The organism is Rhodopirellula sp. UBA1907 (assembly GCF_002337565.1).
GTDB lineage: Bacteria > Planctomycetota > Planctomycetia > Pirellulales > Pirellulaceae > Rhodopirellula > Rhodopirellula europaea.
Window position 1 is genome coordinate 27,320 of sequence record NZ_DDGH01000106.1, and the last position, 41,742, is coordinate 69,061.

General features: G+C 55.1%; 27 protein-coding genes. 13 read left to right on the forward strand and 14 right to left on the reverse strand.

The features are described 5' to 3' along the window. Positions 1-201: 201 nt before the first annotated feature. The 3 genes from B2R17_RS26480 to B2R17_RS26490 all read right to left on the reverse strand — a co-directional run bounded on the left by B2R17_RS26480 (position 202) and on the right by B2R17_RS26490 (position 5,788). Positions 202-4,356, reverse strand: a complete 4,155-nt coding sequence (locus tag B2R17_RS26480) for a DUF3857 domain-containing protein (RefSeq protein WP_286766353.1) — start codon at positions 4,354-4,356, stop codon at positions 202-204. A gap of 263 nt (positions 4,357-4,619) precedes the next feature. Beyond that, entirely contained in the window at positions 4,620-5,297 is a 678-nt protein-coding gene (locus B2R17_RS26485; protein WP_286766354.1) for a 3-keto-disaccharide hydrolase, read from the reverse strand. A 323-nt stretch (positions 5,298-5,620) separates the two neighbouring features. Further along, the gene (locus tag B2R17_RS26490) at positions 5,621-5,788 is read right to left on the reverse strand and encodes a hypothetical protein (protein WP_199169778.1); all 168 of its coding nucleotides are present in this window, start codon (positions 5,786-5,788) and stop codon (positions 5,621-5,623) included. A 332-nt stretch (positions 5,789-6,120) separates the two neighbouring features. On the opposite strand from B2R17_RS26490, the gene B2R17_RS26495 reads away from it, so the two are divergent. The 8 genes from B2R17_RS26495 to B2R17_RS26530 all read left to right on the forward strand — a co-directional run bounded on the left by B2R17_RS26495 (position 6,121) and on the right by B2R17_RS26530 (position 14,558). Then, positions 6,121-8,559 carry a phosphoketolase family protein gene (locus B2R17_RS26495; protein ID WP_286766355.1) on the forward strand — a complete coding sequence of 813 codons (2,439 nt, stop codon included), beginning with the start codon at positions 6,121-6,123 and terminating at the stop codon, positions 8,557-8,559. After that, the gene (locus B2R17_RS26500; RefSeq protein ID WP_286766356.1) at positions 8,556-9,677 is read left to right on the forward strand and encodes an acetate/propionate family kinase; all 1,122 of its coding nucleotides are present in this window, start codon (positions 8,556-8,558) and stop codon (positions 9,675-9,677) included. The genes B2R17_RS26495 and B2R17_RS26500 overlap by 4 nt, the downstream gene beginning before the upstream one ends. Beyond that, positions 9,677-10,288, forward strand: a complete 612-nt coding sequence (locus B2R17_RS26505) for a hypothetical protein (protein WP_286766357.1) — start codon at positions 9,677-9,679, stop codon at positions 10,286-10,288. The genes B2R17_RS26500 and B2R17_RS26505 overlap by 1 nt, the downstream gene beginning before the upstream one ends. Before the next feature lie 132 nt (positions 10,289-10,420). Further along, positions 10,421-11,341: a CHAD domain-containing protein gene (locus tag B2R17_RS26510; protein ID WP_286766358.1), complete on the forward strand. Its 921-nt coding sequence runs from the start codon at positions 10,421-10,423 to the stop codon at positions 11,339-11,341. 125 nt (positions 11,342-11,466) lie between these two features. Further along, a complete protein-coding gene (locus tag B2R17_RS26515; protein WP_286766359.1) occupies positions 11,467-12,060 on the forward strand; it encodes an exopolysaccharide biosynthesis protein in 594 nt (197 codons plus the stop codon). Between the two features lie 243 nt (positions 12,061-12,303). Continuing rightward, the gene (locus B2R17_RS26520; protein WP_286766360.1) at positions 12,304-13,182 is read left to right on the forward strand and encodes an SgcJ/EcaC family oxidoreductase; all 879 of its coding nucleotides are present in this window, start codon (positions 12,304-12,306) and stop codon (positions 13,180-13,182) included. A gap of 91 nt (positions 13,183-13,273) precedes the next feature. After that, positions 13,274-13,747 carry a DUF1579 domain-containing protein gene (locus B2R17_RS26525; RefSeq protein WP_286766361.1) on the forward strand — a complete coding sequence of 158 codons (474 nt, stop codon included), beginning with the start codon at positions 13,274-13,276 and terminating at the stop codon, positions 13,745-13,747. 49 nt (positions 13,748-13,796) lie between these two features. Then, positions 13,797-14,558 carry a YciI family protein gene (locus tag B2R17_RS26530; RefSeq protein ID WP_286766362.1) on the forward strand — a complete coding sequence of 254 codons (762 nt, stop codon included), beginning with the start codon at positions 13,797-13,799 and terminating at the stop codon, positions 14,556-14,558. Between the two features lie 274 nt (positions 14,559-14,832). Here B2R17_RS26530 and B2R17_RS26535 read toward each other — a convergent pair whose 3' ends face one another. Together B2R17_RS26535 and B2R17_RS26540 are read right to left on the reverse strand one after the other, a co-directional pair. Further along, entirely contained in the window at positions 14,833-16,092 is a 1,260-nt protein-coding gene (locus B2R17_RS26535; RefSeq protein ID WP_286766363.1) for an RNA polymerase sigma factor, read from the reverse strand. Positions 16,093-16,225: 133 nt separating this feature from the next. Further along, a complete protein-coding gene (locus B2R17_RS26540; protein ID WP_008658394.1) occupies positions 16,226-16,468 on the reverse strand; it encodes a hypothetical protein in 243 nt (80 codons plus the stop codon). A gap of 256 nt (positions 16,469-16,724) precedes the next feature. On the opposite strand from B2R17_RS26540, the gene B2R17_RS26545 reads away from it, so the two are divergent. Beyond that, the gene (locus B2R17_RS26545; RefSeq protein ID WP_286766364.1) at positions 16,725-18,614 is read left to right on the forward strand and encodes an alpha-amylase family glycosyl hydrolase; all 1,890 of its coding nucleotides are present in this window, start codon (positions 16,725-16,727) and stop codon (positions 18,612-18,614) included. Positions 18,615-18,651: 37 nt separating this feature from the next. On the opposite strand, the gene B2R17_RS26550 is transcribed toward B2R17_RS26545, so the two are convergent. From B2R17_RS26550 to B2R17_RS26565, 4 genes are all read right to left on the reverse strand, one after another. Further along, complete coding sequence (locus B2R17_RS26550; protein ID WP_286766365.1) at positions 18,652-20,109, reverse strand: DUF1501 domain-containing protein; 1,458 nt, start codon at positions 20,107-20,109, stop codon at positions 18,652-18,654. Between the two features lie 27 nt (positions 20,110-20,136). Continuing rightward, positions 20,137-22,884 carry a PSD1 and planctomycete cytochrome C domain-containing protein gene (locus B2R17_RS26555; RefSeq protein ID WP_286766366.1) on the reverse strand — a complete coding sequence of 916 codons (2,748 nt, stop codon included), beginning with the start codon at positions 22,882-22,884 and terminating at the stop codon, positions 20,137-20,139. A 184-nt stretch (positions 22,885-23,068) separates the two neighbouring features. Further along, the gene (locus B2R17_RS26560) at positions 23,069-23,548 is read right to left on the reverse strand and encodes a hypothetical protein (RefSeq protein ID WP_286766367.1); all 480 of its coding nucleotides are present in this window, start codon (positions 23,546-23,548) and stop codon (positions 23,069-23,071) included. Between the two features lie 4 nt (positions 23,549-23,552). Beyond that, entirely contained in the window at positions 23,553-24,827 is a 1,275-nt protein-coding gene (locus B2R17_RS26565; protein ID WP_286766368.1) for a competence/damage-inducible protein A, read from the reverse strand. 194 nt (positions 24,828-25,021) lie between these two features. Between B2R17_RS26565 and eboE the strand changes: the two genes are divergently transcribed. Together eboE and B2R17_RS26575 are read left to right on the forward strand one after the other, a co-directional pair. Continuing rightward, positions 25,022-26,422 (forward strand): metabolite traffic protein EboE, encoded by a 1,401-nt coding sequence (gene eboE / locus B2R17_RS26570; protein ID WP_286766369.1) that lies wholly within the window; start codon positions 25,022-25,024, stop codon positions 26,420-26,422. Positions 26,423-26,546: 124 nt separating this feature from the next. After that, complete coding sequence (locus B2R17_RS26575) at positions 26,547-27,287, forward strand: pyridoxine 5'-phosphate synthase (protein WP_286766370.1); 741 nt, start codon at positions 26,547-26,549, stop codon at positions 27,285-27,287. Positions 27,288-27,432: 145 nt separating this feature from the next. On the opposite strand, the gene B2R17_RS26580 is transcribed toward B2R17_RS26575, so the two are convergent. Then, complete coding sequence (locus B2R17_RS26580; RefSeq protein ID WP_286766371.1) at positions 27,433-28,923, reverse strand: hypothetical protein; 1,491 nt, start codon at positions 28,921-28,923, stop codon at positions 27,433-27,435. On the opposite strand from B2R17_RS26580, the gene B2R17_RS26585 reads away from it, so the two are divergent. Together B2R17_RS26585 and B2R17_RS26590 are read left to right on the forward strand one after the other, a co-directional pair. After that, positions 28,917-29,975, forward strand: coding sequence for an extracellular solute-binding protein (locus B2R17_RS26585; RefSeq protein WP_286766372.1), 1,059 nt, complete (start codon positions 28,917-28,919; stop codon positions 29,973-29,975). The two genes, B2R17_RS26580 and B2R17_RS26585, sit on opposite strands and share 7 nt — an antisense overlap. A 473-nt stretch (positions 29,976-30,448) precedes the next feature. Then, positions 30,449-34,921: a PVC-type heme-binding CxxCH protein gene (locus B2R17_RS26590; RefSeq protein ID WP_286766373.1), complete on the forward strand. Its 4,473-nt coding sequence runs from the start codon at positions 30,449-30,451 to the stop codon at positions 34,919-34,921. A 316-nt stretch (positions 34,922-35,237) separates the two neighbouring features. Here the strand turns inward: B2R17_RS26590 and B2R17_RS26595 are convergent, their stop codons facing one another. The 4 genes from B2R17_RS26595 to B2R17_RS26610 form a co-directional block, all read right to left on the reverse strand. Then, a complete protein-coding gene (locus B2R17_RS26595) occupies positions 35,238-36,395 on the reverse strand; it encodes a xylose operon transcription regulator XylR (RefSeq protein WP_008665096.1) in 1,158 nt (385 codons plus the stop codon). Between the two features lie 182 nt (positions 36,396-36,577). After that, positions 36,578-37,663 (reverse strand): EAL domain-containing protein, encoded by a 1,086-nt coding sequence (locus tag B2R17_RS26600; protein WP_286766374.1) that lies wholly within the window; start codon positions 37,661-37,663, stop codon positions 36,578-36,580. Continuing rightward, positions 37,660-41,244 (reverse strand): protein kinase domain-containing protein, encoded by a 3,585-nt coding sequence (locus tag B2R17_RS26605; RefSeq protein ID WP_286766375.1) that lies wholly within the window; start codon positions 41,242-41,244, stop codon positions 37,660-37,662. Before B2R17_RS26605 ends, B2R17_RS26600 begins: the two co-directional genes overlap by 4 nt. Positions 41,245-41,441: 197 nt before the next feature. Continuing rightward, the coding region (locus tag B2R17_RS26610) for a hypothetical protein (RefSeq protein WP_286766376.1) at positions 41,442-41,742 on the reverse strand (301 nt) is incomplete at its 5' end.

Sequence of the window (41,742 nt, forward strand, 5' to 3'; positions counted from 1 at the left end):
GCTCGGTGGTCCCCCACCGAGTCGAGCCTAGACTCACAGCGACTGAGCAACCGCTGTTCTGGAATTTTTCGCAGACAGGTTGGGCGGATTGATTGGGGCCGCGCATGTGAGAGTACGCTTCTGCGTGTCTGCTTGGGACGCGAGCTCAGCGTTTCACGGCGGGGGCCGCCGTGTTACAGGTTGCGCAAGTCGACGAACGTCTTACTCTTCAGTCGTTTCCAATGACTCAATCCATCGGTTGGCGAGTTCGACGCAGCTGGCGCCGGTGGGTTCATCGAACATTGCCGGTTGGACTTCGCGGTAGTATCTCTCCGCTGCTTCGGGCAGACCGCACCGCTGTGCAATTCGTCCTCTCACGAGTTGGTCAAACGACTCATCCAAGCCGTTGCGGGCATTGATCGCTTCTGTGAGTGTCGAAAACGCCTTCGTCAGTTGTCCGTCATCGGCGTAGACGCATGCGAGCGTGTGAAGGTTTGCCGACAGCTCACGCACGGTGATAGACTTGTTCCTTGCCGCCAAAGCTTCTTCGATGCACTCCGCAGACTTTCCGACAAACAAACTGCGCCATCCAATCGTGCTCAGCAAAGAAGTGATCTCGGGCTTTTTCTCGTGCAGCTGACGGGCGTATTCCAACGCTCGATCGTGGCCATCGGTCTTGGTTAGATAGGCCAGATGCGAGTTGATGCCGCTCGCTGACTCCTGCCCCTCGAGCAGCTTCATTGTCGACTCCGCCTGTTCATATTCGCCCAGCCCGAGTTCCGCTTTAAGACGTGCGTTCAATAGCTCGGGATTGAGTGGGTAATTCTCCAGCATCTGAGTGGAGAGCTCGAGCAACTCTTCAAAACGTTGTTGTCCGGCGAGGTAAGTGAGGCGACAACGGTCAATCTGCAGTTGCAAGAGAGCAGGATATTGATCGCGTACTTTGACAAGTTCATCAGCGATGCTTTGGTCAGCCCTGTTTCGCGATGCGAGAATCAACGCCGCGAGCCGGAGAGCTTGAACGTCGGATTCAGAGGAAGCAAACCAGCTTTGCGCAAACGGAGACGCGGCAAACTGATTGAACATGCCCACCCGATTGCGTTCGACTTGGTAGAGCGGATTGATCCATGCTTTCGCCTCTTCGACGTGCCCATTGTCGATCAGCTCAAGTGCCTTGATCCCATAGTTGTGCAAGAATCTGCCGGGATGAAGGATGCGAAAGGAATCGCCGTCACGAACCACCTGCCGCGTGATGGACGAATTAGGAATATCGACGTCGTCAATAATCGATGCGGTCACGGTGTAGCCACCGACGTCATCGCCTTCCACTTCGAATTCATACAGACTCACCATGTCCTCGCTAAGGGCCGGTTGCCCAAATGTCGTTCGAACGACCTCGTAAAGTTGATGGAGAGCAGGAGGCAACCTCTCGATGTCAGCAACAATGAACTCGTCGTTGTCGGAGGAAGTGTAGAGATCACGCAGTTTTTCGAGGTCAGGACCAAATCTCAGGCACCGCGCCAAAAAGCTTTGCACGACGGATGCTGGATCCGACGGTTCAAGCTTCACGTCTTCGTAGCGCTGAAGATAGCGAAGAGTGGAAGAAACCCCCTGCAGGTCCGAACGTGTCTCCAGGAACTCTTGCAGCAGTTCATATTGGCGAAATGTTCGAAGCCGAGCAGCGACGTTAATCTGAATGAAGTTGCTGTCCAACGTGTTTGGGGCTTTATCGATGAGGCGATTTCCGGCTGCAACTCCATTTTGATTGATCTCAGCCACTGCCAGGAATATCCACGGTTCACCGAGCGTCGGATAAGATCGGACCAATCGTCGTAAAGCCTGAGTGTCTTCCAAATGAGCCAGAAGAAGGCCGTAGTTGACGACCACTAATTCGTACGCTTGCTCATCGAGAAGCGAGCGATAGATTTTGGCGGCTTCCAGCATCAATTCGCGGTCGCTGTAGCGAGTGAGTTCGCTATCGTGTTCAAGGACCATGGCGAGGTTGTACCGACCATCGACGCTAGATGGATTCAGTTCCACCATGCGGCGCAAACTCGACACCACCTTCTCTCGATCAATGCCGGGATACATGTTGTGACCACGTTGGTCGTGCATCGAAGCCCAAGCTGATGCCCAATGTGCCAGTTCGGACTCGGGAGCGTCAGCTACCAATTGGTCCGCGACCTCCTGCGACTCCCGAACCAGACCAACCTTCAGCAAGGCACTGGATAGCTCACTGCGATTGAAAAGGTCGTCGGGTGATTCCTCCGCGATTTGAAGCATTTGATGAAGCGCACCAGCCTCCTCACCATTTTCAAACTTCAGCGTTGGTTGATAGGCAAATTCGATGGGCACAAACCACTCCGAGGGAGCAGCGTTGTTCGACAAAGCCAGGAATTCGTCACGAAATTCTGGCAATTGTTCCGGACTCAATTTGCCATCGCCCGTGTTCAGTTGAATTTGAAAATGAACCGTGCCGTCCGGGTTCGATTCGCAAGACATTGCGACTTGGAACTTGCCCACCTGAATCGTTTGGCGTTTGGGTAAGGAAACGACTTCGAATCCACTGGGCGGATGCAATTCCATTTCGGTGCGATAGATAAACCGACTGATCTCATAGGGGATCGTTCGCTCGATCGCATCCGGGTCTTCAGGAAGCTGATCGCATTCCGGCCCAATAAATTCGTACGGCAGATAGTTGAATGCGGCACCGGGGTCCAGTTCGATCACCAGCCTGCCGGCATCGTTGGTGCAGATGCCGGTGGAGTCCAAATTGTATTTGACAGTGAATTCGGGTGAGGTGGGTTGGTTAGGATCGTCGTAGTCCAGTTCAGACAATTCCGCGTCACCGTAGATTTCTTTGAACTGGTCTTTCAGCGACGTCTCGATTTGCGGTCGTGTCTGACTTGCATAAGCCGCTCGCATGTAACTCGCGAAAATCCCGGTGGAGCTGGAAGTGACTCTCGCGGTTGACGGCCCGTTGGCTTTCAACTGATAAACGGTTTTGTACCGCCGCATGTTATCGCTGGAGCGACTTGCACGAGTCCTTCGCAGTTTTTTAGTGGTCGGAGCTGCCACCAACGTCAGCCTGTCCTGGTCGCTGATAGGCAACTCTCCGAAAGACGTGTACGACGCCGTCATGTCGATCCACGTTTCTTTCAGATTGTCTTGGCGAGGAACGTAGACGATCGCATGGTCAAACGCATTCAAAGCCGGCGCATCGGCGGCCGCATCTACAAACGATTGCGTGCTTTGCAAGGCAACGTACGCTTCGATATCCAATTGCCTTAGCATTGCAACCATCAAGCAAGCTTGGTCTTTGCAGTCGCCATAGCGTCTTCGCAACGTATCGATTGGGCGGGCGGGTTGGATTGCAGAAACACCAAATTCAATTCCGGTGTAGCGAATGGAGTTCATGATCTGTTCCCACGCGGTCGTGACCAGCGTTCGGCGGTCGTCCTCGTCATGATCTGCTCGCCAAGCTTGCTTGACCTGATCGGGCAGATTGCCCAGTTCGCTGTCGGCGATTTGCCGATTGACCATTTCGTCGTAGTACTGAGCGATTTCGGCCCACGATGTCCCCGTGCAATACGTGACGAAGGACATCGGTGTATGGTCAGACGGTGCGTAGTCCCAGAGAACCTCGAGCGGGTCGGGCTGGTTTTGCTTCAAGCTCCAAACCTGTTCGTCCCCGTCTCGTTGAATCTCCAAGGGGACGGTCTTGCCAACGCAGTGCAACGAAAGGTCGATGGACGCATCGGCTCGCACTTCGGCGTAAAGGTGGTGACATTTGGAAAAACGTTCCCAGATGACATTGCCAACGATGCCGGCGGGGCAAAACGCGGTGTGTTCCGTGGTGATGACTTCGGTCTCGATGATGGAACCGATTGCGATCGCAGGAAGTGGTGCGGTCAGAATTCGCGTGTCCGTGTAAACCTGATTCTGAACATTGGAACCGGACGATTCCGTGATCGTGGCTGGATCCAATTCGTGAACATGTCCGTCCCGAGTGATCACCCGGGCCCGCATCAATGGCCGCTCCTCCAGCCAAGGAGTCCAAGCGGCAGCCAGACTTCCCCGCGTTTCGATGTCATCTCGCGATAAAATTCGATACACGTGCCTTTCCGTGTTGGTCACGCGATGGTCGGCCGAAATCTGAATTCTTTCGTCCCAAACCAGGTACTCGCTTTCGTCCGCTTCGGGATGAGGGATCTTTGCGACTGCATCCAGCACCGCGTCCGCTTCTGCTTCAAACAGATCGCCTTCCCATGGCAAATCAACGCCGACTTCAGCGGCGTTGGCAGTACCAGTCGTAAACACTGCCAGTGCGAATGACAGACTCCAAGCCAGAGAAAGAAAGCAAGTCCGAGAGCGCATTGGCGAGGGTCTCCGTTGGGCAGGTTGGCGGCGAGGTGCAGAGTTTAATTCATTCCAATGTCGGGGTTGGGGGGAAGCGGTTAGCCAAATGGCGGAAACAAAAAATTAAGTGCGGATCGAAGGGTTTGTAAGTGCTGTCGCGTCAAACTTTTGCTGGATTTCAATCGTTATTCACACAAAAAAACACCGCGTCATGAAATGACACGGTGTTCAAAGTTTGGTGCGAGCGAAGATCGCTTCGGCAAGCCAGCCTTGTTGGTTGACTAGTCGTCCAGTGGCATCACTTCCGATTTTCGGATGTGGACGATGCTGCCGGGGTCGTGTTGTTGGAATGCGAAGTGGCCGGGGCCATAGGTCTTTTCAAAGTCCATGTATTCGTACAACTCGTTGCCATCGACGGTGATCTTGATACGAGTCATGTCGCGTCCGCGCCAGTTGTCGTCTTTGACTTCGATCTCGTAGGTGAACCAGGTGTCTGGTTTGACCAAGGGTGCGTAGACGTGGCAAAAACCATATAGCGAACCGGTGCGGATTGGATCGGTGTGTGTGCTGTCGACTTGGGCTTCGTAACCGTCCATGAAACCGGGTTTGCGTGTGGTGCGAAAGTAAACGCCCGAGTTGCCGCCGTCGTTGATTTTGACTTCCGCGCGGTAGCGAAAATTCTTGTACGGGCCCGATGTGTTGACCAACATCGACACACCGCCGGTGCCTTTGATCACGCCGTCGACAACTTCCCATTTGCTGTCGTCTCGCCCCACTTTCTCCCAGCCTTCCAACGATTCACCGTCGAACAGAGTTGTCCACTTGGCCGACTCGTCGCCTTTCGCGTTGTCTTCCCCTGAAACACTGTCTTCCCCTGAAACACTGAGGCCTGCAAATGAAACGCACAGTGCGAGGGCGAGCCCCATCGGATAGCGGAGCGAATGAACAAGGTTCGTCATGTTGTTTCTCTGATGTGACTGAATTGGAAAGACAACCTGCCTGAGACGCGTTGTCGAGCAGGCCGATGTCGAATGATTAAAACTACCGCGGTTGCGTTTGTCCATAGACTGAGGGGCGAACGCGAAGCAAGCAAGCGGGATTCATTTGGGAAAGCGAGTCTCCTGGGTGTTTCTGGCGTTTTTAGTGGACAACCGGGGCTAACGCCCAAACGGCTGATGTGGTTGTTTTCGGAGCCTTTTGAGAAGGGACTTCGCGACGTTGCGTTGGATTTTTTGTCAGCGGAAGATTTCGACTGGCTACCGCGAACATTCGAGCGGCGACCTCAACTGTTGGCCGGTGGCTCGGTGACTTTTTCCAATGGTTTGCCGCAGCAACGAAATTCGGGTTCGCAGCCCTCGCAGTCGCAGCCTTTGGTCACATGAATCTCCATCTGGCAGTTCACGCATCGGTACATGTCGCCGACTTGAGGTGAGTCTTTTGAAACAGACATGAGAGGTCTCCTTTGTGAAGTGGTTTCGATCCCAATCATCGCGTGATCGGATTTCACTCGACGATGACAGCGATTTGTGCGCCGAGCAGATGTTCAGGTTCGAGACAACTCCATTTTTCGCCCGCAGCTCCATTTTTCGCTAGCAAGGGAAGTCAAAAATCAGCTCGTCGGCATGCGATTTGATTCGCTTCGAGTGGATGTCCATTGAACTCCAGGCGGTGTGCTTGGATGGAGGCTTGAACGTTTGAAATGGCTTGGGCGGCGACGGAAGTGGTCCGCTGGTTCGCCATAGCAACGCGATCGGCCAGATTCATTCCACGGCTGTCTCGAAGATGAGAGGAAACACTCACGTGATCCAGCGACCCAGCCTGGCTGATTTGAATTCGTATTGGTTGGCCACCAACTATCTGTCCGCCGCTCAGATTTATCTGCGCGAGAATCCTTTGCTGCAAGAACCGCTGCGTCCGGACCACATCAAGCCTCGCTTGCTAGGACATTGGGGGACGTGTCCCGGTATCAATCTCATCGCCACGCACTTGAACCGGTTGATTGTGAACCACGACCAACCAACGTTGCTCATCACGGGACCGGGGCATGGGGCTCCCGCCGTGCTCAGCAATCTGTTTTTGGAAGGTTCGCTCGGTGAACGCTATCGCGAATATGAGGTTGATGGAGAGGGAGCGAAAAATCTGGTGCGTGATTTTTCTTGGCCGGGCGGTTTCCCGAGTCACCTGACACCAGCCACGCCGGGGACGATTCACGAAGGTGGCGAGTTGGGCTATGCGTTGGCAACCGCATTTGGTGCGGCGATGGACAACCCTGACTTGTTGGTGGCGTGCATTGTCGGCGATGGCGAAGCGGAGACAGGACCGACCGCCACCGCTTGGCATTTGACGAAGTACCTCAATCCGGAACGCGATGGTGCGGTGTTGCCGATCGTTCATTTGAATCAATACAAGATCGCCAGCCGTACGATCTTCGGCGCGATGTCCGATGGCGAGCTGCGAGATCTCTTTCACGGCTACGGGTACGAGCCGATCCTGATTGAAGCCCACGACTCGGAGAATTCAGCGGATGAAAAGGTCCCGGTCGCTAATCATCGTGAGGTCGCAAACGCGTTCGATCAAGCGATCGATCGCATTCAAAATTTGCAGCGTTGTTGGCGAAACGGCGAGGGAGAGCCTCGACCTCGTTGGCCGGTGATTCTGCTGCGATCGTCGAAGGGTTGGACTGTTACGAAGGAACTCGATGGCGAGCGAATCGAGGGGACTCATCGGTCTCACCAAGTTCCAGTGGAAGATCCGCGAAATGATCCGCAACACCTGGAGGCTCTGGATAGTTGGCTGCGTTCCTACCAACCGGAGGTCTTGTTCGAGGAAGACGGTTCGCCCAAGCCGTCTATCACACATTGGTTGCCGAAGGGTGCACGGCGTCTGGGGATGATCCCCGAAGCGAACGGAGGTTCAATTCGCAAACCGATGACGATTCCCGATTGGAAGCAATACGAACTCGACATCGATAGGAACCATCGAGGCCGCGAAACGGCGAGCGACATGAAAACCACCGGAGAATTTCTTCGCGACGTCATCGATCGCAACCGAGGCCGGTTTCGTTTGTTTTGCCCTGATGAATTGAATTCGAACCGGTTGGGAGCCACGTTGGATGCAAGCCAACGACAGTTTGTGTGGCCCACTCCAGCGGACGATCCAAACATCGGAATGCAAGGCAGTGTCTTTGAAATGCTGTCGGAACACACCTGCCAAGCTTGCATGCAGGGATACTTGCTGACCGGCCGTCACGCGATTTTTCCGTGCTACGAGGCATTTGTTTCGATCGTCGATAGCATGATGGGGCAGTACGCGAAATTCTTAAAGCGTTCGGATGAGATCGAATGGCGAGACCAAGTGAGCTCCTTCAACTACCTGCTCAGCAGCGAAGGTTGGCGACAGGATCACAACGGCTACTCGCATCAAATGCCGGGCTTTCTGAACATGCTGCTCAACAAAAAAGCCCAGAACGTCCGCGTCTACCTGCCGCCGGATGCCAATTGTTTGTTGTCGACGATCGATCATTGCATGCGAAGCACGGGCAAGATCAATCTGGTGATCGCATCCAAGCAACCGATGCCACAATGGTTGTCAGCCGAGGAAGCCGAAGAGCATTGTCGAAACGGATTGTCGATCTGGGATTGGGCCAGTTCACCAGCCGACGAAAAAATCGATGTCGTTTTAGCGTGTGCCGGCGTCTATCCCACCGCGGAAGCAGTCGTTGCCTCGCGTCTGTTGCGACAAACCATTCCAGACTTGCGGATCCGATTGGTGAACATCACCGACTTGTTGATTTTGGAGCAGCAGTCGTTTCACCCGCATGGGCTGAACAACGAACAGTTCGATCACTTCTTCCCACCGGGCACACCGGTCATCTTCAACTTTCACGGCTACCCTTCGGCGATCAAGCAATTGCTTTGGAATCGTCCAGGCCATGAGCGGTTTCGCATCAATGGCTACATCGAAGAAGGCACGACAACGACGCCATTCAGCTTGCTAGCGGCCAACGGAATCGATCGCTACACGTTGGTCGATCAAGTCCTCTGTGCCGGTGCGATCGAGCGTCCTGAATTGCGAGAGCGATGCGTCCAAACGCGAGCTCACTTCCAAGACGTGAGGGCGGAGATGATTCGACACGCACAACACAATGGCGAGGACATGGCATCGTTCACGCAGTGGGAAATTGAACCGCTTGCCAACGCCGTGCAAGGAGACCCGACATGAAATTGCTCTGTTTGAATCCCGGAAGCGGAACGCTGCGATACCGAGTGGTGGAGACGGAGCGATATGAATCTGACTTGCCATCGCCGGATCTTGATCGCGGAATGGTCGACCGCATCAAGGGAAAAGAGAAGGTCGCCGAAGAGGCAGTCAAGCTGTTCAGGCGGATCGGAAACGACTCACTGGACGCGGTAGCGATTCGTTTCGTCCATGGTGGCCCGTTTTGGAACCAACGTTCGCGAGAGATCGATGCGAACGTGCTGCAGACGCTCGAAGAAGTCCGGCATCTGGCTCCGTTGCATGTGCCAACCGCGATTGCCGTTGCTGACGCGATCCGTAACGAGACGCGTTTAAAGGTGCACGCGGTTTTCGACACAGCGTTTCATCGCACACTTCCGGAGCATGTTTGGCGGTATCCGTTGCCGTACGACATCGGCGAGCGATATCGACGAATCGGTTTTCACGGGTTGGCACACGAGTCGGTTTTCAACGCGTGGGATCGGGAGTCGTCGAAGGTTTTGTCACTTCACTTTGGCGGTGGTGCCAGTGCATGTGCGATCTTGGATGGCAAAAGCATTTGGACGACGATGGGGCTGACTCCGCTGGACGGTTTGATGATGAGTTCGCGATCGGGCAGTTTGGATCCCGCGTTGGTGCTGTCCTTGCTTCGCGATGGTCGCTCGATCGACGAAGTGGACGAGATGCTCAACCGAGCGAGCGGGCTGCTGGGCGTATCCGGGATCAGCGACGACACGCGAGATTTGTTGCCCGCCGCGGCAACAGGCAACTCACGAGCTGAACTGGCACTGCAAATGTATTCAGCTCGAGTCCATGAATGCATCGGGGCAGGGATTGCCGTCTTAGGTGGTTGCGATGCGCTGTTGCTGTCAGGAGCTTTGGTGAAAGAGTCGGCCGAGTTTCGCCGTCGGTTGCTTGGCGATTTGCAATGCTTTGGAATCAAGCTGGATGCGAATCGGAATGACCGAGACGATGAACTGCAGCAACCGACGCTTCTATCGGCTGATGACGCACGAATGCCAGTGGCATTTGTGCCCGCCGAAGAAGAATTGCAAATGGCGCGGCAAGTCGTTGCATCACAAGCTCTTGCGGATGTCACGTGATGAGTGTTGCGACACTCGAACTGCGTTGGTTCTTTCAAGAAAGACCTGAATGGTTTGACAAAGCCGCTGAGTCTGCATGGCGGTCCGAGCGAAGTGTGCGCACGGATTGGTACGCGATAATTGCGGACCGAAACTCCAGCGTCAAATTGCGAGGCGTGACCGAAGAACGCGGACGAGAGCGACAAGAGAACGTGGATGCGACACCTTCGATCGAGTCAAAGATCTTGCAATCGACCGACTGCCATCCCATCGCTGACAAGCAATCGTTGATGATCGAACGCTGGGTCAAGCACACCCTGCGAACTTTGGATCCTTCCGCGAAAGAGGACGCTGAGCTCAGGCAGTTGATCACGGAGAACTGGTTGCCAGTTCGCAAGGAACGGTTGCTCTATCAAACCGAGGATTCGATACAGATTGAATTCGCGACGGTTGAGCTTCTCGGCGGAACCTATTGGACGCATTGCATCGAAGCACCAACCGAGTTTGACGCGGGGAACTTGGTCCGATGGCTAGGTGACTCGGGGCAACCTGGGATCGCTCCGATTGAGGTGATGACTTGGAATCCGCAACAATCCTGGCCATCGTGGCTGCAAACAAGGATGTTGGTATGAAATGTCACACGTCTATGGTGGGAATGAGATTTGCGACTTTGCGACAAAGAATCGGTTTGCGACTCGGAATAGAATTCAAGAAAACGGTCGCGCGAGCCAAACATCGATTGATTACTGAAAGCCGGATGAATCATGCCTTACCGAATCAAGCGAAAAGAATCTGTTCAAGCCGCGACACGGCGAATCGCGACGGAACAAATCGACAAGGCACTTCGTGAAATCGACGAAGCGGCCAAAGATCGGAACCACGCCATTCATCAGGTTCGGAAGAGATGCAAAAAACTTCGTGGTCTGTTGAGATTGGTTCGGCCCGCGCTCGGGAAGACTTATCAAAAGGAAAACAAAGCCATTCGAGACGCGGCGAGGAGGATCTCGGACCTCCGTGACGCCCAAACGACCGTCGACAGTCACGACCGACTGATGACTCGGTTTGACAAGCAGATTGACCGAGACGCGTTCGCATCCACTCGTCTTCGATTGGCAGGAAGGGTCCAGAAGATTCCCAACCAAAAAATTGATCGTGAACTCGCCAAAGTGCGATCAGATCTTTCAGATGCAAGGCGTCGCGTCGGGAAATGGAAGTTGGACGAGAAGGAATACGACGCGGTGCGGAAAGGAATGATCAAGACGCGAAAACGCGCGGAGAAGATGTTGCATAAGGTCATGCGGGACCCGACAACAGAATCGTTGCACGAATTTCGGAAACGTGTGAAGTATCACGGGTACCATCTGCGTTTGCTTCGCAACGTCTGGTCGGATGCGATGCACCCCATGGAGCGGTGGTCCAGTGACCTTGGTGAACTTCTGGGCGATGATCACGACCTGGCGGTTTATCGACAAAGCGTGCTTGATCGATCAAAGAAGGAAGGCAAGGTGTCGAAGAAGCATCAGCGTGTGCTTGGCAAACTGGTCGATCATCGACGGGAAACCTTGCAGAGCTCATCGCTGACGCTGGGACGCAAGTTTTTCGCGGAATCGACAGATTCGTTCAGCGATCGTATCGGTGCCTATTGGTCGTTGTGGCGAGAGGATTCCAACTCAAATTCGCGTTGACTCGGCCAACGAAAGTTCGTTCAAGGATGTGTCGGGAGAACGGCCGCGGACTTGGTTCGAAAGTTGCTCAATGTCGGTTTGTCTGAATTGCCCAACCGATTTCAATTGCTTTCAAAGGATTGGAGATGAGTACCGATCACAACGCCCCCATCGAACAGATCATCCATCAAATCGATGAAGTCGCCGAGAACAACGAACAGGTGAAGTTTGGCCAAGTCATGGACGCTGTTGGACGAAAGTCGTTCGCGTCGTTGCTGCTGATCGTGGGCGCGATCATGGTGTTGCCTGGTCCCGCTGATATCCCCGGCGTCCCTGTGTTGTTGGGGACACTGGTGGTCATCTTGTGCGGCCAAATGCTGGCTGATGCCGACCACGTTTGGATCCCTGGTTGGATGGAACGATGGGAGATCGGCCAAAGCAAAGTCCAGAAAATGTTGGACTGGTTGCGCAAGCCTGCGTCCTGGATCGACAGCATGACCGCTCAGCGATGGACTTGGATGATGAATCACGCCACGATCAGCACGCTGGCGGTGGCCGCGATTCTGGTGGCGATGAGCACGCCGGTTTTGGAATTCATTCCATTCAGCGCCAACCTGGCCGGAGGAGCCATTTTCGCGTTCGCTTTGTCGATCCTGGCTCGCGATGGTTTGCTGGCGGGAGTCGCTGTCTGCATCGCGCTGGCCACGTTTGGCTTGGTGGGATACCAGTTGCTTGCGTGAGTCACCTTTGCTGGCCTAGCACGCCGTGGCGTCTGGACGCTCGCCACGCTGATTCACTCTTCCTCCGGCCGGAACCACCTTCGCAGAAAAAGTTTGCTTTCTTTTCGCCGCTGATGTCGATCGTCGACAAACGAAATCGACTATCTAAGAGTCACCGCCAAATCCAATGGGTTTGGAAGGTGAACCATTCGGTGCACGTGAACATTTTCATAGTGAAGCAAACATCCTGATGGAGGAACATCAATGCGAGTCATGGTGATGGTGAAGGCGTCCGAAAGTTCAGAAGCGGGGAAGATGCCCGACGAAAAACTGCTGACCGACATGGGGAACTTCAACGAAAAGCTGGTCGAAGCCGGGATCATGAAAGCCGGTGAAGGATTGAAGCCGAGCTCCCAGGGAGTCCGCGTCCACTTTCAAGGAAGCGACCGAACGGTAACGGACGGACCATTCGCGGAAACGAAAGAACTGATCGCTGGCTATTGGATCTGGGAAGTCAGTTCGATTAGCGAAGCGATCGATTGGGTGCGGCGTTGTCCGAATCCGATGATGGAAGATTCTGACATTGAGATTCGTCCGATCTTTGAGATGGCAGATTTCGGCGACGAGATGACGCCGAAGTTGCGAGAGCAGGAAGCTGCCATTGAGCGAAAAACGCAGAATGACGCGGAAGCCGACGTACGGCGAATGGTTCATCAATGGACCAAGGCGTTGGAAGCTCGTGACTACGACGGTTTGGTCGCGAATTACACTGAGGATTCAGTGCTGTACGGGGGCATTCCACCGTACAAGACCGTTGGACCACAGAACATTCGCAAGCTTTGGGAAGGTTGCTTGCCGCACTTTCCTGAATTCAAATCGGTTCATCAAAATCTGACGTTCGATGTCGGCGATGATGTCGCCTTCGTTCATGGTTTGCATCAATTCCAAACCTCCCCGGCGGATCATCCCGCCGGGCAATCGTGGATGAGAGTGACAATTTGTTTTCGGAAAATGCACGGGCAGTGGAGGGTGTTGCACGAACACGTGTCGTTGCCCTTCAATCCGATGACCAATGAGGCGTGGAAGATCAAAGATCCCGCTGTTTTGGACGAGCCCTCGTATGGTGCAGATGCTTGCACTTGAGAACCGACGATCGTGACGCACCGAGTCCGCGTTGCGATGGTTTGAATGGCTGTTTTTGTTTGCCCCATCTCCTTCAACATTGAGTCTGTTTATGTTTGCCAAACCACAATCCGAGCATCAATGGCTCGAGCAAATCCTCGGCGAATGGGAATTCGACCACGACTGCAAAATGCCCGACGGATCCAGCACGACCACGCACGGCAAAATGTCCTGCCGATCGCTGGGAGGCATGTGGGTGATTTGCGAGAGCGGCGGCGAATCTGCCGAAGGCGAACCTTGGTCGTCGATTATGACGCTGGGGTTTGACACAGCCGACGGTCATTACGTCGGGACCTTTGTAGGATCCATGATGTCGAACATTTGGCCGTACGAAGGCTGCTTGGACGAGTCCGGCCAAAAGTTGCTGCTGAGCTCGCGTGGTCCCGCTTTCGATGGGGCAGGAAAAGCGAACTATCGAGACACGATTCACATCCTCGATAAAGACACGTGGATGATGACCAGCGAACTGCAAGACGAAAACGGTCAGTGGATTGAGTTCATGAGTGGCAAGCACACACGTTGCTAGCGGATTGTTGACTTGACGCATCCACATTCAAGCGAAGTGAGAGAATGGCATGAAGTACATGTTGATGATTTACGGGACGGAGGAAGATTGGACGGAGGACGAGCGTGAACGCTGCATGCTGGATTCGATGGCGATCTGCGATGAGTTGGCGGTGGAGGGCAAATGGCTCGATTCTTCGCCGCTTCATTCCGTCACGACCGCAACCAGTGTTCGTGTGCGAGAAGGCAAGTGCGAAGTGACAGACGGTCCGTTCGCAGAGACGACCGAGCAGTTGGGCGGGTACTACATCATCGATGTGCCCACGCGTGACGAAGCGGTTGCGATCGCGAGTCGGTTGCCACCAGCAAAGAAGGGAACCGTTGAGATTCGTCCCTTGCTGCCCGTTCCCATGCCGATGCCATCGTTGAGCGAGGATTTGATTTCGCTGCGAACGAAGGAGAGCAATGCCGGGAAAGACTACATCGTTCTGCTTTACGCTGCCGAAGGAGCCTGGCCACCGGAAGAACATTCGGCCGCGTTGGAGGAATCCATTCGTCTGTGCCATGAACTGCACGAACAAGGCAGCTATCGAGCTGCGGCGCCGTTGCAGTTGCCGACGACCGCGACATGCGTGCGGGTGCGCGGCGGCATTCAAGAGATTGTCGATGGTCCGTTTCCGGAAACCAAGGAACAGCTCGGCGGCTACTTCTTGATCCACGTCGCGGATCTGGATCAAGCGATCGCGGTCGCGTCGAAGATCCCGGGGACCAGACGAGGCACGGCGGAGATTCGGCCATTGTTTCCGCTGCCGGTGCCACATCGGTCAGGTTGAGTTCGGCTCGTTGCGACAGTTCAAGCGTGCGTGGTGGGACGAGTGATCGAAGGCGGTTATGAGAGTTGTGTGTGGGAACCGGGGTCTATCGCCCAATGGCACTTGCTTTAGAATCAATCGAGGGGATTTTGTTAGCGAAACGGCGCAAGTCGTCTGGTAAATCGTGGGTGTTTTCCGGCGTGTCACCGGACGGCTCGCGCCGTTCCGCTACAAAGTAGATCGCATTCGGCTGTCGCCCGACGGCTGATGTTGGTGTTGATTCTTCGATGCGTGATCAACTGCCGAGGGCGTCTTTTAGGATTGCAAGCTTCTGACTCAGGAATCTTTGTTCCGGGTCGTTCATTGCTAGCGAGAGTGCTTGTTCGAACGCTTGGATGGCATCTTCCTGCTTGCCCATCCGCCGCAACAATTCGCCCCGTGCGGAGTGGGCCAAGTAGTGATCGCGAAGATGGCCGGCATCGAGAATTGCTTCGATTTGCTTTATGCCTTCCGCTGGCGTGTCTCGCATTGCAATGGCGACGGCACGATTGAGTTCGACGACCGGCGAGGGCTGGATTCGCAGCAACACGTCATACAACGCAACGATCTGTGACCAGTCGGTCTCACTGGCTCGTACGGCTTCGGCATGCACGGCCGAAATTGCTGCCTGAATCGTGTAGGTTCCAATCCGTCGAGTACGGAGCGAACTCTGCAACAACTGACTGCCTTCTTCGATCAAGTTCCGGTCCCACAAAGAACGATCTTGATCCTCCAGCAAAACGATGTCGCCGTCTTCATTCACTCGTGCATTGCGACGTGACTCGTGCAACAACATCAACGCGAGCAAACCTGCGACTTCGGGATCGGGCAGGAGTTCCAACAACAGCCGCGCCAATCGGATGGCTTCGGCTGACAGATCGGTTCGCAGCAGCGTGTCGCCGCTCGTCGCCGAATAGCCTTCGTTGAAAACCAGATAGATGACGGACAGCACGGCGTCCAACCGCGAAGGCAGCTCGGACAGTGTCGGGATCGAAAACGGAATTCCCGCGTCGCGAATTTTGGCTTTGCCACGGACGATCCGCTGAGCCAACGTGGATGGTGACAGCAGGAACGCTCGAGCAATTTCCTCGGTTGTCATCCCACAAACTTCTCGCAAGGTCAGCGGAACTTGGACCTTTTGGTCGATCGCAGGGTGGCAGCACGTGAAGATGAGTCTCAGCCGATCGTCCTGGATGTCTTGCTCGGCGACCGAATGGTTGGCGGATTCAATTTGGTCGATTCGCCGAACCAGTTCCGGTTGCAAATCATCGAAGCGTCGGCGGCGGCGAATGCGATCGACTGCTTTGAAACGCCCCGTCGATATCAACCAAGCCGCTGGGTTGTCCGGAATGCCATCGTGGGCCCACTTCTCCATCGCGGCGGCGAAGGCATCGTGCATGGCTTCTTCCGCCAAGTCAAAATCGCCCAAAACCCGAACCAGCGTCGCGAAAACTTTTCTCGACTCGGTTCGGTAGATGCGATCGATTTGGTTGGAGACTGCTTGGGCGGAGCTCATCGGCGGCGGGACTTGCCATGCTTTCCGGTGTCACGGGGCAAAGCGATGAGCATAGTCCAAACGCGTGTTTCAACGCGAGATCGTCCGCCGGCTTGAAACCTCATCGCAGCCGATTGTCTCCGAGAAAATCTGACTACGGATTGGTCTCAACCGGTTCGCGATCGATGCTGGCGTCGATGTTTCCTGCCGCACGGTCGATTGCGTTGGCGGCACCGTCGGCAGCATCTTTGGTTGTCTCGACGAGCGACGATGTGTCTTGCTTCATTTTGTCCGTGTCGACACGAACCGATGGATCACCATCGTCCGATGTGAACCGCAACCAACCAACGACAGCCATCAGCAGAACGATTGCGACAACGAAAATGAGGGCACGCATGGGATTTCTCAGGGTTAGGTGGTATGGCTGGCCCGCCGAGGCTTTCTCGATGGCCGATTTTGATTCAGTTTGGAATGCGACGTGACGATGGACCGCCACGCTCGAGGTTTGATGCCGATGCAAGTGGCATACCAGCATCCGAGTCCGCGGATGCGATCGATTCCGTTCCGAGGAAGTGACGCGGTTGCAAAGGCGTGGCACGAGAATTGCCAACTCCAATCCGGCTCGAGAAATTTGGCTCCGGTTGAGTCGTGCGATGTTTGATTCGCTGCACCGGACAGTTGCTCAGCGTTTGATCGTCATTGAAGGGCGTGAGATGGAACAGACTGCGTTGTTGGACGGAATGGAAGAAAAGGCGGCTGAACAGTCGCAAGTTGCCAAGTCAGGAATGGGGGCCATCGTTCACGACGACGGAGTTGCGTTCCGAGTTTGGGCACCCAACGCGGATCGCGTGAGCGTTGTCGGCACGTTCAACGACTGGCGATCAGATGCCACTCCGCTGAAGCGAGAAGAGCACGGGACTTGGTACGTCGACGTTGCCAATGCGAAAGCGGGTGACGAATACAAGTACAGAATCACCCGAGGCGACAACTCCTTTGATCGCATCGACCCGTACGCCCGCGAAGTCACCAACTCGATCGGCAACGCGGTCGTCTACGAAGACACATTCGATTGGAAGCATCCGACCTTTCACCGGCCGACTCAGAACGAGTTGGTAATCTATGAGATGCACATCGGAACGTTTCATCGTGACGATCCCGATCAACCCGGAACGTTCTCCGATGCGGTTGCGAAGTTCAAGCATCTCAAAGAGCTCGGAATCAACGCGATTCAGATCATGCCGGTCGCCGAGTTCGCTGGGGATCTGTCGTGGGGCTACAACCCAGCGCACATCTTTGCGGTCGAACAGGCTTATGGTGGTCCGGACGCGTTGAAAGCGTTTGTCGACGCAGCACATGAAGCTGGTTTCGCGGTGATCATCGACGTCGTCTACAACCACTTTGGCCCCAGCGATTTGGATTTGTGGCAGTTCGACGGTTGGAGTGAGAACGACAAGGGCGGCATCTATTTCTATCAGGATCACCGGTCCAACACGCCTTGGGGCGACACGCGACCTGACTACGGTCGCGGCGAAGTTCGCCAGTTCATCCACGACAACGCAATGATGTGGATGCGGGAATACCATGCTGATGGATTGCGGTATGACATGACCGCCTACATTCGCACGGTCTCCGGTATCGGCAACGACGACATCGCGGAAGGCTGGGGATTGATGCAGTGGATCAATCGCGATTTGCGAAACGAGTTCCCGGGGTGTTACTTGATCGCGGAAGACTTGCAGACCAACAACTGGTTGACCAAGACGGAAGACCAAGGCGGTGCGGGCTTCACAACCCAGTGGGACGCGGCCTTCGTTCACCCGATCCGAGCGGCGGTGCAAGAGATTGACGATGCACATCGAGACATGTGGGCGGTGCGAGACGCGTTGTGTCATCGATACAACGGCGACGCTTTCCAACGAGTCGTGTACAGCGAATCGCATGACGAAGTTGCCAACGGCAAGTCTCGCGTTCCCAGCGAGATCGATGCGGAGGATCCCGAAAGCCGCTTTGCAAAAAAGCGAACGATCCTGGCAGCGGCTTTGGCGTTGACTGCACCGGGAGTTCCGATGTTGTTTCAAGGCCAAGAGATGTTGGAAGACGACTGGTTCGAGGACACGGATCCGCTCGAGTGGGAACGGACTCGCCGCCTTCGAGGAATCAAACGTCTGTTCCGTGATCTCATTCACTTGCGTTTGAACAAAGACGGTTTGTCAAAAGGGTTGACGGGCCAACACATCGTGATGCATCACGTCAATGAAAATGACAAGGTCGTCGCGTTCGTGCGGCGCGCCGAGGATCCTCAAGACGACGTCTTGGTGCTGGCCAACTTTGCCAACCGTTCTTGGGATCAATACGAAATCGGATTTCCCGATTCAGGCGATTGGCAATTGAAGCTGAACACCGATTGGTCCGGCTACGATCAAGACTTCGACGATCACCCGGTTGAACATGTCGATGCGACGGACCAGCCGTACGACGGTTTGGCAGCCAGAGCCGAAGTGTCGTTCGGTGCTTACGCGGTGCTGGTGTACACGCGGAAGTGAGGCTTGGATAAGCGAGTCCCAAGGCCGATCACGAACCTTAATGAAGGACTTCGTTGAGGACGTGGCCGTGGACATCTGTCAGGCGACGTTCAAAGCCGTTGTGATAGTAGGTGAGCCGCTCGTGGTTCAAACCCAACAGATGCAAAATTGTGGCGTGGAAGTCGTAAACGGTGCTGACATCCTCGATGGCTTTGTAACCGAATTCGTCGGTTGCTCCGTATGTGAAGGGGGCTTTGACGCCGGCTCCCATCATCCATGCGGTGAAGCCTTCCGGATTGTGGTCACGTCCGCTTGCTCCTTTTTGGAACGTTGGCATGCGTCCGAACTCGGTCATCCATACGACCAAAGTGTCTTTCAACAGCCCACGCCGCTTCATGTCTCTCAGCAGAGCGGCGCAGGGTTGATCGAGCACCGGACCGTGCTTGCTGTATTGTTCGTGAAGCGATTTATGTCCGTCCCAATTGCTCACACCTTCGCCGCCGGTTTGATAGGCGCCGTTGAAAAGCTGCACAAAGCGGACACCGTTCTCAATCAGCCGCCGCGCAAGGATACAGTTCTTCGCGAATTGTGCCTTCAAAATGTTCTGCGAATCGTCGGCACCGTATTCCCTCAGGGTGCTCTTCGATTCGCTCGATAAGTCGGTGACTTCGGGAACACTCAACTGCATTCTCGCCGCGAGTTGATAGCTGGAAATCCTGGCTGCCAATTCGGTATCACCCGGAAAGTGTTCGAGATGCCGTTGGTTCATCCGTTCTAGAAAACCGCGAGTTGCTCGATCGGTTTCGGGACTGACACCCGCCGGGATGTCTAGGTTATCCAGCGGTTTGAGGGCACTGAATTCGGTGCCTTGAAAGGCGGCCGGCAGAAATCCTGGTCCCCAGTTGTTGACGCTTGACTGCGGAGTGCCACGCGGATCGGCGATCGCGACGTAGGCGGGTAGGTTTTCGTTTTCGGTTCCAAGGGCCCATGTCGCCCACGCTCCCATACTGGGGAAACCGTCGAGCGTTTGACCAGTCGACATGAAGTTTTCGCCGGGCCCGTGCGTGTTGGTTTTCCCCGTCAACGAATGGAAAAAGCACATGTCGTCGGCAAGTTCTCCGAGTTGAGGCACCAGCTCCGAGATCATCTTGCCCGACTGGCCACGTGGTTTGAACGCCCACGGACTCTTGGTCAGCATCCCTTGTTCGCCTTGAAACGTTACCAAGGACTCCGCACCCGGCATCGGCTGACCGTGGCGTTTGATCAGCTCCGGTTTGTAGTCAAAGGTATCGAGTTGACTGCAAGCGCCAGCGCAAAAGATCACCAACACGTTTTTCGCAGCGGCAGGATGGTGCGGAGGTCGGCTGGCAAACGGTTTCGCCGGATCGATGTTCGGGCGAATTGGTGTTGAATCAGCGAGCAATCGTTGTTGATCAAGCAAGCTCGCCAGAGCGATGCTGCTTAGCCCAGACGTCGCTTGAGTGAGAAAGTGTCTGCGGTTTAGGAATGGAGTCATGATTTGCTCTCTTCGCGTCGCTCCCAATTACGGAATGAACACAAACTCGTTTGCATTCAGCATCGCCCGGGTGAATTGTTGAATGCCTTCTTGCTCGATGAAACTGACGCTATCGGCTAGTTCTTCATCGGTTGGCTTTCGTTGAAAACACAACCGCCAAGCTCGCGTGATTTGATGTGACAGTGTGTCTGATTCATTTTCCAAACGCTTCGCGAATAGGTCGGCTTGTTGCATGACAAATCGACTGTTCAGAAGATTCAACGCTTGCAGTGGCGTGGTGGAGCGACTGCGTTTCGCCACGACCATGCTCGCGTCGGGACAATCAAAAGCACCGAACACCTGCTCGCGTTCTTGACGAACTTTGGTCATATAGATCATTCGTCGCCAATCTGCTGGGCCAAACGTTTGTTTTGCGTGATAGTGCCGCACGTTCTCCAGTTCCACTTCAAACGGGCTGAAGCCTGGCCCACCGGCGGCCTCAAGATCAAGCACATCGGTGACGGCAAGAATGGAATCGCGAATGGCTTCCGCCTCCAATCGTCGCGGAGGGAAACGCCATAGCAATCGAGAGGCCGCATCGACTCGGATAGCATTTTCGTTGGGCCGATTGCTTTGTCGCCATGTGCCTGAATTCAGAATGAGCCGATGGATGTGTTTGAGAGACCAATCGTGGTCCATCAGTTCGCTGGCCAGCCAATCGAGTAGCTCCGGGTGACTGGGCGGTGATCCGTTGAGTCCAAAATCACTTGGCGTATCGACGATCCCCGTGCCAAAGTGGAATTGCCACAAGCGGTTGACGATCACGCGAGCGGTCAGCGGGTTGTCCTTGCTGGCGATCCAGTTTGCCAATGCGAGACGACGGTCACGCTCGGGCGCATCGGTTGCCAAATTCAATGACGTGAAGACTTCGATCGCGTTGGGAGCAACTTGCTCACGCTTCGCGTCCGGCTCGCCGCGATAAAGACGATGAGTTGGCCCGGGTTGTACGAAGGTCCCCGCATAAACGAGCGTTGACTTCTCGAGTTGTTGCTTTTCTTCGAGAGCCGCCTGCAAACGGTTTTGCCAATCTCGTCCTTGCTGTGCTTCTGCAGAGGGAAACTTTTCGAACTGATACTTTGGACTCGCTGACGTTTTGCCAGCAAACGTTTGTCGATCCGCCGATGAAGTTAGCAATTCCCAGTTGTCAGCTTCCATGGCGGAGTCGATGCGATATTCGATCGGCAATCGGTCGCTGTATTTTCCGCTGCGATCGCGACTCCACACGATGCGGTCGATGACGGTTAGTTCGGCGAGTTCAATTTGTACCCAGCCGCCACTGGCTGATTCGACAATCCAGCTTCGGTCATTGCCGTGACGTCCATCATTGATGTGCATCAACTTGTGCTTTGGATGCACGAAGTCGCCGGACGATATTGCCTTGGAACCGCTGCTCGCCAAAGCGAAATTGAGTCCGTTGGAATAAATTTCCAGCTCATCCAAGCACCCTTCCCCGCCGGTGGTTTTCTGAATGGTGAAGCGAATGAACCTGGCTTCTCGTTCTTCGAAGACCTCTTCGTTTCGCTTTGCGTTGACTGCCGGACGGGGCTTCGACTCATCAACGATGATGAATTTCTTCAATCGGTTGGTTAGTTCTGAGATCTCCTCATCGAGCGATGCGATTCGTTTCGCGGTTTCGGGCGTGGGTGGCAGTGCGCGATCGCCATGCTGGACGCCAGCGAACACGGCTTGCATGGAGTAGTAATCACGTTGGCTGATCGGATCGAACTTGTGGTTGTGGCATCGTGCACATCCAGTCGTCAGGCCCAAGAACGCGGTGCCGGTGGTGTTGATCATGTCGTCCAACTCGTTCATCCGCTGAGTCTGTCGCAGCTTCGGATCGGACCCTTTGACTTGATCGACCGGACCAGCAACCAAGAACCCAGTGGCGACGTCCTCTCCCAGGGCATCGCCAGCGATCTGCTGCCCTACAAACTCGTCATAGGGCTTGTCGTCATTGAGCGACTCGATGACCCAATCGCGATACTGCCAGGCTGTCGGACGTTCACGGTTCATTTCATAGCCGTGAGTCTCGCCAAACCGCACCAGGTCCAACCAATACGTCGCCCATCGCTCGCCGTAATGCGGGCTGGCGAGCACACGCTCGACAAGGTTCTGCCAGGCGTCGTCACTTTCATCGGTCGCAAACGCTTCGACTTGCTCCGGTGTTGGCGGGATACCGAGCATGACAAGATACAATCGCCGAACCAAAACCCTTCGTTCCGCGGTCGGTGACAAGATCAAACCGTTGGCCACCAGTTTGTCTCGAATGAAACGATCGATGGTGCTTCCGTGCGAACGTTTCACCGGCTGAAACGACCAGTGTGATAGCTCGATGTCCGTCTTCTCAGGTCCGTAGCTTTCGGGAGTCTTGGCACCGCCGGCGATCCACGCTTTGATCGACGCGATTTCAGAATCTGAGAGCGAATCATCGGGCGGCATTTCCATACCGGATTCTTCGTGCAGAATGAGTTTCAGTAAAAAACTCTCGCTCGGTTTTCCCGGCACGACGGCGGGTTCGCCGGAGTTGCCACCGGAAATCAGAGCGGCCAGGCGGTCCAGGCGAAACTGGCTTTCCTGTTCATCCGGTCCATGGCAATCGATGCAATGAGCCTGAAAGATCGGTTCAATGTCTTTGGTGAAGTCAACGGCGTTCGCTTCACAACCCAAGATGATTGTGAAGAGAAAGGCAGAAAGACGGACCCGAGAGAAAGATCGGCCTTGTCGATTGAGCGTCATAAGCCTGACATTCCATCATGGAGAAAGATCGTCTGGTCAGCCGATTGTGCATTTGCCGCTATGGAATATACACGTCGGCGAGCCCGGTGGTGGCGTGATGGCTCTTGAAGACTGGCTTATGAAACGCTTGGCTGCTCCGGATTTCTGTTGGATCTTTCTCGTTTGGACAAGTGTCAAACGGTGGCTATTGCTCTTTCGCGGGCGTGATTTTGCCGAACAAGTGACCGCCCTTTGCATCGTGCTGCCAAGTGCCGGCGTAGCGTCCGTCGTGAATCAGAACTCGCGAAGAGAACGTTCCCAGTCCGGGGATCCAAACGGAATCCATGGTGATGACCGGGGTGCGATCCGACCAAAGGATCTTCAGTTGCATCGGGAACTCGCCGTCAGTGTCACCGTATTTGATGGCGACTTTCATCGAGTACATATCAGGCTCGGGAAGTTTCTCGCACGACTTGATCGTGTACGACTCGGGCTTCAACGCTCGATCTTCTTTGCCATCGACGGTGAAGTGGCCCGTGAACGTGGCACCGCTGAGGTACTTGGCCAATCGCAATTCGCGAGCATCTTTATCGGTCGATTCTGTTGGAGCTTGCGCGGTCGCCACGCTGACGTTGGTGACAAGTATTGTGATACAAGCGAACACCAAAACGATGGATCGAATCATGGTTTCAAACTCCTGATGGGGCGGTAACAAAACACTTTCGCAACCAGAACAAACCCGCTTTTGCGACGCGGGCGTGCAAGATGCTCGGGTGAGCTCCGAGGTGTTGTGTGATGGACGGGAACGAACCATCGGGTGCTGCGACGAGGAATGTGACATCACTTCCCGGCAGCGGATGATCGCTGGTTTGATGTAGGCTGGGGTACTCGTCGACGAGCAACACCCAGTCGGCCGACAACCGTTGACGCAGGGCGGTCAAACACGTTTCCGCGGAAGCGTCGTCGGGCATCCCGGTCCATTGTCGCAGATCGTCGAGGTTGGCGAGTGAAATTCCGCCGATGAATGCGGGAACATCCGCGGTGAACCCGGGCTCGTCCGAAACCGCCGCGAACCAATCACCCAGCGGAGCGGCGCGGCCGAGTTCCACCAACAGCAAACGTTGGCCGGCTTTGTTGAGGTGTCGGATCACGGCGTGATGTTGTTCAAACGTTTCGCCGTCGCCAAAATAGTACTCGCCCGCTTTCTCAAAAATCTCATCGCGGGTGCCGGCAATCGCGACTTCGCAAGCCTCAGGAGTTTCCCCGGTCGCAACGATGCGCAGCGAAATGGTCGCGGCGCTGACGGTGATGCCGACTCGCGGCTGGCGCTCTCGAGCGATCATGTCGCCCAGTTTGGCTTCCATGTCACTTTCGCCGATGCCAAAGAATTTCATGATGTGGTGGGCGATGTGCTGACGCTGGCCGTTGGTCGCCAGAACCGCGGGAGCCACCGATTCGTCGAACATCGTTTTCATCTCAGCCGGGACGCCTGGCAGGGCGAAGATGCGAGATTGGGTGCCGTCCTCGCGGGGCGCACGAACGTCGATGCCGGGCGCGGTCCCTTGCGGGTTGTGAATGGGGGTGGATCCCAGCGGGAACATGGCCTGGCAATGGTTGCGTTCCGGCATTTCGCGGCCGCGGCGTTTGAACATGCCGCGAATGAACTCCAGCGAAGGTTCGTGCAATTGCAGTGGCAGTCCCAGTGATTCAGCGATGGCTTCGCGAGTCAGGTCATCTCGTGTGGGCCCCAGTCCACCCGTTGCGACCACCACGTCCGCTCGTCGAGCGGCGATCCGGAAAACGTCGGTGTTGTGCGACAGGGTGTCGGCGACGGTGGTGTGGAATTGGACGTCCACGCCCAATTCGCCCAACCGTTGACTGAGCCACTGGGTGTTCGTGTCCAATCGAGCTCCGGTGATCATTTCGTCGCCGATGGAAATGATTTCGGCCGTGGTGTGTGGCATTCGGTTGGCGTGACAAAATGGATGCAAGTGGAAGGGTGAAAAGACCCGCTCGCCGCGTTCACCTGGGGCGACAAATCTTGTCACGCAGCTTAACCTTTGCGGGACAGTTCGTCATTGGAGTTGGATGACCCTTCCCGCCAGCGAACCGCACCGTCTGACGCAAAATCTCGACGCAAACTGGACACTCACCAAGCATGACATCATCGCCCACCGGTTTTCCCGACGTCACAGCGGTCATCGAAAAGTCACACGGCAAAGCGGTGGACGACGCCAAAGGAGCGAAACGTTCCAGCGATTCTGACTCGTCAATCCGTTGGACGGTGGGGTATTGCACCAACATTCACGCGGGAGCGGACGTTGCGGGCGTGACGGACAATCTGCAGAACATTTCCGCGGAAGTTCGGCGCCGGATCTTGAATTCGCAGTACGCCGATGAGAACGGTTCGCCAAAGGTTCAGACGGGCAAAAATTTCGCGACCATCGTCAGCACCGCACCGCCGTTGGGAATCGGCTTGTGGTTGTCGGCCGAAGCGACCGCGGACCTGCGACGCAACGGTCTGAAGCCGCTGACCTCGGCGATGAAACAAGCACGCTTGCTCGCCTACACCATCAACGGGTTCCCGCATGACAACTTTCATCAAGACGTTGTTAAACACGCGGTGTACTCGCCGACTTGGTGGGAAGACGAGCGAATCATCTACACGCGAGAGCTGGCGAAGATCTTGGCTGAGATCCTGCCGGCCGATACGAATCTGGGCACGATCAGCACGCTGCCGATCGGTTGGCCTCAATCGACCGATGAAGAAGGCAACCGAGTCAGTGTCACCGATGACCAGTTGCATCATGCGGGAACCAATCTGCGACGCATGGCGGAAGACCTGCGGCGATTGGAGGATCGCACTGGCAAGCGAATCGTGTTGGCGATCGAACCCGAACCAGGATGCATCTTGGACACCGCGGCCAAGGTGATCGATTGGTTTGATAAACAATTGCCCGATGCCACGCACCGTCGCTACATCGGCGTTTGCCACGACGTTTGTCATTCGGCTGTGATGGGCGAATCGCAACATGACGTGTTGGCCGCTTATGCCAAAGCCGGGATCGTTGTTGGCAAGATTCAAATCAGCAGTGCGATCGTCGTGGATTGGAGCCGAATCGCGGACACCGATCGCGAAGCAACCCTAACTCAGCTGCGGTCGTTCGCGGAAGATCGTTACCTGCATCAAACCGGGCGAGTGACGGCGTCGGGGAAGTTTGTCTTGGAAGAAGACTTGCCCGCGGTACTGGCGGATTTGGATGCCAACCCAAGTCGTTATGCGGCTGACAAGCGATGGATGATCCATTTCCATGTGCCGATCTTTGCCGAACAATTTGGACATCTGCAAACCACTCGAAGCGATGTGCTGGACACGCTGAAGAGCATCGTCGAACTGACGGATGCATCGAAGCGTCGGCAGCCGCTTCAGTTCACCGGGCACTTGGAAGTCGAAACGTACGCTTGGTCGGTGATGCCCGAATCGGCCGGGCGAAATGACTTGGCCGGCGACATTGCCTCCGAACTTATTTGGTTGCACGATGTCTTAGCGGACTGTTGATCAGCCGGTATGCGTTTGTGTCCAGTTTGTGTTCGGTAAACGGTGCCAATGCCCGGCGGCTAATGCTTCGATCTCCGGACGATAGCGACTTCCCTTTCCTTCATTTCATTTTCTCATTCCACTCATGCCGCATTTCATTGATCTCGGTGTCAACGTCGATCATGTTGCAACACTTCGTCAAGCTCGTCTGGGGCAGGAACCGGATCCGATCACCGCGGCATCGCTAGCGGAACAGGGCGGAGCGGATGGCATCACGTTTCACTTGCGCGAAGATCGACGGCATATCTCCGATCGCGACGTGGAACTGTTCGTGCAGACGGTTCAAGTGCGAACGAATTTTGAATTGGCTTGCGCGGCTGATGTTCTGGCGATCTGTTGCCGTGTGCAACCCGATTGGGCATTGTTGGTTCCCGAAAGCCGTGAAGAAGTGACCACCGAAGGTGGCTTGGACGTCGCCAGTGACTCAGGCCGCATTGCCGATGCGATCCTAATGCTGAAAGACGCCGGGATTGCAACCAGCCTGTTCCTGGACCCGGAACCCAATCAGATCGAGGCGGCTGCGAAGTTGAAAGTCGACGCGGTGGAACTGCACACTGGGCCGTATGCGTTGGCACGAGGCACCGCGGTGGAGCACGAGTTGGGGCGACTAGCGGATACCGGCAAGATGATTCGTGATGCGGGAATGCGTTTGCACGCCGGGCACGGATTGAACTACGTCAACGTGCGACCTGTCGCGGCGATCGATGGGATGGCGGAACTGAACATTGGGCACAGCATCGTCAGTCGATCGGTGATGGTCGGAATGCGCGAAGCGGTGGCGGAGATGCGGCGTTTGTTGGATAGCGTGACGATTGCGGGGCGGTGAATTGTGGGGCAAAACGGGAATTGCAAATTGCAAAATGGACGTTGCAAATTGGGGTGGTGAGATGCGGGAGGTGACGCCTCGCTTTGTTCCAAGCATTGGCTGGGTGCCATGTGGGACATGGCCTACTTTCAGAAGGTAGATGTAATCACCAGATTGGTGCGATTTGGACTTGGTAGGCTTCTTGGGTGTCGGGGGTGGCATCGACTGGGGTGTGGCCGGCGGGCAGGTTGATTCTCAGGAGGACCCACGAAGGTTCGGTGATTGCAATCACGCTTGTTCCCATCGTTGGCGTTGACTCATTGGTGGATTCTTCTGATGCGATGGCAGTGGACTTTGCCAAGTCGGCTCGTGTGATGACCGGGCGAATGTCCAGGCCAGGGATGGTTGCTCCGGCCGGTGTTGCGATTGGAAGCACGCAAACTTGCAACTGGCCAAGTGGATGGCCACGGTTGTATTCCAGCGTGATGCCCGCGGGTTCACTGATCCAATCCGGCGTGACGTGACATCGTCCGTCGGCTGCGAAACGCAGGCGGGCTCCTTTGGGAAACCACACGCCAACCGATTGCCAGGACTGATCCGGCGTCACGCTCATTTGAATGGGCACTCCGCTGGCACGGGGATCGGATGTGGATAGCTTCACCCGATGACGCGACCAATCAAAGCCATAGTCGAGATCATTCATCATCAACCGCCAGCGTGCCGATAACACGGGCCATTGTTCCGCGACTTCGCGATAGAACTCGGATGTGAACGCTTCGCTTTGATCCGAGCCGTTGTGAGCCGCTTTCAAAAAAGCGGCATTGGATTCAGGAGATTGGGTGAACAGCGAAGATGCGGCCCAGCACCACGTGTAGGCTTCGACTTCTCCGTTCAGTTCAGTGGGCAGTTTGAGAACGGATTTGAGCGTGGGCAATGTGCCCGCCTCTCGATGTTGGGCGACGATCTTGTAGCGTCCCCATCCAGGAGTGTCCAAGCGGTCGCGTGGCAACTGATTGATGGTGAACGCATCCATCGATTGTGCCAGCACCGATGTGTTCAGCGAGAGCTCCGATCGTGGTTGCTTTGAGGGCGCTGGAACTCGATCGCGATGCAGTGCCAACAATTCCGCGGTGCCCTCCATGTACCAGCTTGGGCCGCCAGCACCAAACAGTTCAAACGCGAGCGAATGAATTCCTTCGTGCAACACCAAGTGGCGGTTGTAGTACGTCGTGTCTTGGTGGCGGATCCAAATCGTCTGCGGCGTAGAGTATCCGTGGTCGAATCGCGGCACGTAGTTGGGTAGGGCACCTGACTTGCGAAACGTGTCGACGTTCCTCATCAAGTAACCTTGGATCTTCCAGTTCGCAGCCCGAGATTCCGGCACGCCCCAAAACGCCAACCATTGAGGAACCGAATTGTCAAAGGACTGAATCAGATCGTTCAGCAGCAAGGCATCGTTGACATCGCTGGTCAATCTGAGGTGCTGGCCTTCTCGCGTCAGCAAGCCGGTTTCGTCGAAGTTGTTTTCATCCGCCGAGAGCGACGGGGTGGTCAACGAAACGATCCCACCGATCGCCATCGCGAGCAGCACACGCCATAATTGAGTTTGCAAACGCTTGTCCATCATTCCTCCAGCGTACTCGGCTTCACGTGTCATTGAAAACTGTCTGCGTCCCCGTCGCTTCGTTTTCCGCCCTGCAACTCGTTTCCGTCGCCGTCTGGCTGGCGTTTTGTTCCGGTTGTGTGTCTCGTAGCGAATCCGACGTCGTCGTTTACTCGGCTCTCGACGAAGATTTCGCGGCTCCTATTTTGGCCGCGTTCGAGCGATCGACCGAGAATGAGGTGGGCGTGATCGGAAAGTACGACATCGAATCCACCAAGACAGTCGGCTTGGCCAACCAATTGATCGCCGAGGCTGACGCACCGAGATGCGATCTGTTTTGGAACAACGAGATCATGCACACGGTGCGTTTGCAGAAGCTAGGCATTCTCGAGCCTCATGATTGGCGGGTGCCGTCGACTTGGCCGCAAGACATGGTCGCCAGCGATGGGACATGGTGCGGGTTTGCTGCGCGAGCTCGGGTGTTGCTCGTCAACACAGATTTGCTGCCCAGCATCGATGAGCATCCGACTCGCGTGAACGAACTGGCGGATCCCAAGTGGGAACAGAACTGTGCCATGGCTCGGCCGTTGTTTGGAACCACGGCAACCCATTTTGCTGTGCTGCGAGACATCATCGGCAAAGAGAAGACGCTGGAGTTATTGCAAAGCATCCACGACAACGCGGTGGTGTTGTCGGGCAACAAACAAGTCGCGCAGGCGGTTTCGTCCGGCAAGGTGGCTTGGGGACTGACGGACACCGATGACGCGATCATCGAAAAGGACTTGGGGTATCCGGTCGAAATCATTTATCCCGACCAACAGCCGGAGCAACCCGGAACGCTTCGAATCCCAAACACATTGGCAATCCTGAAGAACGCTCCGCATCCGGTTGCGGCGGGCAAGCTCGCTGACTTTTTGATGACGCCTGAGATCGAAGATCGATTGGCGATGGGGCGAAGCAGTCAGTTGCCGATCAGCAAAGAGAGCAAGTTCCCTCCCGCGGTTTTGCCAAGTGAACCGGTGCGTTGGATGCGAGTTGACTTTGAGGCTGCAGCGGAAGACTGGGACGCTTGGGCGAAAACCTTGGCGGATCTGTTCGCGAACTGATCCAATCTGTTTGCTATTTCGTAGAGGACGAACGACGATTGGTTTGGTGATCGATCGCGTTGTCGTAACTAGCGAGTCGGCTGGAACGCTCGGTTCGTATTGGTGGCCCATGTGCGAACGCCCATCGGCTGATTTTCAGATTCCCAAAACGGATTGAAGCATCAGTCAGCTAACTTCGAGAGTCATGTCGGCTCGGCTGTTACGCTCGCACGGTGAAAGCGGTCTTTTTTGAGTCGGCTTGTTTTGCCGTTTTTCGCTTCGCCAATCACGCGGCTGGGTGAAATTTCACATGCGGGGTGCGTGATTTCTCATTGTTGCTCGCGTGGCTATGTTTAGCATCAAGTCGTTGTTTGCATCACAATGGCTCCGTCTGCCGCTTTGACCGCTCTTTTTCGCGCGGTCGTCATGGAAGATTCGGCGTCGACCTCCTTCCGAACACTTCGTATCACGGCACTTGTTGTCGTCCCATCCTTATGAAGAACACCTTGCTTATCGCGATCGCTTTCCTCGCGTCTTGGACGGCCACCTCGGCTTGGCATGCCGAGAACGCATCCGCCGCCGACCAGCAACGACTCAACGTGCTGTTCTTGGGCGACAACGGGCATCATCAACCCAAGCCTCGGTTCGATGAATTGCAACCCGCGATGGAAAGCAACGGCATCGACCTGACCTACACCGACGACATGTCGATGCTGAGTTTGGACAAGCTGAACGAATACGATGCATTGGTGTTGTACGCCAACATCGATGAGATCGCGAAACCGCAAGCGGACGCGTTGTTGCAATACGTCGAAGAAGGTGGCGGGTTTGTGCCGCTGCACTGCGCAACTTATTGCTTCCGCAACAACTCCGAAATCGTTGCGTTGATGGGGGCTCAGTTTCAACGTCACGGAACGGGCGTGTTTCGAACGACGCCTGACAAACCCAATCATGAAGTGATGAAGGGTTACAGCGGATTCGAAAGTTGGGATGAAACCTACGTCCATCATCTGCACAACGAGACGAACCGAACCGTCTTGGAATACCGCGTCGATTCCAGCGGACGAGAACCATGGACTTGGGTTCGAGATCAAGGCAAGGGGCGCGTCTTCTACACCGCTTGGGGACATGACAGCCGAACGTGGACCAATCCCGGATTTCTGAACTTGGTCGAGCGTGGCATTCGCTGGGTGGCAAAGAAGGATCCACAACAAGCCGGCGAGTTCGCAGATGCAGCCGCGTTCCCTGTTCCCGAAATGACCTCGCTTCCCGAAGGCGACAAGCCGTTCACGTTCACGGATGTTGGAGCCAAAATTCCGAACTACACCGCGGGTAAAAAATGGGGCGTGCAAGGCGAACTGAAGACGCTGATGCAAGATCCTCTGCCGCCAGAAGAATCGATCAAACGATATATCAATCCGAAGGGCATGCACATGGAACTGTGGGCCTCAGAAGGAGGCATCGTTGGCAAACCCATCGCAATGACATGGGACGAAAGCGGTCGTTTGTGGATTTGCGAAACGATGGATTACCCCAACGAACTGCAGCCCAAGGGCAAAGGCCGCGACCGCATTCGGATTTGTGAAGACACCGACCAAGATGGTGTGGCTGACAAGTTCACTTTGTTCGCCGAGGAGTTGAGCATTCCCACGACGTTGGTTTGCTACCGCGGTGGTGTCATCGTTCAGGACGGCCAAGAAACGGTTTACCTGAAGGACATTGATGGCGACGACAAAGCTGACTTCCGCCAAACGTTGATCACCGGTTGGGCATTGGGCGACACTCACGGTGGCGTCAGCAACTTCCGCTATGGTTTGGACAACTGGATTTGGGGAATGCAAGGCTACAACGCCTCTCGCCCGGTCATCAACGGTGAACGTCAACAAGGGTTTCGACAAGGTTTTTGGCGTTTCAAAGTGGACGCCGATCCGAATGGAGAAGCCAATGCGATCGCCGGATCCACCGCCGGAAGCGACTTCTCCGATCACACGTTGCGGGTCGACAAAGTCGAGTTCATGCGAGCGACCGACAACAACACATGGGGACTGGGATTCACCGAAGAAGGTCTGGTGTTCGGATCGACCGCGAACCGAAACCCCAGCAACTTTTTGCCGATTCCAAACCGCTATTACGAACAAGTTCGTGGTTGGTCGCCTCAGACTTTGCACATGATCTCGGACACTCACTTGTTCGATCCGATCACGCCGAACGTTCGTCAGGTCGATCAGCATGGTGGATACACCGCTGCGGCCGGTCATGGCATCTACACCGCCCGGCAGTACCCGCAAGCTTGGTGGAACCGAACCGCGTTTGTGTGCGGGCCCACGGGGCACTTGGTCGGCACGTTTGTGTTGACGCCTGATGGAGCCGGATTTAAATCCACCAGCCCATTCAACTTGGTCGCCAGCGACGATGAGTGGGCGGCACCGATCATGGCAGAAACCGGGCCGGACGGATTTGTCTGGATTCTGGATTGGTACAACTACATCATCCAGCACAACCCAACGCCGCACGGTTTTGAAACCGGCAAGGGCAATGCTTACGAGACCGACCTGCGAGACAAGAAGTACGGTCGTGTTTATCGCTTGGTCACTGATGGAGATGCATCCAAGACGGTATCGATTCCGAGTTTGAGCTCGGACGATGTACCGGGCTTGTTGGCTGCTTTGAGCCATTCCGCCATGCCGGTTCGCTCGCAAGCTCAACGCTTGTTGGTGGAGCTGGACCAGCTTGATGACGCGACGGTTTCATCTTTGTTGGAATTGATCGCCGATGAGGATCAAGACGCGATTGGTTTGACTCCCGGAGCGATTCACGCTCTGTGGACGCTGGATGGATTGGGAATGGTCGGCAGCGGCAACGCGACGATCGATGCTGCTGTTCGTGAGGCTTTGCAGCATCCCAGTGCTGGGGTTCGTCGATCGGCGGTGAAGGTGCTTGGAAGCTCCGAAGAAGACGTTCAACATCTGATCGAATCCGGCGTGTTGAGCGACGGCAATGCTCAAGTCCAATTGGCAGCGTTGCTGAAATTGGCTGAGCCGACCACGCCGACCACCGACATGGTTGTCAGCGCATTGGTTCAATCGATGAAGAGTCTCGGCGACGATCGATGGTTGCTCGATGCATGGACCAGTGCCACAGCGATGCATGCCGGTGGGGCTTTGCCAGCCGTGTTGGCATCCGCGCCGGAACGCGAACTTTCGCGATCGATCCGCCGTCGACTCAACGTGATCAGCGAACACTTCGCTCGATCGCAACCCGATGCCAAATCCCTGCAAGGCTTGATTGAATCGGTTGCCAAAACCGCTGCGGGCAACGCCTCCGGTGTTTTGGAAGGACTCGCAAAGGGATGGCCAAAAGATCACAGTGTCGAGCTTCCCGAAGCCGCTGAGTCGCAACTGGTTGCCTTGTTCGATCAAGTCTCCGTCGATCAACAAAGTCAGCTTGTTCAGTTGTCCGAGATGTGGGGCACCGACGCGTTGACCGAAAAGGTTGCTGAACTGGCCGACCAGATGCTCGAATTGGTCCAGGACGATTCGCTCAGCGATCGAGATCGAATCAGCTCGGCTCGCCAATTGGTCGCGATGCAGCCAACCGACGACGATGTGGTTTTCGATCTGCTGGAAAGCATCGGTCCGCAAACGTCACCCGCCGCAACGGTTGGAATTCTGGATGCACTGAAATCCAGTCGCAGCGAAGAACTCGGTGGTGCTTTGATCGAACAGACCGCGGCATCAACCCCGTCGGTTCGCGGTTCCATCATTCGTGTTTTGCTTTCTCGTCCCAACACAACGTTGGAATTGATCGACAGCATCGAAGCGGGGGAACTGCGAATGTCGGATCTGTCGCTCGATCAACGACAAGCTCTGAGCAACCACCCCGACAAGGCGATCAAGCAGCGAGCTGATAAGCTACTGAAGTCATCCGGTGGTGTTCCGACTGCGAACCGAGTTGCGTTGCTGCACGAGTGGTTGCCGGTTGCTCACGCGAAAGGCAATGCGACGCTGGGAGCCCAGGTGTTCAAGAAACATTGTGCCAACTGTCACCGCCACAGTGGCGAAGGAGCCGACGTCGGTCCCGATTTGACCGGTATGGCGGTTCATCCAAAGGAAGAACTGTTGACGCACATCTTGGATCCCAACCAAAGCGTGGAAGGCAACTTCCGTACGTTTGCCGTGTTGACGACCGAGGGCCAAGTCTTCACAGGGATGCTCGGTGGTGAATCGCGAACATCGATTGAATTGATCGATGCTCAAGCCAAACGGCACACGATCTTACGAGAAGAGATTGAGCAATTGAATGCTTCCAGCCAATCGCTGATGCCGGAAGGTTTTGAAAGCCAGATCAAGAAGGAAGAGATGACGAACTTGCTCGAGTTTTTGACTTCTCGGGGCAAGTACACGCCTTTGTCATTCTCCGGAATCGCCACGGCGGTCAGCACCAAAGGGATGTTCAGCGATGTTGACAACGGTCCTGACCGAATCATCTTCTCGGATTGGGGCCCGAAGGAGCATAACGGTGTGCCGTTCAGCTTGGTCGATCCTCAAGACGGACGCGTGCCGAACGTGATCCTGTTGCACGGGCCGCAAGGCAGCAAGCCACCATCGATGCCCAAGCAGGTACCGATCGTTTGCAACGCGAGTGCGTCTGCGATTCATATTCTCGGTGCCGTCAGCGGTTGGGGTTTCCCATTCGGATCCGAAGGGTCACACACCGCAACGGTTCGTCTGAAGTATGCCGATGGCGAAGTGGAAGACCACAAGCTGCTCAACGGTGTGCACTTCGCCGACTACATCCGTCGCGTGGATGTTCCGGAATCGGAGTTCGCGTTTGACGTTCGCGGCCAGCAGGTTCGCTACTTGAAGCTCACTCCGAAACGCCAAGAACCGCTCGAGACGATCGAGTTGATCAAGGGAGACGACAGCAGTTCGCCCATCTTTGTGGCAATCACGGTCGAGTCGCCCTGATCTGAAATCCGCAAGTTTTCTCGCGATCATCTCGCTGTTGCGAGATGGTCGCTTGGATGGGCTTGCGGGTTCAAAGATTTTAAACGCGGAGTGAACGGAGGAGCGGAGAACGCGGAGTGGTCTAAACAATGAAATTCCTCCGCGATCTCCGCTCCTCCGCCTCTCCGCGTTTTTGATCGAGCGCCCCGCTCGCGGATTTGACAATCAAAGCAAGTCAATTTGCTTGCCCTATCGTTCTTGGCGTTTCCGAGACCTTAAGCGCAGAACGAACGAAAATGCTGAGATACCGAACTTCGTTCCGCCAGAAAGCAGCCGATTAGATCTTCCGGAATTTGCGCCGGTAGGTCGCCGGTGGATGGCCCATGGCTCGCCGGAACGCGACGCTCATGTACTCGTGGTTCTGGAATCCGGTCCGCCGAGAGATCTGAACCAGCGTCAGGTCAGTTTCGATCAACAGATACCGCACACGTTCGATTCGGCGGCGTGTGATCTCTTGGTGAGGTGTGCGTCCCATCAAAGCCAGGAATCGGCTTTCGAAAACTCGCCGTGACAGGGGCACCTTTTTCACAACGTCTTGCACGTTGATGCCGTCGCAGCAGTGATCGCGGATGAAACGAACCGCGGCGGCGATCTCTGGATCCTTGATGGCCAGCACATCGGTCGATTGGCGGGTTGCCACGCCGAGCGGTTCGATCAAATGAGGCTCAGCGTGAACTTCTTCACCCCGCATCATCGCATCCAGCAACGATGCCGCTTCGCGACCCGTTTGGTGAGCGGCGGGCACAACGCTGGAAAGTGGCGGCGTGCACAAGTCACACAGCAGTTCATCATTGTCGACGCCCAGCAAAGCGAGTTCGCTGGGGACTTTGATGCCGTGCAAGCGGCAAACGTCCAAGATCTTCTGTGCCATGATGTCGTAACATGCCAGCACTCCGATTGGATGTTGGAGTGACAGCACCCATTCAGCCAATCGATCACGCTCACGCTTGAGTGATTGAGGGCGTCGGTCGTCGACATTGAAATTGAAAGACTGGCATTGAAACCCGTCTTCTTTTACTCGGGCCTCGAAGGCTTGACGACGCAGGATCGACCAATTGAATCGAGACTCACCGCAGAACGCGAAATTTTCAAACCCGCGTTCGCGAAAGTGTTGGTAGGCCAACTCGCCGATCGCGACATCGTTGGTTTCCACCCATGGAATATTGGGAATGCGGCGAGCGGCACTGACATCCACCACGGGGATCTTCAGACTGCGAACCGAACTTGCGATTTCCTCGTTCTCGATTCTCGCGATCAACCCATCGCCATCCCAGTCGTTCAACCAAGTCGGAGGGGCCGCCCCACGTTCCTGTTCGACCAAGTAGATCGACCAGAGGTCATGCTCATGGATGTAGGAGGCGATTCCGCCAAGCAATCCACGCGCATACGCATTGGATGTTTCGATGAGGAGAGCGACCGCTTTCTGCTTTGGCATCTTCGTCCAACAAATCAAACCATGCGAGCGAGGGCTTTCCCCGCGATCCGACGCTGGGACCGGTTGGCGATGCATTCGGTCCCACGTTGATATCAATCATAGACAATCGAGATTGACGCCTTGCGGGAAAAAAGGCATGTTGGATGTGCTATTTCACGTGATGTGTAGGTCGTCGTTTCGATTTAGAGGACGTGTTCAATCGTCGCTGGGCGGCCGTACAAGAATCCTTGTCCAAGCTCAAAGCCAAGCTGCACGCAGGTCTCGTGTTCTCCCTCTGTTTCGACACCTTCTGCGAGGGTGATTGATCCTGAATCTTGCGCGATGCGAATGAGTGATTGCAGGAGATCTTGGCGAGCGGCGGAAGCCTGGTCGATGTTTCGTATCAATTGCATGTCAAATTTGAGGATGTCCGGTGGGACTTCCACCAGCTCCAACAGTCGACCCTGTCCGGCTCCAAAATCGTCGTATGACAGTTGCATGCCCAGGTCAGCCAACTGATCGCGGAATGTCCGCATCGCGTCGACGTGCGTCACCGCGCCTTCATGAACTTCGATATTGAATGAGATAGAGGGGTATCGGTTGCGAAGTTCCATCAGGGATGAGAACAATCGGTCTGTACCCATCTCATCGGGATGCGTGTTGAGGAAGATTTTTGCGTTGGTTTTGTCGGCTGCTTTCAATCGCCGCGAGGCTTCATCACGCATCAGTTCACTGAGCGCGGCGTTTTGGCCCAAACGCTCAGCGACCTCAAACATCGCGGCGGGACTTTTCAGTTCAGGCAGGTCGCTTCGGGCCAAGACCTCGTAGCCTGGTGTTGAAGCACGATCCATGGTGATGATCGGTTGGTAGTGAGGGACAACCGCACGTTGTGAAAGTAGACGCTCGAACGTCATCAATGTTTGTGCCCAAGGAATCAATCCTTCTTCCATTGTTCCGTCGGGCAATTCTTCTTGCTGACATTGAACGCGAAAAACGGCGTTCGCGAATTGCAGCAAGTCACCTTCGGCGAGTGTCGCTTCTTGAATTGGACGCCCGTTGTGATGCGTTCCGTTGGTGCTGCCCAAATCTTCGACGTGCAGTCCATCTTCCTCGACCCAAATTTTCGCATGTTGTTTGGAGACGGAAGAGACTGCAATGCATAGGTCCGAATCGTCAGTCCGGCCGACAGTTGCGATACGACTGGGAACTTTGATCGTGCGACGTTGTTGGTTCCCGCTGCCGTATTCGGTCAGGACCCACTGAGTCGTTGGTTGTGATTGGGTGATCATGATGTCGTGTCGGAAGGGGGGAAATCAAGACGTTTCGTTCGAGTGTTGGGACTTCCTGGAAGATCCACGGACTCGATTTGGTGGTTGAGAGTCTTCAGACAATCGGCCAAGCTGCGGTCAGCGTAGATCGCTTCGGTCAGCAAGGTTCCGTCGCCAGCCAATTCAGGCAGTGCGAAGACAGCGCGAACTGTACTGCCGAAATAATCCAGTTGGTTGTTTTGCGTTGTCACCAAGGTGGGGCCGCTATGAATACCAATGCCCAGCGAAATGTCGGCGAGGTTTGAGTCGAGCCATTCTGTTCGTAGACGCTCCGCCGCAACAATCGCGTCTTCCCGGGTGGCGAAAGACGAGAGCGATTTTTCACCAATTGTTTTGACCAGCGTGCCACCCGAACCGGCAATGCACGCTTCCAAATTGTGTTGGTGGCCATGGATGGCAGCATACGCTTCTGATTCACCCAGCGAAGTGTAGAGTTCGTCAATGTCATTGATTGACGTAGCCAAAAACGTCATCGTTTCCGTGACGATTGGATTGTTGCCAGCGAATCGTTGATGAGGAAAGAGTTTGCGGAATATTGGAAGTGCCGAAGCCGTCGCCGCGGTCACAACATCACCTCGAGGGATCATGCGTTCGATTCGAACGACTTGCAGCGTGTCCAAATCATTGTGCAACGTTATTGTTTGACGACCCGCACGAAGTTTTGGAATGTGGCGAGTCGAACCAAAGCTAGTGAGCGATCCGTCCCAGGTGGAAGGAGCCGAAGTGGATTGAACCCGAACGCTTTGTGTATTGGGAAGCCGCGGTCCACGAAGAAGATAGTCGCCGGCATCAAGATCAATCGGCAACCGCAAACACTCACCGGCTTCGATGCGGACCTGGGCAACCACGTGGGGCGAATGTTCCGGGCCTCCGATGCAATATTTGCCCGTGTTGACTTCGCGAATTTCAGGATGCGATTGAAACACCATCTCAATTGCACCAGCCAAGTTGGATTGAAAGTCCACGTCACAGGCTTCGCAATGCGTGTGAGTTTCAATCTCGGCGAGTTGCCGGGTGCTTTCGGCTGAGACGCGACAGATTGGGCAGAGGATTTCCCATTGGAGATTTAGGATTCCTGCGTCGGCGGCAATCAAGCAGGCATCAATCATTTCGGTGCTAGGAATCTTCCATTGATCGGCCAGAACCAACGGACGCAGCGAAGCAAGTTCTTGCGCGGACCACTCTCTCACGACTCTGCCCAAGCAGTCAGCGACTTCGGGACGCACGCCCGCTTCGACCACTTGGCTCAGGCGTTGAATTAAACGTTGCTCTCGGGACTTCGACATTTTAGGAGTGCTAACGAAGGGATCACTGCCCTGAGTGGACGTCAATTTGCCTCTCAGTGAGCGATCCATTCGCCGATAAACCTTGTCGAGATTCCGGAAACCCTTCCAATCCGCTTCGACGGTCGTCAAGACACGTCCCAGAAAGTTACGAGGTTCGATTCGGATTTGATGCGAAAGCTGGGTCCCGCCATCGGGATGTGGTTCGAGCGTGACCACACTCATGAACCATTTGAAGGGCCCCAAGTCGAATTCGCGAAGGATGCCCATCCGCTGGCCTTCAATCCATTCAAACGGATGTTCTTCCCAAGAGACTTTAACACCGCTGAGTGTGAATGATCCAAATTTGCGGAGACCGAGTTCGGGATCCTTTTCGGTTCGGTACTCAACTGCGGGCAAGCCAACGGCTTCATTCAGTCGTTCGGTGTTGGATACAAGCGGCCACAGATTGGACGGTTCGCTTTCTAAGTGCCAAGAAGCAGTTTTCTGCCAAAGCTTCTTTTCCAGATGGCCATCCGGCAGGCGTGGGTGGGCTTGCACATCGGCTGTGTCGCCTCGCAGCAATTGCAGAACATCCGTCAGTAATTGGGAAGCATCTCCGTATCGCTGAGTTGGATCCTTTGCCATCGCGCGCTGAACGATTCGACTGGACGCATCGCTGATTTTTGCATTGCGTTTCTGAACCGATGGAACCGGATCGAAGCAGTGCATCGCGGCGAGCTTCATGAATTCGTCGGCTTGATAGGGAACCGATCCAGTCAGCAGCTCAAATAACGTGATCCCAATGGAATAGACATCAGTGGTCGGCCCGAGTTCGTCAGATGACTTGCATTGTTCGGGTGACATGTACTTGGGGGTGCCGATGACCGACCCCGCCTGCGTCACTTCCATCGATTCAGATTGATTGATGTGACGAGCGATCCCAAAGTCGGTCAGTTTGAGTTGGAAGTCGCTGTAAGGACGCTCCGTAAATAACAACTCGTCGGCGTGCGACGTTGCATCGTCGCGAAGTTTCAGTAGAACGTTCTCTGGTTTGATGTCCCGGTGAATCACTTCCTGCGAGTGTGCATCCACCAAAGCTCGCGAAAGGTCTGCGATGATCGAAAGTGCTTCTGATTCCGACAACTCGGACTGTTCGGCAAACCACGTCTTAAGATCGATTCCTTCGACGAATTCCATCGCGAAGTAGTGAAGGCCTGCATCCTCCCCGACGTCGATGAACTGGGTGATATGTTCGTTCTGCACATTGCCAAGCAGACGGGCTTCTTTGCGGAAGCGACGGATCGCGTGGGCAATGTCTTTGCCGGCATTTCGCAGGACTTTGATCGCAATCGTTTCGTTGTTGGAGCGATCGATGGCTCGGTAAACCGATCCCATTCCACCTTCGCCAATCAGTTCTTGGATTTGAAAGCGTCCCAGTTGTTGAGGGACCTCAGTGACCTGGTTTCCTCCAGCAGAATCTTTGGTCCATCGGCTCGTGCTGCCTGTTCCGATGGGGATGAACGGTGTTTGTATCACACCGGTGGTGTCGACCGAAGCTTCCTCTTTCGCTCTATCTGCGAAGGGCTCAAAGAGCGACTTCCATTGCCCCAGCGAAGGCGCCGGGTGATCGTCCGAATTCTGCAGCCATTGCTTGAGGATGACACGCTGACGACCGCGAAGATGTGCCGAAACGTTGTCTGGAAGTTTGCTGTCGAAAATGTCGGCAAGCAACCAAGCCAATAGGTCTCTCAGGCCATGCAGATCACCTTCGATTGACTGGTCCGTCTCCTCGATTCCATCCGTGCATCGAGTCCCGGTGAAGTCGACGTGAATCGACACATCCGATGGTTCGCCAGCGGCCGAAACCAGAATTGTGGAGGCATGAAATCCACCTTGGTGCAAACCGACCCGATGGGCTTCGGCGCAAGAGTCTACTAGCTGCGCCGAGATACGAAGTCTGGCAAGTAGTTCCAGTCCAGCGGCCCGGTTCGAAAGACGGTCCGTGATTGGATCCAGTCCATGGGGAATGCCGAGTTTGAGCTCCAAGACGCCGTTGTCGGAATGCGATGGTATCGCTGTGCGTATGCACCGGTGGTCGACCAGCGGAAACAAACTGGACTGCAAAGTGATTTGCTCGATGCGGTCGGGAGTGGCTCGGTTGAGCACACGCCATTCAAAATCACCATTGTCGACGACAATTTCTCCATCAATCCCAGCGGAAATCATCCGAAGAGGAGTCGAAGCAATTTGGACGTCGAGGGTGGCATCGCTGAGCATGAGTCACATCACAAGAGGAATGTGACACCCGAAGATTGGACCGCGCACGCGAAAGTCCTGATTTGCCGAACATCACCAAAAAATGTGGCTCAGCATTTGTCGCATGACGTCAAAATCGCATTAAACAGCGATTGAACCCCGTTGTAACGTGACTTTTTTGTCAAACGCTTAGGGTTGTAACAATTGAAATGGGCTGCTTAAGGAACCAGGTCGACCGAGAAACTAGTTGGTGCGGCAACGGGTAGCAGCGGAGCGAATTGGGCGTGGTGAGCGCTTTTTGCATTGCCAAACGGATACCAAACCAAACCGAGAAAAGCATCAACGGTTCCAGTGTCCGCAGGAGTTGTCAGGTTAGTTTCACCGTACATTGCGATGGAATCGTTCAATGGTGCCAAGAAATCTGCACCCAAAACGACCGCATCGTCATGAGCAGACGCGGCTCCGAAGGCGGCATTCGATTCACCGTGTTCGTCTACCAATCCAAGCGAAATGGTGCCC

Bases quoted from the DNA above. Each gene is read 5' to 3' on its own strand.
- B2R17_RS26480 (WP_286766353.1), bottom strand. From the start codon at position 4,356: ATGCGCTCTCGGACTTGCTTTCTTTCTCTGGCTTGGAGTCTGTCATTC.
- B2R17_RS26485 (WP_286766354.1), bottom strand. From the start codon at position 5,297: ATGACGAACCTTGTTCATTCGCTCCGCTATCCGATGGGGCTCGCCCTC.
- B2R17_RS26490 (WP_199169778.1), bottom strand. From the start codon at position 5,788: ATGTCTGTTTCAAAAGACTCACCTCAAGTCGGCGACATGTACCGATGC.
- B2R17_RS26495 (WP_286766355.1), top strand. From the start codon at position 6,121: ATGAGAGGAAACACTCACGTGATCCAGCGACCCAGCCTGGCTGATTTG.
- B2R17_RS26500 (WP_286766356.1), top strand. From the start codon at position 8,556: ATGAAATTGCTCTGTTTGAATCCCGGAAGCGGAACGCTGCGATACCGA.
- B2R17_RS26505 (WP_286766357.1), top strand. From the start codon at position 9,677: ATGAGTGTTGCGACACTCGAACTGCGTTGGTTCTTTCAAGAAAGACCT.
- B2R17_RS26510 (WP_286766358.1), top strand. From the start codon at position 10,421: ATGCCTTACCGAATCAAGCGAAAAGAATCTGTTCAAGCCGCGACACGG.
- B2R17_RS26515 (WP_286766359.1), top strand. From the start codon at position 11,467: ATGAGTACCGATCACAACGCCCCCATCGAACAGATCATCCATCAAATC.
- B2R17_RS26520 (WP_286766360.1), top strand. From the start codon at position 12,304: ATGCGAGTCATGGTGATGGTGAAGGCGTCCGAAAGTTCAGAAGCGGGG.
- B2R17_RS26525 (WP_286766361.1), top strand. From the start codon at position 13,274: ATGTTTGCCAAACCACAATCCGAGCATCAATGGCTCGAGCAAATCCTC.
- B2R17_RS26530 (WP_286766362.1), top strand. From the start codon at position 13,797: ATGAAGTACATGTTGATGATTTACGGGACGGAGGAAGATTGGACGGAG.
- B2R17_RS26535 (WP_286766363.1), bottom strand. From the start codon at position 16,092: ATGAGCTCCGCCCAAGCAGTCTCCAACCAAATCGATCGCATCTACCGA.
- B2R17_RS26540 (WP_008658394.1), bottom strand. From the start codon at position 16,468: ATGCGTGCCCTCATTTTCGTTGTCGCAATCGTTCTGCTGATGGCTGTC.
- B2R17_RS26545 (WP_286766364.1), top strand. From the start codon at position 16,725: ATGTTTGATTCGCTGCACCGGACAGTTGCTCAGCGTTTGATCGTCATT.
- B2R17_RS26550 (WP_286766365.1), bottom strand. From the start codon at position 20,109: ATGACTCCATTCCTAAACCGCAGACACTTTCTCACTCAAGCGACGTCT.
- B2R17_RS26555 (WP_286766366.1), bottom strand. From the start codon at position 22,884: ATGACGCTCAATCGACAAGGCCGATCTTTCTCTCGGGTCCGTCTTTCT.
- B2R17_RS26560 (WP_286766367.1), bottom strand. From the start codon at position 23,548: ATGATTCGATCCATCGTTTTGGTGTTCGCTTGTATCACAATACTTGTC.
- B2R17_RS26565 (WP_286766368.1), bottom strand. From the start codon at position 24,827: ATGCCACACACCACGGCCGAAATCATTTCCATCGGCGACGAAATGATC.
- eboE (WP_286766369.1), top strand. From the start codon at position 25,022: ATGACATCATCGCCCACCGGTTTTCCCGACGTCACAGCGGTCATCGAA.
- B2R17_RS26575 (WP_286766370.1), top strand. From the start codon at position 26,547: ATGCCGCATTTCATTGATCTCGGTGTCAACGTCGATCATGTTGCAACA.
- B2R17_RS26580 (WP_286766371.1), bottom strand. From the start codon at position 28,923: ATGACACGTGAAGCCGAGTACGCTGGAGGAATGATGGACAAGCGTTTG.
- B2R17_RS26590 (WP_286766373.1), top strand. From the start codon at position 30,449: ATGAAGAACACCTTGCTTATCGCGATCGCTTTCCTCGCGTCTTGGACG.
- B2R17_RS26595 (WP_008665096.1), bottom strand. From the start codon at position 36,395: ATGCCAAAGCAGAAAGCGGTCGCTCTCCTCATCGAAACATCCAATGCG.
- B2R17_RS26600 (WP_286766374.1), bottom strand. From the start codon at position 37,663: ATGATCACCCAATCACAACCAACGACTCAGTGGGTCCTGACCGAATAC.
- B2R17_RS26605 (WP_286766375.1), bottom strand. From the start codon at position 41,244: ATGCTCAGCGATGCCACCCTCGACGTCCAAATTGCTTCGACTCCTCTT.